General features: G+C 72.4%; 32 protein-coding genes and 1 riboswitch (1 of these 33 only partly in view). Of the genes, 17 read left to right on the top strand and 15 right to left on the bottom strand.

Translation table 11 applies throughout. The features are described from left to right. From B9S57_RS21310 to B9S57_RS21300, 3 genes are all read right to left on the bottom strand, one after another. Positions 1-277, bottom strand: partial view of a hydantoinase/oxoprolinase family protein gene (locus B9S57_RS21310; RefSeq protein ID WP_103517163.1) — the 5' end (the start) only. 1,853 nt of this gene lie to the left of the window's left edge; 277 of the gene's 2,130 nt are visible here — the first part of the coding sequence; it begins with the start codon at positions 275-277; its stop codon lies beyond the left edge, outside the window. Between the two features lie 187 nt (positions 278-464). Continuing rightward, positions 465-2,078 (bottom strand): FAD-dependent oxidoreductase, encoded by a 1,614-nt coding sequence (locus tag B9S57_RS21305; RefSeq protein ID WP_103517162.1) that lies wholly within the window; start codon positions 2,076-2,078, stop codon positions 465-467. 55 nt (positions 2,079-2,133) lie between these two features. After that, positions 2,134-3,153 (bottom strand): LacI family DNA-binding transcriptional regulator, encoded by a 1,020-nt coding sequence (locus B9S57_RS21300; RefSeq protein ID WP_181011429.1) that lies wholly within the window; start codon positions 3,151-3,153, stop codon positions 2,134-2,136. Between the two features lie 440 nt (positions 3,154-3,593). Between B9S57_RS21300 and B9S57_RS21295 the strand changes: the two genes are divergently transcribed. Continuing rightward, complete coding sequence (locus B9S57_RS21295) at positions 3,594-4,199, top strand: hypothetical protein (RefSeq protein WP_374935973.1); 606 nt, start codon at positions 3,594-3,596, stop codon at positions 4,197-4,199. A gap of 149 nt (positions 4,200-4,348) precedes the next feature. Here B9S57_RS21295 and B9S57_RS21290 read toward each other — a convergent pair whose 3' ends face one another. The 4 genes from B9S57_RS21290 to B9S57_RS21275 form a co-directional block, all read right to left on the bottom strand. Continuing rightward, positions 4,349-4,660 carry a hypothetical protein gene (locus tag B9S57_RS21290; RefSeq protein ID WP_308457410.1) on the bottom strand — a complete coding sequence of 104 codons (312 nt, stop codon included), beginning with the start codon at positions 4,658-4,660 and terminating at the stop codon, positions 4,349-4,351. Positions 4,661-4,741: 81 nt separating this feature from the next. After that, positions 4,742-6,400 carry an acyl-CoA dehydrogenase family protein gene (locus B9S57_RS21285; protein WP_103517160.1) on the bottom strand — a complete coding sequence of 553 codons (1,659 nt, stop codon included), beginning with the start codon at positions 6,398-6,400 and terminating at the stop codon, positions 4,742-4,744. Positions 6,401-6,437: 37 nt separating this feature from the next. After that, complete coding sequence (locus B9S57_RS21280) at positions 6,438-7,058, bottom strand: TetR/AcrR family transcriptional regulator (protein ID WP_103517159.1); 621 nt, start codon at positions 7,056-7,058, stop codon at positions 6,438-6,440. A gap of 376 nt (positions 7,059-7,434) precedes the next feature. Then, positions 7,435-8,418, bottom strand: a complete 984-nt coding sequence (locus B9S57_RS21275) for a LacI family DNA-binding transcriptional regulator (protein ID WP_103517158.1) — start codon at positions 8,416-8,418, stop codon at positions 7,435-7,437. 112 nt (positions 8,419-8,530) lie between these two features. Here B9S57_RS21275 and B9S57_RS21270 point away from each other — a divergent pair, with 112 nt between their 5' ends. The 14 genes from B9S57_RS21270 to B9S57_RS21205 all read left to right on the top strand — a co-directional run bounded on the left by B9S57_RS21270 (position 8,531) and on the right by B9S57_RS21205 (position 26,127). Further along, on the top strand, positions 8,531-9,859 hold the full coding sequence (locus B9S57_RS21270; protein WP_103517157.1) for an NCS2 family permease: 1,329 nt from the start codon (positions 8,531-8,533) through the stop codon (positions 9,857-9,859). A gap of 11 nt (positions 9,860-9,870) precedes the next feature. Further along, on the top strand, positions 9,871-11,568 hold the full coding sequence (locus B9S57_RS21265) for an adenine deaminase C-terminal domain-containing protein (protein ID WP_103517156.1): 1,698 nt from the start codon (positions 9,871-9,873) through the stop codon (positions 11,566-11,568). A 236-nt stretch (positions 11,569-11,804) separates the two neighbouring features. Further along, a complete protein-coding gene (locus tag B9S57_RS21260; RefSeq protein ID WP_103517155.1) occupies positions 11,805-12,431 on the top strand; it encodes a TOPRIM nucleotidyl transferase/hydrolase domain-containing protein in 627 nt (208 codons plus the stop codon). A gap of 475 nt (positions 12,432-12,906) precedes the next feature. Next, a complete protein-coding gene (locus B9S57_RS21255; RefSeq protein ID WP_103517154.1) occupies positions 12,907-15,351 on the top strand; it encodes a polysaccharide lyase 8 family protein in 2,445 nt (814 codons plus the stop codon). A 131-nt stretch (positions 15,352-15,482) separates the two neighbouring features. Then, entirely contained in the window at positions 15,483-16,541 is a 1,059-nt protein-coding gene (locus B9S57_RS21250; protein ID WP_103517153.1) for a LacI family DNA-binding transcriptional regulator, read from the top strand. A 37-nt stretch (positions 16,542-16,578) separates the two neighbouring features. Then, complete coding sequence (locus B9S57_RS21245; protein ID WP_103517152.1) at positions 16,579-18,369, top strand: beta-galactosidase; 1,791 nt, start codon at positions 16,579-16,581, stop codon at positions 18,367-18,369. A gap of 277 nt (positions 18,370-18,646) precedes the next feature. Beyond that, positions 18,647-19,969, top strand: a complete 1,323-nt coding sequence (locus B9S57_RS21240; protein WP_103517151.1) for an ABC transporter substrate-binding protein — start codon at positions 18,647-18,649, stop codon at positions 19,967-19,969. A gap of 73 nt (positions 19,970-20,042) precedes the next feature. Next, positions 20,043-20,942, top strand: a complete 900-nt coding sequence (locus B9S57_RS21235) for a carbohydrate ABC transporter permease (protein ID WP_103517150.1) — start codon at positions 20,043-20,045, stop codon at positions 20,940-20,942. A 2-nt stretch (positions 20,943-20,944) separates the two neighbouring features. Continuing rightward, positions 20,945-21,865, top strand: a complete 921-nt coding sequence (locus B9S57_RS21230; protein ID WP_103517149.1) for a carbohydrate ABC transporter permease — start codon at positions 20,945-20,947, stop codon at positions 21,863-21,865. After that, positions 21,862-22,893, top strand: a complete 1,032-nt coding sequence (locus tag B9S57_RS21225) for a hydroxyacid dehydrogenase (RefSeq protein WP_103517148.1) — start codon at positions 21,862-21,864, stop codon at positions 22,891-22,893. The genes B9S57_RS21230 and B9S57_RS21225 overlap by 4 nt, the downstream gene beginning before the upstream one ends. Before the next feature lie 321 nt (positions 22,894-23,214). Continuing rightward, a riboswitch (cobalamin riboswitch) is annotated at positions 23,215-23,421 on the top strand. Between the two features lie 29 nt (positions 23,422-23,450). Further along, a complete protein-coding gene (locus B9S57_RS21220; protein WP_103517147.1) occupies positions 23,451-24,161 on the top strand; it encodes an energy-coupling factor ABC transporter permease in 711 nt (236 codons plus the stop codon). Continuing rightward, the gene (locus B9S57_RS21215) at positions 24,161-24,529 is read left to right on the top strand and encodes an energy-coupling factor ABC transporter substrate-binding protein (RefSeq protein ID WP_103517146.1); all 369 of its coding nucleotides are present in this window, start codon (positions 24,161-24,163) and stop codon (positions 24,527-24,529) included. Before B9S57_RS21220 ends, B9S57_RS21215 begins: the two co-directional genes overlap by 1 nt. Before the next feature lie 6 nt (positions 24,530-24,535). Further along, positions 24,536-25,285, top strand: coding sequence for a cobalt ECF transporter T component CbiQ (gene cbiQ / locus B9S57_RS21210; protein WP_103517145.1), 750 nt, complete (start codon positions 24,536-24,538; stop codon positions 25,283-25,285). Further along, complete coding sequence (locus B9S57_RS21205) at positions 25,282-26,127, top strand: energy-coupling factor ABC transporter ATP-binding protein (protein WP_103517144.1); 846 nt, start codon at positions 25,282-25,284, stop codon at positions 26,125-26,127. Before cbiQ ends, B9S57_RS21205 begins: the two co-directional genes overlap by 4 nt. A 68-nt stretch (positions 26,128-26,195) precedes the next feature. On the opposite strand, the gene B9S57_RS21200 is transcribed toward B9S57_RS21205, so the two are convergent. The 3 genes from B9S57_RS21200 to B9S57_RS21190 form a co-directional block, all read right to left on the bottom strand. Beyond that, complete coding sequence (locus B9S57_RS21200; protein WP_103517143.1) at positions 26,196-33,758, bottom strand: non-ribosomal peptide synthetase; 7,563 nt, start codon at positions 33,756-33,758, stop codon at positions 26,196-26,198. Further along, positions 33,755-48,202, bottom strand: coding sequence for a non-ribosomal peptide synthetase (locus B9S57_RS21195; protein ID WP_103517142.1), 14,448 nt, complete (start codon positions 48,200-48,202; stop codon positions 33,755-33,757). Before B9S57_RS21195 ends, B9S57_RS21200 begins: the two co-directional genes overlap by 4 nt. 399 nt (positions 48,203-48,601) lie before the next feature. Continuing rightward, positions 48,602-48,820 (bottom strand): MbtH family protein, encoded by a 219-nt coding sequence (locus tag B9S57_RS21190; RefSeq protein WP_103517193.1) that lies wholly within the window; start codon positions 48,818-48,820, stop codon positions 48,602-48,604. 1,176 nt (positions 48,821-49,996) lie between these two features. Here B9S57_RS21190 and B9S57_RS21185 point away from each other — a divergent pair. Then, positions 49,997-50,401: a hypothetical protein gene (locus B9S57_RS21185; protein WP_103517141.1), complete on the top strand. Its 405-nt coding sequence runs from the start codon at positions 49,997-49,999 to the stop codon at positions 50,399-50,401. A gap of 255 nt (positions 50,402-50,656) precedes the next feature. Next, the gene (locus B9S57_RS21180; protein WP_103517140.1) at positions 50,657-52,141 is read left to right on the top strand and encodes a SulP family inorganic anion transporter; all 1,485 of its coding nucleotides are present in this window, start codon (positions 50,657-50,659) and stop codon (positions 52,139-52,141) included. Positions 52,142-52,232: 91 nt separating this feature from the next. Here B9S57_RS21180 and B9S57_RS21175 read toward each other — a convergent pair whose 3' ends face one another. The 5 genes from B9S57_RS21175 to B9S57_RS21155 form a co-directional block, all read right to left on the bottom strand. Next, positions 52,233-53,273: an NAD(P)-dependent alcohol dehydrogenase gene (locus B9S57_RS21175; RefSeq protein ID WP_103517139.1), complete on the bottom strand. Its 1,041-nt coding sequence runs from the start codon at positions 53,271-53,273 to the stop codon at positions 52,233-52,235. 65 nt (positions 53,274-53,338) lie between these two features. After that, complete coding sequence (locus B9S57_RS21170) at positions 53,339-54,115, bottom strand: SDR family NAD(P)-dependent oxidoreductase (protein ID WP_103517138.1); 777 nt, start codon at positions 54,113-54,115, stop codon at positions 53,339-53,341. Then, a complete protein-coding gene (locus B9S57_RS21165; protein ID WP_103517137.1) occupies positions 54,112-54,780 on the bottom strand; it encodes a TetR family transcriptional regulator in 669 nt (222 codons plus the stop codon). Before B9S57_RS21165 ends, B9S57_RS21170 begins: the two co-directional genes overlap by 4 nt. 148 nt (positions 54,781-54,928) lie before the next feature. Continuing rightward, a complete protein-coding gene (locus tag B9S57_RS21160) occupies positions 54,929-57,055 on the bottom strand; it encodes an MMPL family transporter (RefSeq protein ID WP_103517136.1) in 2,127 nt (708 codons plus the stop codon). A gap of 93 nt (positions 57,056-57,148) precedes the next feature. Continuing rightward, on the bottom strand, positions 57,149-57,643 hold the full coding sequence (locus B9S57_RS21155) for a MarR family winged helix-turn-helix transcriptional regulator (RefSeq protein WP_258036486.1): 495 nt from the start codon (positions 57,641-57,643) through the stop codon (positions 57,149-57,151). Positions 57,644-57,671 lie beyond the last annotated feature (28 nt).

Here is a 57,671-nt window from a genome sequence, read left to right as displayed (position 1 = left end):
CGATGAGTCCGACGGTGGCGACGTCGCCCTCCAGGAGGGCGTTGGTAGCCTGTGTGGTGCCGTGGGCGAGGAAGGTCACGTCCTGCGGGGTGTGGCCGGTCTGTTCGAGCAGACGGCCGAGCGCCTCGACGATGCCGTGGGCGACCCCGTCCTCGTGATGGTGGCTGGTGGGAACCTTCACCTGCCCCAGCAGATCGAGGGTCGTGGCGTCTACGGCCACGGCGTCGGTGAAGGTTCCGCCCACGTCGATGCCGACGCGGATGCGGTGGGTGTTCATGGCTGGGCACCTCCTTGTGCGAGTGGCAGGGCGAGGGCGGCAGGGCCGGTTGCCGGAAGGCGGCCGGGCCCTGGGCCGGGCGGGTACAGGTGGAGCTGCGCCCGCCCGGCGCTCCGCAGCCGCCCCGGGGGGCCGTGCGGTGGAGCGGTGGTGCGCTCGACGGCGGCGTGTGCCGGCCGTCGGTGGGTCAGTAGCCGCGTACGTCGGGCCAGTGGCGCTGGACGCCTTCGCGGTCCAGGAGCCGGGCGAACGCGGCGAACCGCTTCTCCTCGGCCTGGACCCGGTGGGGCTCGACGGCCTCGGCGACGCAGTGCGCGGCCAGCGCGCCGGCGACCTCGCCGATGTTCCATTCCACCGGGTGGAGCCGGTAGCAGCCGTTGGTGATGTGGGTGGTGCCGATGTTCTTGCCGGCGGGCAGCAGGTTGCGCACCCGGCGCGGGATCAGGGCGCCCAGTGGGATCTCGAACGGCACCGAGCCGATGTCGATGTAGTTGTCGCCGCCGGTCGAGGGGTGCAGGTCGATGCGGTAGTTGCCGACGCCGACCGAGTCCGGGTGCCGGGTGCCGCCGTACGGGCCGACGATGTCGATGGAGACGTCGTGCTCCGTGACGGTGGTGACGGCCTTGATCCGGCGGGACTCGCGTACGTACGGCGCCTTGGCGAGGCCGTCGGACGTGCCGGTCACATCGGGGCGCAGGCGCAGCCCGGGGAACCCCTGGCCGCCGTCCGCGCGCGGCGCCTCGGTCTGGAGCCAGTACAGGACGGACAGGGAGAGCTGTCGGGCCTCGGCCAGCGCGGCGGCCGACGTCTCTTCACCGCCGCCGATCAGGGGCTTCAGCCAGTAGTCGTTCAACGGCCAGTTGACCAGGGTGATGTCGGAGTCGAAGGCGCCGGGGCGGTGGAGCTTGCGGGCCAGGATCCTTCGGAAGCCGAAGAGTTCCTTGTCGCCCGCGTCGGCGGACTGGTCCGCGCTGACGTCGAGCGGATCGAGGTCCGGATTGGGGACGAAGGTGCGTGGGACCGCTTCCAGGCTGCGGGGATCGGGGGCGAGGAAGCCGAGCAGCGGGCCTGGCCAGAAGTCGGGCCGGTAACTGCGCCAGAAGTCGTAGTCGGCCGGCCGCTCGATGGTGTGGTCCTCGCCCTCGTGGTGGGAGAGCGCGAAGCACACCGTGATGCCCTGCTGGTTGAGGGGCTGGGCCTCCTCGGGGGCGTGCGGTTCGTCGTACTCGCTCCGCGCCTCGGCGCCGGTCACGTGCTCGACCCCGGCGAGTTCGAGCAGCTCACCGGTCTCGGTGGCGTCGATGACGTAACGGGCGCCGATCGTGCGGCGGCCACCGCCGCGCAGGTCGGCCAGGGTGACGGACCGTACGGTGTCGTCGTCGCCCGCCTCGGCGGCGACCGGGCGGTGCTCGGTCAGGAGCGTCAGCCGGCCGCCGGAGCGGTGCGGTGCGAGCATCGCCTCCAGGACGGCGAGGGCCACGCGGGGCTCGTGGCACAGCTTGCTGACGCGGCCGGCCCCCGGGTTGAGCGCGGTGAGGGCGAGCGCCTCGGAACGCAGGGGGTACCAGCGGCGGTAGTGGTCCCGGATGGACTCGCGCAGGGTGCGGTAGGAGGCGGTGGTCCCGAACTCCTCGACCCACGGGTGCTCGTCCGGGGGGACCGCCTGCGAGGTGAGCTGGCCGCCGATCCAGTCCGTCTCCTCGGTGAGGACGACGGTGCGTCCCGCCCGGCAGGCGGCGAGGGCGGCGGCCACGCCGCCGAGACCGGCGCCCACGATGAGGATGTCGGGTTCGGGTATCACGGTTCTCCTTGAAGTGCTGGGGTGTGGATCGGTGCGGTGGGGCGATGCGGCCCGGTCAGGGGTGCAGGGGTGGCGGCCCCGCCGTCGAACCGGGTCGGAAGGCACAGGCCACGAGGGGTTCGGTCGTCTCCTCCCCGGCCACCAGCGCGGCGAGCATGCGTACGGCGGCCGCTCCCAACTGCGGCCGGGGGACGTCGAATCCCGTGGGACGGGGACCGTCCGCCAGGTCCGGCGGGGGGCTGCCGAGCAGCGCGAGCGAGGCGTCGCGCGGCGCGTCGATCCCGACGAAGTGCGCGGCGCCGTGCAGGGCACGCCAGGCAGCGCCGGTGTCGGTCTCCTCCGCGACGAAGGCGGTCACCCCGTCGTCCAGCCAGTCGCGCAGCCGCTCCGCGGTGAGGTCGCGCTCCGGGTCCGCGGAGCGGAAGACGGCCCCCGGGCCGCCGGGCAGCCCCGCTTCCTCCAGACCCTTGAGGAAGCCGTGTTCACGGTCGGTGGACGCGGGGGCGTCGTCGTCCTCCCGTACCAGCACGATCCGCCGGTGTCCGAGGGCGGCGAGGTGCGCGACGACCTCCTGGCTGGCGCTGATGTAGTCGGCGCCGACCCAGGCCAGCCCCTCCAGCTCGTCCCTGCGGCCCAGGTGGACCACGGGGAAGCCGTCCGCGACCAGCCGCAGCAACTCGTCGGCGGGCGCGTGACGTCCCAGGAAGAGACAGCCGTCGGCGAGCCGCACCCGGTTGAGCGCGTGGGGACCGGTGGCTCCCGCACCACCCGTGCTGGACCCGGTGAAGAGCACCAGGTCGTAGCCGCGGGCCGCGGCCTCCTGCTCGACGCCGACCAGGAACGGGTAGTACGAGTGCTGCACGTCGGTCGGGAACGTGGAGGTGAAGCTGAAGACCCCGAGCAGATTGTTGCGTGCGGCAGCGAGCCGGCTGGCCGCCGGATCGGGAACGTAACCGAGGGTGCGCACCGCGTCGAGGACCTTGCGCCGGGTCTCCTCCGAGATGGTCACGCCCTGCTTCCGTGCCCCGAGAACCAGCGAGACCGTGGCCTGCGAGACCCCGGCCAGCCGGGCCACCTCGGCCTGACGCGGCCGTGACGTGCGGCCTGCGGGTGCGGGCGTCCGGCCGGGCCGGGGTCGCTTCCTGGGTTCTTCCACCATGCTCCTCCGGGTCACTAATGCGCATTACTAATACGCATTAGCCAGCACTGTGAACCTCGTCGGCGTCGTGGTCAAGGCATTGCGCAAGACTTCCTTCGGCCGTTCTGCGGGCTCTCCGTGGGCACAGAAGAGCGCCGATCCCACCAGGCTCCCGATCGAGCCGGCGGTCGGCGGAGCGGTCGGCGCGTCCGTGGAGGCGGCTGACCTGCGGGCATACCGGAGAGGACGGGCATGGACGGCCGGGCGGTCACCGGCCGAGCGGCAGCGGGGCCTGCAAGGTGTGACCGTGGACCGTGGACCGTGGACCGTGGACCGTGGACCGNNGACCGTGGACCGTGGACCGTGGACCGTGGACCGTGGACCGCGGACGGGGTTTCGTCCACTGGTCGTTCACCCAGCAGCTCGTCAAGACCGACCTGGACGGCACGGTCCTCGGGACCGTCGAGGGCCTCACCGGCCACCTCGGTGACATCGACGTCGACGAACGGGACGGCAGGGTCTACGGATCGCTGGAGTACAAGGCGGCGGAATCCTTCTACGTCGCCGTCCCCGACGGCCCCGCGATCGACCGGGTGGGGATGGACGCCGAGGGGGACGGGGTCATGACCGCGGTCCATCTCGACGAGGTGGCCGCGGACTTCACCGCCGGCATGGACGGCGACGGCGTCTTCGTCCGCACCGGCAACACCACCTACGGAGTGCAGAACCTGCGGTACGACCCGTACACCAGGAACTGGTTCACGGCGGTCTACAAGGGCAAGAAGGACGGGTTCCCCAACTACTCCCTCTTCACCGTGGACGGGCGCAGGAAGGCGAGATCCGTCTGCATCGCTGGACGGGCGGGATCCCGGGCCCGTTCACCCCCATCAGCTGAGAGGATCGCATCGAATACCTCCAGGCCGAGGGGGGTGTGGGAGCCGGTCAACTGTCCGTGTGTGACAGATGACCGGGGAGGCCGGTGAGCTGCTCGATGCGGAGCACCGTCGCCTCCGCCGTCGGCGACGGTCCGCCGGTGATTCGTGAGACGTCGTCAGGTGGGCAGGGCCGTCCTGACGGCGGGCACGCGAGGACTTGGCCGAGCGGATGGGAGCCGCCGCCTCCCTGACGCCGATCACCGCTTCCCGGGCCAGTACGCGGCCCGCACCTCTCCCTCCGCGAAGTCCCGGCGCGGCAGGCACAGGCCGAGGGATTCCTCCGGGGCGTGGAAGTACAGCTCGAACGTGCTGGTCAGTTCGGGGTGGTCCAGTTCGGCACGGCGCACGGCCCGGTTCAGGAAGTCCAGTTCGCCGCCCCGCAGACAGGGGGCGCTGCCGCGCTCGTACCAGATCAGTTCCAGCACCCCCCAGTCGTCGTCGACACGCCGGCCGTCCTGCATGTAGTCGAAGGTGTAGATGGCCTTCGCGGAGGTGGCGGACCGCCGCACGAACGCGCCACGCGCCCGAGCCGGCCACCACCGCACCTCGACAACCCGCGCCCGCCCACCGTGGAGCCACCCGGCCGGAGGTCAGGCAGGAAGGCGCTCCAGCAGCCCCGCGAAGTCGGTGCCCGGCGGCAGGGTTCCGAAGACCAGCCCCCGGTCTCCGCCCAGCCGGGACGCACAGAAGGCGTCGGCGACGGCGGCCGGTGCGTGGCGCACGAGGAGGGAGCCCTGGAGCACGAGTGCCGCACGCTCGATGAGACGGCGGGCGCGCAGGGGTGCGTCCTCGGTGAGGACGAGCTCGCCGCGCAACTCCTGCCAGGCGGAGTCCAGTCGGCGGTCGGCGCCCGAAGCCGCCTCGATCTCCGCCCGGAACGCGTCGAAGGACTCGGGCTCACGCTCGAGGGCCCGCAGCATGTCGAGGGCGTTGACGTTTCCGGAGCCCTCCCAGATGCCGTTGAGCGGGGCCTCCCGGTAGAGGCGCGGCATGCCGGACGCCTCGTCGTACCCGTTGCCGCCGAGGCACTCCAGGGCCTCGGCCACCGCGGCGGGCTGCCGCTTGCACACCCAGTACTTGCCGACGGCGGTGGCCAGCCGCAGGAACGCGCGCTCCCTGGCGTCGCCGCGCTGCGCGCGGTCGGCGGCCCCGGCCAGGCGAAGGGCCAGTGTGGTGGCGGCCTCGGACTCCAGTGAGAGATCACCGAGCACATTGCGCATCAGGGGCTGCTCGACCAGTTTGGCGCCGAACACCGAGCGGTGGCGCGCGTGATGGGCGGCCTGGGCGAGTGCGGCGCGGGTCCCGGAGGCGGAGCCGAGGACGCAGTCGAGGCGCGTCATGGTCACCATGTCGATGATGGTGCGCACGCCCCTGCCCTCGGCGCCGACGAGCCAGGCCACCGTGTCGTCGAACTCCGGCTCGCTGCTGGCGTTGGCACGGTTGCCCAGCTTGTCCTTGAGCCGCTGGATGCGGAACGTGTTGCGGCTGCCGTCCGGGAGTACGCGCGGCACGAGGAAGCAGGAGAGCCCGCCGGGGGCCTGGGCGAGCACGAGGAAGAGGTCGTTCATCGGCGCGCTGGTGAACCACTTGTGACCCCGGAGCCGCCAGGTGCCGTCGGCCGCCTCGGTGGCCGAGGTGGTGTTGGCGCGTACGTCGGTGCCGCCCTGCTTCTCCGTCATGCCCATCCCCGCGAGCAGACCGCTCTTCTCCGTGGGGGTCCGCAGTCCGGCCTCGTAGGCACGGCTCGTGAGCAGGGGTTCGTACGCCTTGGCCACGTCGGGCGCGTGGCGGAGCGCCGGGACGACCGCGTACGTCATGGAGACGGGGCACAGGTGTCCCGGTTCCAGCGTCGACATCACCATGAAGCCCGCGGCGCGGGCGACGTGGGCGCCCGGGCGCTCGTCGGCCCACGCGGCGCCGGCGAGGCCCGCGCCCACCGACTTCTCCATCAGGCGGTGGTAGGCGGGGTGGAAATCGACCTCGTCGACGCGGTGACCGTAGCGGTCATGGGTGCGCAGCACGGGTTCGTGACGGTTGGCCTGGTCGGCCCACTCCTGGGCCTCCTCTCCGCCGGCGAAGCGGCCGAGGAGGTGGAGGTCGCCGGTGTGCCACGAGGCGCCCTCGCGGTCCACGCCCTCCAGCAGCACGGCGTCCTCGGCCACGTCGTGTCCGGTCAACGGCGGCGGCTGGTTGGTCACTTCATGGGTCAGGGCGGTGGGTCGGCTGCGGGGAGCGGGGTTCGCGGACACGGTGGTTCCTCCGGGAGGCAGGGGTACGCGGATCAGGTCAGGGCTGCCGCGGCGGGGGCGGGGCGCCCGCGCAGCGCAGGGCCATGGCGACGAGTTCGGCCAGGAGCCGGTCGCCGCCTTTCGCGTCGCGGCTGCCGAGGGGGTCGACGAGGACCTCGCCGACCGCACCGGTGAGCGCGGCGGCGGTGATCTCGGCGTCCTGGGCGGGCAGCAGGCCGTCGGCGATGCCCTCCTGGACCACTTCGGCGAACAGGGCCCGGTAGCGGCGGCGGAAGTCCAGGCGCTCGGCCCCGACCGCCGGCTCGGCGGGGGCCGCGAGCAGCGCGTAGGCCAGTCCGCTGTTCTCCAGGGCGCGTCGGGCGAAGATCTCGACCCCGTGGCCGAGGCGCTCGACGGGGTTCCCCGGCGCGTGGAGCACTCCGCCGAGGACGTCCACCTCCCGTCCGGCCGCGCGCCGGAACACCTCGACGGCCAGCGCCGTCTTGGACGCGAAGTGCTGGTAGACGGAGCCGGCCGCGATGCCCGCCGAGTAGGCGACAGCGGTCACGGACGCCTGCGACCAGCCGACTTCCGTGACCACCGAGGTCGCGCAGGCGACGAGGTGCTCTCTGGCTGCTTCGAGCCGGCTGATTTCGGCCGGGGTCTTGCGGTAGGCCATGAAAGGAGTGAACCATCATTCAGAGTTTCCCGCCATGACCGGAGCACCGGCCCGGCCGGCACAGGAGTACCTGACGCCCGCCCTGCGGACCGCATCGGCGGGACGGCGAACTGCGCGGGCCGTGGGTGCCTGTGGCTCCGGGGATGGCCGGTGAAGAGGCGCGGCAGGCGCGCAAGGGTCCGGGACTCTCGCTTCCAGGCCGAGCACATCGTCACCAGCAAGATGAACAACTCCGGCCACAACTGCGTCGCCGGCCAGCTCCTCCTGGTCCCCCGCGACCGGGACGGCACAGAACGGCTGCTGGACGAGGTCCGCGCGGTGCCGCGCGCGCTGTCGAAGCCGGCGCCCGGGGCTCAGACGTGGCCGGTCGGCCCGGTCAGCCCCGGGGCGCCGGCGGCCGTCCCGTCGACGCCCGGGCACGCAGCTCGACGCGGAGCAGTCGGTGGCCGGCCTCGTGGGACCCGGTGGAGACCAGGTGCACGAGGCGCTCCACCGTGCGCCGCCCCGCCTCTTCGGCCGGGACGTGCAGGGCCGTGACGTCCGGCATGGTCAGTCCGGCCGCGGACAGGTCGTCCGCGCAGGCCAGGCTGACGTCCTGAGGGGTGGTCACGCCCAGCATGGTCATGCGGTGCAGGAGGCCGAGGAGCAGCGTGCTGCTGTAGGCGACGACCGCCGTGCAGCCCGAGTCGATGACCGCTTGCGCGGCGCGGCTGCCGGCCTCGAACTCGGGCGGGTAGGGGCCCAGGGCCCGCACCTCGCAGTCGGGCGCGGCCTCGCGCAGACCGCGCAGCCGACGCGGGTCGAGCCAGGAACCCTCGGGGCCGCCCAGGTAGGCGATGCGGCGGTGACCGAGGCCCGCGAGGTGGACACCGAGTTCGCCCAACCCCGACGGGGTGTCGATCACGACGGAACTGACCCCGCGGACACGACGGTTGAGGGTGACCAGAGGCAGTCGGCGGGCGACATCCGTCAGCAGGGGGCTGAGCGAGAGCGGGGCCGCGGCCGCGAAGCCGTCGACGCGCTCGGCCAGCCGGTCGAACAGCGCCTGTTCCCGCGCGGGCGATCCGTTGGTCACCACCACGATCAGTTCGCAGCCGGCCTCCTCCGCCGCCTCCTGCGCCCCGGCGATGACGGGCGCGTAGAACGGGTTGGCCAGCGAGGGGACGCTGAAGGCGAGCAGTCCGGTCCGGCCGGTGACCAGAGCGCGGGCCGCCGCGTTGTGGCGGTAGCCGAGCGCCTCGGCCACGGCCACCACCCGGCTGCGGGTGGCCTCCGAGACCATGTCGGGCCGGCTGAGCGCGCGGGACACGGTGGACGCCGACACCCCGGCCTCCCGGGCCACGTCCTCGAGCCTCGCCATCGCGACCCGCCTCCCCTTCTTCGCTCTCCTGCGGCTTTACATCTGGCCGAGCCGGTCCGTACCCTACCGTGCAAACGCATGCTGCAAGCGATTGCACTGATGAGGAGCGGCGATGGAAAACGATACGACCGCGCGGGGCGTCCCGAGGGTGGACCGGTTCTTCCGGTTGAGTGAGCGCGGCACCTCCGTCCGTACCGAGATGCTCGCCGGCGTGAGCATGTTCCTCGCCTCGGCCTACGTGGTCGTCGTGGTGCCCGGCATGCTCGCAGGCGCCGGGGTGCCTCATGCGGCGGCGACCACCGGGGTGATCGTGACCGTGGTCCTCGCGACGCTCTTCATGGGGCTCTACGCCAACCTGCCCTTCGTCCTGGCTCCCGGGCTCGGCGGTGTGGCGCTGGTGGCGGTCACCCTGATCGGGCAGGAGAAGGTGCCGTACCCGGTGGCCATGGGCATGGTCTTCTGGTCCGGCGTGGCGTTCCTGGCCCTGACCCTGCTCGGCATCCGCCAGCTCGTCACCCGCATCATCCCGGACTGCGTGCGGCTGGCGATCGGGCCCGCCATCGGCCTGTACATCGCGATGCTGGGCTTCCGTTCGGCCGGGCTCATCGGTGTCGGCAAGAAGGGGCTCGAGCTCGGCGACCTCGGCTCGGCGGCCGCACTGCTGGCGCTCGCGGGCCTGGTGCTCATCGCCGCCCTGTCCTCCCGCAAGGTGCCGGGCACGCTCCTGATCGCCATCGCGGTGCTGACCGTGGCCGCGATCCCCCTCGGCGTCGCCGAGGTGCCCGACTCCTTCTTCGAGGCACCCGGAAGCATGGGCCCGGTCGCGTTCGACATCGACCTGTGGGGTGCGCTCGAACCGCACTACCTGCCCTACCTGTTCGCGCTCTTCGCCGCCGAGTTCTTCTCCACCACGGGCGTCGTGATGGCCGTGGGCGAACGGATCGGACTCACGGACGATCAGGGGCAGATGAAGGACATCAACAAGCCGTTCCTCGTCGACTCCGTCAGCGTGATCGGTGGTTCGGCCATGGGCGGCCCGAGCGTGACGACGTACCTGGAGTCCGCGGCGGGCTCCGACAGCGGCGGTCGTACGGGCCTGACCTCGGTCGTCACCGGCGGCCTGTTCGCCCTGCTGCTGCTCTTCACCCCGGTCGCGACCATGATCCCGGAGGCGGCGACCGCTCCGGTGCTGATGTTCATCGGCCTGTCGATGCTCGCCGGGCTCCGCAAGGTCGACATGTCCGATGTCACCGACGCCCTCCCCGCGGCCCTCACCGTCGCCTGCACGCTCTTCTGGGGCAACTTCGGCACCGGCATCGCCGCCGGGCTCACCTCGTACGTGCTGATCAAGGCCGCGGCCGGGCGCTTCAGGGACATTCATGTCGGGATGTGGGTCCTGCTGCCCTTCCTCGGCTACTTCTTCCACAACTCCATCCACTGATCGGAAATCTCGTGCACGACGTCCGCATCTTCGGAGGCAGTGTCGTCTCCGTCTTCACCGGCGAGGTCTTCACCGCTGACGTCCTCGTCACCGGCGAGGTCATCAGCGGGGTGGTGCCGCCGGGCACCGGGGGCGAGGCCGCCTGCCTGATCGACGCCACCGGACGGCTGATCGTCCCCGGGTTCCTCGACGCGCACATGCACGTCGAGAGCTCCTTCCTCACCCCGGCCGCGTTCGCGTGGCTGACCCTTCCGCGCGGCACCACCACCGTGCTCGCGGACCCCCACGAGATCGTCAACGTCGCCGGCCGTGCGGCGATGCGGTGGATGATCGAAGCCGGCCGGTCCACTCCGCAGACACAGCTGTGGGGGGTGCCCTCCTGCGTACCCGCGCTCGCCGGGTTCGAGCACTCCGGAGCCCATCTGAACACCGCCGACGTCGACGAACTGCTGCGCTGGGACGGCGTACGGGCGCTCGCCGAGGTCATGGACTACCGCGCCGTCGTCTCCGGCGACGAGCGGATGCACTCCATCATCGCCACCGCCCGGGAGCAGGGCGCGATCCTCGACGGGCACTGCCCCGGCCTCGCCGGAGAGGAGCTCAGCCGGTACATGGCCACCGGCATCGACTCCGACCACACCAAGAACACCCCCGAGGTCGTCGTCGAGAAGGCCCGCCTCGGCATGACCGTCATGCTCCAGGAGAAGTGCCTGGAGCAGGAGGTCGTCGCGGCCCTCACCTCACTGCCGCGGTTGCCGCCCGTCTGCCTGGTCACCGACGACCTGGCGGCCGACCACATCGCCGCGAAGGGGCACCTGGACCACATCGCCCGTACGGCCGTGGCGGCCGGGCTGCCCGCGCTCGACGTGCTGCGCGCGCTGACGTGGACGCCCGCCCAGCGGCTTCGGCTGCCCGACCGGGGCGTCGTCGCACCGGGCAAGCGGGCCGACCTCGTGCTGCTCGAAGGGCCGCTGGAGGACTTCGCCGTCGACTCCGTCCTCGCGGGCGGCCGGCTCGTCGCAGCGGGCGGGAGGCCGACGTACGAGGAGCCGCACCCGGGAGCCCACCCGTTCGCGGGCTCCGTCCACGTGCCCGGGCTCCCGGACGAGGAGTACACCTGGCGGGTGGACCTGCCCGACGGGCGCCACCGCTTCCGGGCGCTGCGCGTCAACCCGGTCGACACGTACACCGAGCCCACCGAGATCGAACTCGACGTCACCGGCGGCGAGGTCGCCTGGGAGGGCCGCACCGCCCTGTGCTGGGTGCGCAACCGGCACGGCCGCGACCACACGGCCTGCGTGCCGGTGACCGGCATGGAGCTCGGCGACGGGGCGGTCACCACCACGTACGCCCACGACAGCCACAACCTCGTCACCCTCGGCACCACACGGCACTCGATGCGGGCCGCCGCCGCGGCGGTGCTGGACGACGACGGCGGCGTGGCGGTGGCCCGTGACGGCGCGGCCACGGCCCGGCTGCCGCTCGCCGTCGGCGGAGTCATGTCGACGGCACCGGCGGCCGACGTCGCCGACGCCTCCCGGCTGGTGCGGGACGAGCTCGGCGCATGGGGCTGGCGCCACCGCAACCCGTTCATGAGCGTCTCGACGCTCACCCTGGCCGTCTCCCCCTCGGTGAAGATCACCGACCTGGGCCTGGTGGACGTCCTCGCCCGGGACTGGACCGCGCAGGTCCTGGACTGCTGTCACTGACACGCGGACGCCCGGAGTCAGGACCTCAGCCCCGTCGACCCACCATCAGGGACGCCGCGCGCCCGGCAGGGGGCTCCCACCGGACCGTGTCGCGGTTCGTGCGGGGCGAGGCAGCCCGGGAGCATCACCTCTGCCGTGTGGCGCGAGTCCGCCGCGTCCGTGCCGCGCGAGGGCCCTGTCCGTCCAGCGGCGGATATTCTCTGGCGTGGTGTGAGGGAAACACGCAGACTCGTCCCGTGTCTGACATGGGTACGTTCCGGGAGACGGTCACGGCGTGGGCGGCCGGCGATCTCGGCGACTCGGGTGACTCCGCGCGCGAGCTGGCCCGACGGCTGTCCGTGCGCACCGCCGTCCTGCTCGAAGGGCCGAGCGACGTCGCAGCTGTCGAGGCACTGGCCGCGGCCCGTGACCGGGACCTGGCGGCCGAAGGGGTCTGCGTCCTGGCGATGGGCGGCGCGATGAGCATCGGCCGCTACACCCAGCTCCTCGGACCCCCCGGTCTGGGCCTCGGCCTCACGGGGCTGTGCGACGAGAACGAACGGGGCTACTTCGTCCGCGGCCTGGAACGAGCAGGCGTGGAGCAGCACAAATTCTTCGTCTGCTCGGCGGATCTGGAGGACGAACTCATCCGCACCCTGGGCACGACGCGGGTGCGGGAACTCGTCGAGGAGGAGGGCGATCTGCGCCCCCTGCAGACCTTCCTGAACCAGCCGGCGCAGCGGGGCCGCACACCTCAGCAGCAGATGCGGCGCTTCTTCGGCACGAAGAAGGGGCGCAAGATCCGCTACGGTCACGTCCTCGTCGAGGCCCTCGATCCGCACCGTGTGCCCGCACCGCTCGACGGCCTTCTCGCCTCCCTCTGACCTCCGGGCGACGGATGCGGTGTACGCGTCCCGGCCACGGATGGTCGGCACCGCACTCCGAGCGCACCCTGCGGCCGGCGGAGCGAACTCTCCCGGGGAAAAGCTCACTTGACGCGCGTCTTGATCGATCAGACGGCGTTCGTTCGATCAGGGTCGACCAAACCGTTGAGCCGTTCGATCACCTCTGATGGAAACCTGCACTGCCCGAAGCGATCAGGAACTCATCGCCCCTGGAGACCTCGTGTCCGCCGACGGCCGCAGGACCCGGCGTTCACGTGCGGGTCGGACCGCGTCACGACATCGGCTCGACCCTCGATCTTCACCTCTGTGCGTTTCCTTTCGAATGGCGCGATCCATTGTTCGTTTCGATCGAACGTGCTAGAAACGTGTCGCTCTTGAGCAACCCGTTCGCCGCACACACGTGAAACGAAACGCTCGAGGGACCCACCGTTGATCCCCTGGGCTCGGAGGCACCATGACGTCCTCGCTTTCCCGTCGCATGTTCGTGCAGATCTCGGGCGCCGCCACCGCCGTCGGCCTCGCCGGAACGATCGGCACGAGCGCTAGCGCAGCCGAAGGATCCCCGCCGGCCGCCGACTTCGCGGCGCTGCGCGCCACATGGCGGACGCTGCTTCTCGGCAAGGACTTCAAGCCGACGGCCGAACCATTCGGCACCAAGCTGGCCGCCCTGGGCGCCCAGGCCTCCGCCCACGCGGAACGGATGGCCCCGACCGACGACTCCCTGTTCCCCGACGCGGTGTGGGCGGATCCGGATCCCGACCTCGACACGGAGTCGTACGCCTTCTCCTCCACGATCCAGACCACCTTCCAGCGGCTGTACGCCATGGCCGAGGCCTGGGCCCAGCCGGGCACGGGCATCACCCAGGACCCCGCCGTCGCCGCGAAGATCGTGGCGGGGCTGGACCACGTGTACGCACGGATCTACAACGAGGGGCAGGCGAGGTACGGCAACTGGTACAACTGGCAGATCGGCGGTCCTCAGGCGCTGCTGGACACGGCCCTCCTGGTCCGCGACGAGCTCTCCGCCGATCAGGTCGCCGCCTATTGCCGGGCCGTCGACGCCTTCGTCCCCGACAGCGCCGTCGCCTCGTACACGGGCACGTCCACCGGGGCCAATCGCATCGACCTGTGCCGGGTGCTGGCGATCCGCGGCATCCTGGGTGAGGACGCGGACAAGGTGGCGCTCGCGGCGAGTGCCCTCGCTCCGGTCTTCCCGTACGTCACCGGCGGGGACGGCCTCTACGCCGACGGTTCGGTGATCCAGCACACCTACGTGCCGTACACCGGCTCCTACGGCGCCGTCCTGCTCGACGGGCTGAGCAAACTGCTGGCCCTGCTGGGCGGATCCGCGTGGGAGATCACGGACCCCGGCCGTCAGATCATCTTCGACGCCGTGGAAGCGGCCTACGCCCCCTTCGTGCACAACGGGCTGTTCATGGACGGGGTCTCCGGCCGGGCCATAGCCCGCGGGCTGGAGCCCGGCAACGCCTCCGGCCAGAACGACGACCAGCTCCGCGGCCACGCGGTGATGGCCTCCGTGGTCGCCCTCGGCCAGGCGGCGAGTGCCGAGGAGAACCGGCGCTGGCGCGGCCTCGTGCGGGGGTGGATCCAGCGCGGCTCGTACCGCTCGCCGGTCACCGACCCCATGCTGTCGGTCGCCAAACTGTCCCTGCTCAACAGCGTTCTGGACGACAGCGCGGTCACCCCGCTGGCACAGCCGGACAGCAGCCTGGTCTTCCCCGCCATGGACCGTGCCGTCCACCGCAGGTCCGACTGGGTGGCCTCGGTCTCGATGGCCTCGCGTCGGATCACCTACTACGAGAACGGCAACGGGGAGAACCTTCGCGGCTGGCACACCGGGTCCGGAATGCTCTACTGGTGGGGCGGTGACTTCGCCAACGACCAGTACTCGGACCGGTTCTGGCCGACGGTCGACCCCTACAGGCTCCCCGGCACCACCACGTCGTCCAAGCGCCTGGCCGACGGCGAGGGCGGAATCTGGGGAGCCGCACGCCCCGACGTGGACTTCGTCGGCGGCACGGGCGACGGCACGTACGCCGTGCTCGGCCAGCAGTTGAAGGGGCTGTCCTCCAGTCTGGAGGGCCTCAAGTCCTGGTTCTTCACCGACGACGCGATCATCTGCCTCGGATCCGGCATCAGCGCCACCGACGGAGCTGCCGTCGAGACCGTCGTGGAGAACCGGCACCTCGGCGCGGACGGCACCAACACCCTCACCGTCGACGGCCGCAGGCAGCCGACGACGCTCCCCTGGTCAGGGACGGCGTCCCGTGCCGGCTGGGCGCACATCGCCGGGCACGGCGGCTACGTCTTCCCCGGCCGGGTCACCCTGAACGCGCTGCGGGAGGAGCGCACCGGCACCTGGCGCGACATCAACAGCGCAGCCGGGTCGACGGCGGCGATCCGGAGCCGGTACACCACCCTCTGGCTCGACCACGGCACCGCTCCGGTCGGCGAGGGCTACGCCTACGTCCTCCTGCCGGGGGCGTCCGCATCGTCGACGGCGCGCCGATCCGGCACCCTCGACCGATGGCTGACCGCCACCACCCGCACCGAGGACGTCCACGGTGTCCGGATCCCCGCGCTCGGCGTCACGGCGGCCAACTTCTGGGCGGCGGGCGGCTTCGGACGCCTCGCCTCGAGCGCGCCGGTCTCCGTCCTCGTCAGGGAACGGCGTGACGGCACCGCGGTCATCTGCGTCAGTGACCCGACGCGGCTCCAGCAGGAGGTCACGATCACCTGGGACCGGCCCGTCCGCTCGGTGGTGAGCGGACCCGGTCCGCTGACCGGCTCCTCCACCGGTTCCAGGCTGGAGCTCACCTTCGGCGATCTATCGACGACGGCGGGACGCACTCTGAGGACCGTCGTCCGACTGAGGTAGTGCGAGGGGCTCGGAAGCCAGGCGCAGGAGTGTGTACGTTCCTACCTGATTGTTCGAACAAGAACGTACACATCCGCTCATCGGGCGGCTACACTGCCCGTAGTCCGGCTAGGGAGAGGGAAGTCGAAGCCATGCACGCCGAAGAGAGGCACCAGGCGATACTCCGCAGGCTGCGCGAGCGGGGCACGCTCCGGGTCAGCGACATCGCGGACGAGTTGCGCGTCTCGCCGGTCACCGTGCGCAGAGACATCGAAACCCTCGCGGACCGTGGCCTCGTCGCCCGCGTCCACGGCGGCGCGGTACTGCCGGAGACCCGCGCCGAGACGACCGGTGCCGAGGCACCTGTCCGGGTGACGGCTTCCCGCGGGCCCCTCGCCTTCGGCCTGATCGTGCCCGCCGCCGACTACTACTACCCGGAAGTGATCAAGGGGGCCCAGGAAGCCGCCGGTGAGCGTGGCGTCCGGCTCGTCCTGGGCATTTCCCAGTACAACCCGGACGAGGAGCGCGCCCAGGCGCGTCGCATGCTGTCCGACGGACTCGACGGCCTCCTCGTCGCGACCTGCGACCCCGCGGCCGCCGCGCCCTGGCTGGACGAACTGACGATTCCCCACGTCCTGGTGGAGCGACGGCCGGGTGACGACCTGTCCGACACGGAACGGGTCGTCACCGACCACGTCCACGGCGCCCGGCTCGCGGTGCACCACCTGGCGCGGACGCGCCGGCGGATCGGTCTCCTGGTACGCGACGACAGCCCGCACGGCGGGCCGCTCGTCGAGGGATACCGGAGGGGTCTGGCGGCGGCGGGGCTCGACGCACCCTCGGACGGGCTCTTCCGCATGCCGCCGCCGGCCGGTGACGCGGCCCGCCGCGAGGAAGTCCTCGACGCCTTCGCCGACGCCGCGGCCGGGGGACTCCTGGACGGCGGCCTGATCCACAACGACCACGACGCGATCGTCCTGCTGCAGCGCCTGAGGGCGCGAGGGATCGACGTACCCGGCGACCTCGCCCTCGTCGCCTACGACGACGAGGTCGCTTCGCTCGCCGACATCCCCCTCACCGCCGTCGCACCGCCCAAGCTCGCCGTGGGCGCTTCCGCGGTGGCCCTGCTAGCCGAGCGCCTCGCGGACCCCTCGCGGCCCCGGCACCTCGTGTCGATCCTGCCGGAGTTGCACGTCCGCTCGTCCAGCTGATCCCCGTCCACACGGCATGCCCACCGGAGAAACCCTCATGTTCCGCATATCGCCCGAGGGTTTCTCCCTCGACGGCCGCCCCCTGCGTGTCCTGTCGGGCGCGCTGCACTACTTCCGCGTCCTTCCCGAGCAGTGGCCGCACCGACTGAGGATGCTGCGCGCCATGGGGCTCAACACCGTGGAGACGTACGTCCCGTGGAATCTCCACGAACCACGCCCCGGTGAGTACGACTTCACCGGGATCGCGGATCTGGACCGGTTCCTGCACGCCTCGCGCGAGGCCGGGCTGTACGCCGTCGTCAGGCCCTCGCCGTACATCTGCGCCGAGTGGGAGAACGGGGGCCTGCCCTGGTGGCTGCTCGCCGACCCCGAGGTACGGGCGCTGCGGTGCCAGGATCCCGCCTACCTGGCCCACGTGGAGCGCTGGTTCGACCGGCTGATCCCCCTGGTCGCCGCGCACCAGGTCACCCGGGGCGGGAACGTCCTGATGGTGCAGACGGAGAACGAGTACGGCTCCTACGGCACCGACAGCGGCTACCTGGACCACCTGGCGGAGGCCATGCGGGCGCGCGGGGTGGAGGTGCCGCTGTTCACCTCGGACGGGCCCGACGACTTCTTCCTCACCGGCGGTACCGCCGCGGGGCATCTGGCCACGGTGAACTTCGGCAGCCGCGCCACCGAGGCGTTCGCGGGGCTGAAGCGGCTGCGGCCCGAGGATCCGCTCATGTGCATGGAATTCTGGTGCGGCTGGTTCGACCACTGGGGGGCCGAGCACGTCGTACGGGACCCGAAGGACGCGGCGGACACGCTGGCGGAGATCCTCGGGGCCGGGGCCTCGGTCAATCTCTACATGGCGCACGGCGGAACGAACTTCTCGACCTGGGCGGGCGCCAACACACAGGACCCGGCCACCGGTGAGCGCTACGTACCGACCGTGACCTCGTACGACTACGACGCGCCCATCGACGAGCGGGGGTGCGTGACGGACAAGTTCTTCGCGTTCCGCGACGTACTCGCCCGGTATGCGCAGGAACCCCTGCCCGAGCCGGAGGCTCCCGCTCCCCTGCTGCCCGCCACGACCCTGGAACTCACCCGTTCGGTCGCCCTCCTCGGCCTCCTGGACGCGCTGGCCGACGAGGAGGTGAGTGCGCCCACGCCGCCGTCCTTCGAGGACCTGGGGATCGCCCACGGACTCGTGCTGTACACCTCCGCGATCCCCGGACCGCGCGGGCCCTACCCGTTGTCGGTCCAGGGGCTCGCCGACCGAGCGCACGTCTACGTGGACGGCGAGCCCGTGGGCGTGCTCGAGCGGGGTGGCAACGAATCCGTCGAGGGTGTCCGCGTGAACGGGGAACGTTCTCGGGTGGAGCTCCTGGTGGAGTCGATGGGGCGTGTCAACTACGGGGTCGGGCTCGGGGAACTCAAGGGGGTGCGCCGGGTCCTGCACACCCAGCAGATGCTGCACGGCTGGACCGCGCGTGCCGTGCCTCTGGGCCACGGGACCCCGGACCGGATCCCGTGGGACAGCCCCTCCGTGGCGGCGGAGGGCGGGGCGACGGAGCCAGGGCCCGGTCCCGTGTTCCACCGGGGCTTCCTCGAGGTGACGGAGCCGGGCGACACCTATCTCGCCCTGCCCGGCTGGGGCAAGGGCTACGTGTGGGTCAACGGCTTCTGCCTGGGCCGCTACTGGGAGTCGCGGGGCCCCCAGCGGACGCTGTACGTGCCGTGGCCGCTGCTGCGCGGTGGCCGCAACGAGGTCGTGGTGCTGGAGCTGGACGGCTGTGCGCGTCCGGTCGTGGAGCTGCGCGAGGCCCCAGACCTCGGCTGAGACCGCAGGCGACGGCTCCCCGGGGAAGCCCGGTGGGCCGGCCCCGGGCAGGGCACCGCGCCGGTGTGCCCTGCCCGGGGCACCGTCATGCCCGCGTACGGGCGCCCGAGTCGACAGGTCCGCGCCGGACGTGCCAGGTGCACACAGAGGGACAGAAGAGCGATCGATACCGCTTCTTGATGTTCGTTTGTTCTTTTACTATTGACTCTGATCGCTCATGGCCGAAAGATGTGCGTCAACTCGCCGCCTCCTGTAGGCCTCTCGTAGGAGTACCGCCATGCAGCGCACCACTCGTTCGACCTCCACGGCTCTCGCGGCCGCCGTCGCTTCCCTGGCCCTCCTGGTCACCGCCTGCGGAGGGGAGGACACCGGCGCGGAGAAGGCCGGCTCCGACGGAAAGCCCGTGGAGATCACCTACTGGTCCTGGATGCCCGGCACGGCCGACATGACCGCCGCGTTCAACGAGACGCACCCCGACATCAAGGTCACCCACGCCGAGATCCCCGCGGGGCTCAACGGCGGCTACGACAAGATCGCCAAAGCGGTCAAGGCGGGCAACGCCCCCGACGTCGTCAACCTGGAGTACCAGGCCCTGCCCGACCTCGTGACCCAGGGGCTCCTGCGCGACTCGAGCGCGGAGCTCGGGAAGCCGGTCGAGGAGTACGCCCCCGAATCCGTACGGTCCCTGGTCACCCTGGGGGGCAAGACCTGGGCCGCCCCCTACGACGTGGGCCCGCAGACCTTCTACTACCGCACCGACCTGTTCGAGAAGTACGGCATCGAGGTCCCCACCACCTGGGCCGAGTTCCGGACGGCCGCGGAGAAGGTCAAGTCGGCCTCCGAGGGCGAGGCGAGACTGCTGGACTTCTGGGGCGACGACACCGCGACCTGGGCGGGCCTCGCCCAGCAGGCCGGCGCCCACTGGTACGGCACGAGCGGCGACGCCTGGAAGGTGAACATCGCCGACTCCGCAACCAGGAAGGTCGCCGACTACTGGAAGGACCTGGTCAAGGCCGACCTGGTCCTGAACCACAAGGCGTGGAGCCCGGAGGCGACCAAGGCCGTCACCGACTCCGAGGCGATCGCCCTGATCGGGGCCTCGTGGAGCGCCGGTTCCCTGAAGACCACCTACCCCGGGCAGACGGGCAAGTGGGCCGAGGCCCCGCTGCCCCACTGGGGCACCCCGGCCACCGGATCGGTCGGCGGCTCCGCGTTCGCCGTGACCAAGGACAGCGAAAGGGTCGACGCGGCAGCCGAGTTCATCACCTGGGCCACCACCAGCAAGGAGGCGGTCGAGGCACGTCTGGCACCCGGAACCTCCAGCGGGCTGCCCGCGGACGAGGACCTGCGCACCGCCGCCAAGTCGACCTTCGACGCCTCGTTCTTCGCCGGCCAGGACGTCTACGACGTCGCCGGTGCCCAGGTGCCCCTCATCACGGAGGGATGGACCTGGAGCCCCGTGCACAACTCCACGACGATGACCATGCAGGCGGAGTTCGGCAAGGCCCAGAAGACCGGGGAGTTCTGGCAGGCGTTCCTGGCCGGCCAGAAGGCCGCAGAGAAGGCGATCACCGACCGCGGTCTGAAGCTCGCCAAGTAGCCCCCGACCCCGATGCGCCGGGGCGGGACCCTCGCCCGCCCCGGCGTGTCACCCACCCAAGGAGCCACCGCCGATGACTTCCCGGCTCGGCCGCGGGCAACGCAGCACTCCGGCCCTCTTCGTCGCCCCCTTCTTCATTCTCTTCGTCGCCACACTGATCGTTCCCATCGGATACTCCCTGTGGATGAGCCTGTTCCGCGAACAGGCCACCAGCGGCCTCGGGTTCGCGGGCACGGAAACCCTGTTCGTCGGCGCCCACAACTACCTGCGCGCCCTGGGCGACCCCTCGTTCCACCGCGGCTTCCTGCACATCGCCCTCTACTGCCTGATCTACATCCCCGTGATGGTCGGCGGCGCCCTGGCCCTGGCCCTGCTCGTGGACTCGGCGATGGCCCGGGCGAAGAGGTTCTTCCAGCTGGCGTACTTCCTCCCCCACGCCGTGCCCGGCCTGATCGCGGCGATCATCTGGGGCTTCCTCTACACCCCGGGGCTCAGCCCGGTGATCGACCTGCTGCGGACCCTCGGCGTCGAGTGGGACTTCCTCGGCCCGGACGGTGTGGTCTTCTCCATGGCCAACGCCGCGGCCTGGCAGTGGATCGGCTACAACATGGTGATCTTCTACGCGGCGCTGCAGGCGGTCCCGAAGGAGACCCTGGAGGCCGCCACCGTCGACGGGGCGGGCCAGCTGCGCACGGCCCTGTCCGTGAAGCTGCCGATGATCCGTTCCTCCGTCGTCCTGACCATGCTCTTCACCGCCGTGGGCGCCATCCAGCTCTTCAACGAACCGGAGGTGCTGCGCAGCCGGTCGTCCGCGGTCTCCCAGGACTGGAGCCCGGTCATGTACATCTACCAGGCCGCCTTCACCGAGCACGACTACGGCCTGGCAGCCGCGGCCTCGCTGCTGCTGGCGCTGCTCGGAGCCGGCCTCTCCTTCGTGATCACCAAGCTCGGCAACCGCTGGAAGGAGGCGTGACCATGGCTACCGCGACGCCCCCGCGCACCGTGCCGCCGACCCGGTCCCCGGACCGCGCCGGCACCACCCGGCCGTCCCGGACCTTCACACCGTCCTGGTCGTCGAAGGCCGTCGTCACCACCCTGCTCGGCGTCGTCGCCGTGTACACGCTGATGCCGCTGAGCTGGCTGCTGGTCAACGCGACGAAGGACAACGGCGATCTGTTCGCGAGCCCCGGCTTCGCGCTCGCCGACTTCAGTCTCTGGACGAACCTCGCGGACCTGTTCACCTATCAGGACGGCATCTTCGGCCGCTGGCTCGCCAACAGCCTGGTGTACTCGGTCGTCGGCGCGCTCGCCTCCACCCTCGTCTCACTCCTCGCCGGGTACGCCTTCGCCACCTACCAGTGGTGGGGCAAGGAGAAGCTCTACGGCCTGGTGCTCCTGGGCATCCTCGTCCCGCACACGGTCATCTCCCTGCCGATGTACCTGATGGCGTCCGAGGTGGGCCTCGTCAACTCGTACTGGTCGGTGCTGATCCCCGGCCTGGTGAACCCCTTCGGCGTCTACCTCGCGCGCGTCTTCTCGGAGAGTTACGTGCCCGGCGAGACTCTGGAGGCGGCTCGGATCGACGGTGCGAGTGAGCTGCGCACCTTCCGCTCCGTCGCCCTCCCGATGCTCTCGCCCGCGTTCGTCACGGTGTTCCTCTTCTCCTTCACCGGCAGCTGGAACAACTTCTTCCTGCCTCTGGTGATGCTGAACGACTCGGCGCTCTACCCCGTCGGTCTCGGACTGTTCAACTGGAACGCCACGCTCCCCCAGGAACCGCAGCTCTACTCGTTCGTCATCACCGGTTCGCTGGTGTCCATCGTCCCCCTCGCCGTCGCCTTCGTGGCGTTGCAGCGCTTCTGGCGCTCGGGCCTCACCGCAGGAGCCGTCAAATGACGTCCCGCTCGCACGCTCCTTACCACCGGCCCCGCACGGTGCTCGCCATGGAGCCGTCCGTCCGGGACGCACTGTTCGACCAGGAGTCCCTGGCCCGCCTGGTGACGGTCGCCGACACCGACCCCTCGCTCGTGGTGCACGACTTCGACGATCCGGCCGTGGCGGGCGTGCTCGACGAGGCGGAGGTGCTGCTCACCGGCTGGGGCTGCCCGCCGCTCACGGCCGAGGTGCTGGACCGGCTCCCCCGCCTGCGCACGGTGATCCACGCCGCCGGTTCGGTGAAGCACCACATCACCGACGCCTGCTGGGAGCGGAATCTGACCGTGGCGTCCGCCGCAGGGGCGAACGCGCTGCCTGTCGCGGAGTACACCGTGGCGGCGATCCTCTTCGCCGGCAAGCGGATCCTGGCCGCACAGCGGGAGTACGGCCACCGGCGTGCCCGGACGAACGCGCTCGCCGTCATCGGCACCGGCGGCAACTACGGCCGCACGGTCGGGGTCGTCGGGGCGTCCCGCATCGGGCGGCGGGTGATCGACCTGCTGCGCCCCTTCGACCTGCGCGTGCTCCTGTACGACCCGTACCTCGACGAGGCCGGGGCGGCGGAGCTGGGCGCACGGGCGGTGTCGCTGGACGAACTGGCCGCCTCCAGTGATGTGGTGACCATCCACGCGCCGGAACTGCCGGAGACCCGGAACCTCTTCGACCGCAGGCGCCTCGCCCTGCTGCCCGACGGCGCCACGCTCATCAACACGGCACGGGGTTCGCTGGTGGACACGGTCGCGCTCACCGACGAGCTGGTGTCGGGCCGGCTCCACGCGGTGCTCGACGTGACCGAACCGGAGGTCCTGCCCGCCGACTCACCGCTCTACGACCTTCCCAACGTCCTGCTCACCCCGCACATCGCGGGTTCGCTCGGCAACGAACTGGCCCGGATGACGCACGCCGCGCTCGACGAGCTGGAGAGGTACGGCCACCGCCTGCCCTACGCCGATCCCGTCCGCGGGGAGACGCTGACGCGCACGGCGTGAGGCGGCCGCGCGGGGCCCGCCTCCACCGCCGTGTCCCCGGGGACGGGCCGAGCGACGGCCCCCTGCCCTGAGAACGAGCCTGAGAACGAGCCGGGGAGCGAGCCGGGGAGCGAGCCGGGGAGCGAGCCGGAAGGTGAGTTCGCCCACGCCACGGAACCGGCCCGCCGCCCCGGACCTCCGACCGCCGGCAGGCGCGTGGACCGGGCCGCGGGCGGCGGTCCGGGCCACGCCCCGGCAACGCCGCTCCCCCCGGCCACGAGGTCCGCGTGACGCTCCCGCCCGGTCACGGCGTGTCCGCAGGTGCGGGCGGGTGGGCCTGCTTGTCATCGCCCCCCACCTGGCACTACTGTCGCCACGCCTTGGTGAACGGGAAATCCGGTGTGATGCCGGTGCGGCCCTCGCCACTGTGATCGGGAAGTCCGGCTCCGGCCCTCGCGGGCAGCCACTGGGTCCTTGTGACCCGGGAAGGCGGAGTTCGGGCGGTGTCACCCGTCAGCCAGGAGACCGGCCAAGGCACTTCAACCATCCACGAGGTGCTGGAGAGGGTCTGCTGAGCCATGCACATAGCCGAGGGATTTCTGCCCCCGGCGCACGCGATCGCCTGGGGTGTCGCGTCCGCGCCGTTCGTCGTCCACGGAGTCCGGTCACTCACCCGTGAGGTCCGGGAGAACCCGGAGAGCACACTGCTGCTGGGGGCTTCCGGAGCCTTCACGTTCGTCCTTTCCGCCCTGAAACTCCCTTCCGTGACGGGGAGTTGTTCCCACCCCACGGGTACGGGGCTGGGGGCCATCCTGTTCCGGCCGCCGATCATGGCGGTCCTGGGCACCATCACCCTGCTCTTCCAGGCGCTGCTGCTCGCGCACGGCGGCCTGACCACGCTCGGTGCCAACGTCTTCTCGATGGCGATCGTCGGCCCCTGGGCCGGGTACGCGGTGTACAGGCTGCTGCGCCGCTACGACGTGCCGCTGATGGTCGCGGTCTTCTTCGCCGCGTTCGTCGCCGACCTGTCCACCTACTGCGTCACCAGCGTCCAGCTCGCGCTCGCCTTCCCGGACCCGGGCAGCGGGTTCCTGGGGGCGCTCGGGAAGTTCGGCTCCATCTTCGCGGTCACCCAGATCCCGCTGGCGGTGAGCGAGGGGCTCCTGACCGTGCTGGTGATGCGGCTCCTCGTGCAGTCCAGCAAGGGAGACCTGACCCGGCTCGGCGTGTTCCTCTCCGGCAAGCGGGCCGCGCGCGTGGCGGACGAGAAGACCGAGGCGGTGGCGTGATGAACAAGAACACGAAGATCAATGCCCTTCTGCTGTTCGTCGTCGCCGCCCTGGCGGTCCTCCCGCTGGCACTCGGCCTCGGCGACCACAAGGAGGAGCCCTTCGCCGGCGCCGACGCGCAGGCCGAGACGGCGATCACCGAGATCGACCCCGGCTACGAACCCTGGTTCTCCCCGCTGTACGAACCGCCGTCCGGCGAGATCGAGTCGGCGCTCTTCGCTCTCCAGGCCGCGCTCGGGGCGGGAGTCCTCGCCTACTACTTCGGTCTGCGGCGCGGTCGCCGTCAGGGCGAACTGCGCGCGAAGGCGCCGCAGGACGGCGGGGGCACCCCTGACCGTGCCGGGGAGTCCTCGGCCCGGGGAGCCTGAGCTCACGTGCTGCCGATCGACGCGGCGGCGCACAGCAGTCGCTGGCGCCGCCGCCATCCCGTCGACAAGGCGGTACTCGGACTGGGACTCACGGTGCTGGCGATCTCGCTGCCGCCGTGGCCCGGTGCCGCTCTCGTCCTCGTCACCGCGGTCGTCCTGCTCCTGGGTCCGGCGGGCGTGACGGCCCGCCACCTGTGGCGCGCCTACCGGGTGCCCCTGGGGTTCTGTGTCACCGGGGCGGCCACCCTCCTCGTGCGGGTCGGCGGGGAGGAGGGGTTCGTCGGCCTGGCCGACGGAGGGCCGGTCCGTGCCGGGGAGCTGCTGTTGCGCACCTCGGCGGCCTCACTCGGTGTCCTGCTGTTCGCCTTCACCACACCGATGTCCGACCTGCTGCCCCGCCTGGTCGCGGCGGGGGTCCCCGCGCCGGTGGTGGACGTCGCCCTGGTGACGTACCGCATGAGTTTCCTGCTCCTGGACTCGGTGCGCCGGATCCGGGAGGCGCAGGCGGCCCGGCTCGGGCACACCACCCGGGCCGCCGCCTGGCGGTCCCTGGCCGGGCTCGGTGCCACCGCCTTCATCAGGGCCTTCGACCGCGCGGCGCGGCTCCAGTCGGGACTGGCCGGGCGCGGCTACGACGGCACCCTGCGCGTCCTGGTGCCCGAGGCCCGCGTATCCGCGCGGTTCACCTCCGCGAGCCTCGTCCTGCTCGCGGCTCTCACCGCCCTGACCCTCGTCCTGGAAAGGCGGCTGTCATGACCGATTCCGTACTGCTCGCCCTGCGGGGTGCGTCCTTCGCGTACGAGGACGGCCCTGCCGTGCTCAGCGGCCTCGACTTCGAGGCGCACGAAGGGCGTGCGCTCGCCCTGCTCGGAAGGAACGGCAGCGGGAAGACCACGCTGATGCGCCTCCTGAGCGGCGGACTACGCCCGAAGTCAGGGCAGTTGAGCGTCGAGGGCGACCCGGTCGCCTACAACCGCGCAGGGCTGACCCGGCTGCGCACCACGGTCCAGCTGGTGGTGCAGGACCCGGACGACCAGCTGTTCGCCGCGTCCGTCTCCCAGGACGTGTCGTTCGGGCCGCTGAATCTGGGCCTGCCCGACGCGGAGGTACGGGTCCGGGTCGACGAGGCGCTCACCGCTCTCGACATCACGGGACTGGCCGACCGGCCCACCCACCTCCTCTCCTACGGGCAGCGCAAGCGGACCGCCATCGCGGGCGCGGTCGCGATGCGGCCCCGTGTGCTGATCCTCGACGAGCCGACCGCGGGGCTCGATCCGGACGGTCAGGAACGGCTGCTCGACACGCTCGGCACCCTGCGCGCCGGCGGCACGACCGTCGTGATGGCCACCCACGACGTCGATCTGGCCCTGCGGTGGGCCGACGACGTCGCGCTCCTCACCCCGGCCGGTGTCCGCGCCGGGCCGGCGTCCACCACGCTGGCCCGGACGGATCTCCTGCGGGAGGCGGGTCTTCGGCTGCCGTGGGGCGTCGTGACCTCCCGGCTGCTGCGTGAGCACGGCCTGCTGGAGGCGACCGCCCGGGGCCCCCGCACCCCGGAGGAGCTCGCGGCGGACTTCCTTCCGCCGGCCGTCGCCTGACAGGCCGTGGCCGACGGCCGACGGCAGGGTGCTGGCCGACGGCCGACGGCAGGGTGCCGCCGCACGGACTACCGCGTGGCCGGCACCGCTTCAGGAGCCGGCAGGAACCCTGTGCCGTGGAAGTAGGTGAGGTAGCGGGTCAGGACGGCGTCGGTCAGCACCGGCAGGCGGACTCCCAGAGCCGCCGCGGCCTCGGCCGTCCGGCCGGAGTCGAAGTGACGGCGGTGGCGCGCCTCGTGCCGGGTCTGCCCCTCGTCGCCGAGGAACAGCTGGGCGGCGTTGTCGTGCTGAGCCGCCACGAGGGCCTGCCACCGTGCCGCGGGGACGGTCCGCAGGTCGTGCCCGAGGCCGGCTGCGATCTCGAAGACGCGCTCCAGCCCCGGCGCGTCGGGGTTGGTGAAGTGGTACGTCTCCGCCTCGGCCCCACCGGACAGGGACAGGGCGACGACCGCCGCGCTGACGTGGTCCACGGGCACCCAGTCCGTGGAGCCGTACGGCAGGTCCGGCACCGCACCGGCCTGGAGGCATCCCTTGATGAGCTGCCACAGCAGGTCACGGTCCTGGCAGGCACCGGTGACGGTGTCGCCGCTGATGCGGCCCGGTCGGTGGACGGTCACCGGCAGGCCACGCTCCCGGGCCAGGCCGACCAGCCCCTCGGCGACCCACTTGCTCTGCGCGTAGCCGTCCGGCAGTCCGGATGCCGGACCCGTCGGGGTGGACTCCGTGACGGTGGCGTCCCCCTCCCCGGGCGCCGGTGCGTAGACGCTCGTGGTCGAGACGTGGTGCATCCCGGGTGAGGCGGAGTCGGCGAGCAGGCGCAGCAGTTCCTCCGTGCCGGCGACGTTGGGGGCGCGCAGGTTCCGGTACCCGGCGGCGAAGTTGACGTGCGCGCCGTTGTGCAGGACGGGGCCGAGGCGGCGGACCAGGGCGGTCCGGGCCCCGGGTGACAGGCCGAGGCCCGGGGCGGCGAGGTCGCCCGGTACCGGACGGATCAGCTCCGCGTACCCGGGGCGCCAGAGGCCGTACTGCTCCAGGTTGGCCCGGAGCCGGTGCGCCGCCTGCTGCTCGTCCTTCGCCCGTACGAGGCAGTCGACCGGTGCGCCGGTGGTCTCGATGAGGTCGCGCAGGAGGAAGGCGCCGAGGAAGCCGGAGGCGCCGGTGAGGAACGGCCGGGCCGTGGGGCGGAGCGCGGTGCGCGGGCGGCCCCTGTCCGTGATGTCCGCGGCGAGCCGGACCTCGGCCACGAGGTCCTGCGGGACCGCGTGCTCCTGGTGGTCCTCCTCTCCGGCGGCGTGGCCCAGGAGGCGGTCGACGCCCTCGACGGTCGGCGCGGCGAACAGCGCTCGGAGGCTGAGGCGTCGGCCGCAGCGTTCCTCGATGCGCCGGGCCAGGGTCACGGCGAGCAGCGAGTGGCCGCCGAGGGCGAAGAAGTCGTCCGTGACGCCGACCTCGGGCACGCCCAGCGTCCCGGCGAACACCTCGCACAGGGCGCGCTCGCGCCCTGTGCGGGGCGCACGGCCTCCGGGCGGTGCGGTGCGGCCGGGCGCGGGCAGGGCCCGCCGGTCCGTCTTGCCGTTGGGTGTGAGGGGCAGGGCCTCGAGGCGTACGCAGGCGGAGGGGACCATGTGGTCGGGCAGGAGTGTGGCGAGGTGGGCACGCACCTCGGTCTCACCGGGGCCCGCCCCGCCGTCCGCGGACACGGTGTAGGCGACCAGACGGCGGTCACCCGGCCGGTCCTCACGGACGACGGCGCAGGCCGCGGCGATGCCCGGCAGGGCGGTGAGCGCGGCCTCGATCTCGCCGAGTTCGATGCGGAAGCCCCGGAGCTTGACCTGGTCGTCGACACGCGCCACGTAGACGAGCGCGCCGAGCTCCCCGTCGGCCGTCCACCGCACCAGATCACCGGTGCGGTACATGCGGCCCCCAGTGCGGTCGAAGGGGTCGGCGACGAAGCGGGACGCGGTCAGGGCGGCCCGGCCGTGGTACCCGCGGGCCACCCCCTCGCCGGACACGTACAGCTCGCCGACCACACCGGGCGGTACGGGCCCCAGCCGGTGGTCCAGGACATGGACCCGGGTGCCGTCGACCGGGACCCCGATGGGCACGGCGCGGTCGGGTGCGAGCTGCCCGTCCGGCTGCTGGAAGCCGCTCATGGTGGCGCAGACGGTGGTCTCCGTCGGGCCGTAGGCGTTGACCAGGAACCGGTCCCCCGCCCAGTCGTGCACCAGGGCGGGCGGGCACGCCTCGCCGGCGAGGACCATGGTGGTCCCGGCGGGCAGGGAACCGGGCGGCATCACGGCGAGGGCGGCGGGCGGCAGGGTGAGGTGGGTGACACCCCGTTCGCGGACCAGGGCCGCGAGAGCGGGGCCGGGCAGCAGGGCGTCCCGCTCGTCGATCTCCAGGCAGGCCCCGGAGAGCAGGCCCATGCACAATTCCCAGAACGCGGCGTCGAAGCTGACGGACGCCATGTGCAGGACACGGCTGCCGGGGCCGACGCGCAGCCGCTCGGTCTGCGTCCCGACCATGGCGCGAACACCCTGGTGGGTGACCACGACCCCCTTGGGGCGTCCGGTGGAACCGGAGGTGTAGATGACGTAGGCGGGGTTGCCCGGGTGCGGCCGCGGGGCCGCACCCGGGCGCACGGCCGCCGGGGTGCCGGGCCCGAGGTCGCCCGCGTACAGGTGGGGCACCGTGGACTGCGGGAGCCGGGCGTGGACCGCGGGCGTGGTGAGCAGGAGGCGCGGCCGGGAGTCGTCGAGCATGTGGGAGAGGCGGCGGACCGGGTAGTCGGGGTCGAGCGGCACGTACGCGGCCCCGGCCTTGAGGATGCCGAGGAGCGTCACGACGAGGTCGTGCGTGCGGGGCAGGGCGACGGCCACCCGGTCCTCGGGGCCGATGCCCAGCGCCGTGAGGTGGTGGGCGAGGGCGTCGGCGCGGGCGTCGAGTTCGGCGTAGGTGAGGGTCGTGGCGGCGTCACGGACCGCGGGGGCGTCCGGGGTCCGCCGTACCCGGGCCTCGAAGAGCGCGGGGACGGTCGTCCCGGGCCGATGCTCCACGGGTCCGGTCCCCCGGGCGGTGAGGATGCCCCGCTCGGCCGGGGTGAGGACGTCGTACGCACGCAGCGGGCGGCCGGGGTCGGCGGTGACCGCGGTGAGGAGCACCACGAGTCTGTCGGCGAGGGCGCGGACGGTGGCCGCGTCGAACAGTTCCGTCGCGTAGTCGACGGCCGCCCGCATGCCGGTGGGCGCCCCGCTGTCGTCGTACGTCTCGGTGAAGGTGAAGGACAGGTCGAACTTGCTGACCCCGGGGTCGACCGGGACGCCGTCGACGGTGAGGCCGGGCAGGTCCAGGGGGGCGGCGGGGGTGTGGTTCTGGAGGATGAGCATCGTCTGGAAGAGCGGATGGTGGTTCTGCGAGCGAGGGGGGTTGAGCAGTTCGACCAGGCGCTCGAGGGGGACGTCCTGGTGGGCGTAGGCGGAGAGGTCGGACTCCTTGACCCGGTCCAGGAGTTCGAGGAACGTCGGGTCGCCGGTCAGGTCCGTGCGGAGGACGAGCGTGTTCACGAAGAGGCCGACGAGGTCGCAGGCGGCTTCGTCGGTGCGGCCGGCGACGGCCGTGCCCAGGGGGATGTCGTCGCCGGCGCCGTGCCGGGAGAGCAGGAGCGACAGGGCGGCCTGGAGCACCATGAAGACGCTGCATCCTCCTGTGCGGGCGAGGCCGGCGATCTGCCGGGCGGTGTCGCCGTCCACGGCGAACTCGTGGGTGGAGCCGATGTGACGGGGCACGGCCGGGCGCTGCCGGTCCCACGGCAGTTCGACGATCTGCGGCAGACCTTCCAGCGCCTCCTTCCAGTACGCGAGCTGCCGTGCCACGAGGCTGTCGGGGTCACGCTCGTCGCCCAGCAGGCGGCGCTGCCAGAGGGTGTGGTCCGCGTAGTCGACGGGGTGTGCGCTCCACACCGGGGCCTCGGCGCGGGTGCGGGCGCGGTAGGCGGCGCCGAGGTCGTGGGCGAGGGGTGCCAGGGACGAGCCGTCGGCGGCGATGTGGTGGATCACGAGGACCAGGACGTGCGCGTCGTCGGCCAGGCGTAGGAGGGTCGCCTCGACCGGGATGTGGTGCTCGATGTCGATCGGTGCGCTCGCTGCCGCCCGGATCCGGTCGGGGAGTTCGTCCGGGCCCGCGGATCGGAGGTGGAAGGGGAGGCGGACGTCGGCCGCGCCGGTGATGTTCTGGACCGGCCCGCCCTCGTGCTCGGGGAAGACGGTGCGCAGGGCGGCGTGCCGGGCGACGACGTCGTGGAGTGCCTGGTGCAGGGCGTCCGTGTCGAGCGGCCCGTCGATGCGTACGGCGAAGGGGATGTTGTACGTCGCGGAGGGGCCTTCGAGCCGGTGCAGGAACCACAGCCGTTGCTGGGCGTAGGAGAGCGGGAGCGTGGCCGGGCGCTTCTGGGGGACGAGCGCGGGGCGGGCCGGGCGCCCGGCGTTCGCCAGAGCGGCGGCGAGCGTGGCGACGGTGGGGTTCTCGAAGAGGGTGCGGATCTCCGTCTCGGTGCCCAGCGCCGTGCGGACGCGGCCGGCCAGACGGGTCGCGGTGAGGGAGTGGCCGCCCAGCGCGAAGAAGCTGTCGTCGATGCCGACGCGTGGCACTCCGAGCACCTCCGCGAACAGCCCCGCGAGAATCTCCTCGTGCGCGCCGCGCGGCATTCTGCGGCCGGCGGCGGAGGGGCCGGCCGGTGAGGGGAGGGCCTTCCGGTCGAGCTTGCCGTTGGAAGTGAGCGGCAGCGAGTCGAGCGGCTGGACGACGGCAGGCACCATGTAGGCCGGCAGGCGGCGGCCGACCTGTGCCGTGAGCAGGTCGGGATCGGGGACGTGGCCGGGGGCGGGGACGACGTAGGCGACGAGGGTGCGGTCGCCGGGCAGGTCCTCCCGGACCAGCACGACGGCGGCGCGTACGGACGGTTCGGCTCGGAGCACCGCCTCGATCTCGGCGGGTTCGATGCGGTGGCCGCGCAGCTTGATCTGCTGGTCGGCCCTGGCCACGTGGTGCAGGCAGCCGTCGGCACTCCGGCGCACGAGGTCTCCGGTGCGGTACATGCGCGTGCCGTCACCGGCGAACGGGTCGGCCGGGAACCGGGTCGCGGTGAGCCCGGGACGCCCCAGGTAGCCACGCGCGACACCGGGTCCCGCGACGTAGAGCTCGCCCTCGGCTCCGGACGGCACGGGCCTCAGGGCTCGGTCCAGGACGTAGGCGCGCACCCCGTCGAGCGGACGGCCGATGGAGGGCACGCCGTCGGGGGTGTCGTCGGGCAGGACGCGGCGGCGGGTCGAGAAGGTGGTGGTCTCGGTCGGGCCGTAGACGTGGAGGAAGGTGGTGTCCGGGTGGTTTGCGGCCAGGCGCTGGAGGACTCCGGGCGCGGCGGCCTCGCCCCCGGTGGCGGCGAGGCGGAGCAGGCCGAGTGCACCCGGGTCGGTCTCGGCCAGTGCGTTGAACAGGGCCGTCGTCAGGAACGCCGCCGTCACGCCGTACCGGGCCACGAGGTCGCGGAGCACGGCGGGCTGGAGCGTTCCCTCGGGGGCGACGACCACGCGGCCGCCGTTGAGGAGCGGGGCCCAGATCTCGAAGGTGGAGGCGTCGAAGACGTACGCGGAGTGGAGCAGGACGGCGTCGACGGTGCCGCGGTCCCAGGCGCGGTCGGCCGCCAGGGCGGTGATGTCGGCGTGGGTGACGCCGACGCCCTTGGGCAGGCCGGTGGAGCCGGAGGTGAACATCACGTACGCGAGCCGGGCACCGCCCGTGACGGCGCGGAGGGGCCCGGACGCGTCGGGGCCCCCCTTGCGGACCCGTCCTGCGGCGTCGACGCACACCACGGGCACGTCGGGGCCGAGTTGGCGCACCCAGGGGTGGGTGCGGGTCGACTCGTCGACGATCAGGGCGCGCGGGGCGGTCACTTCGGTGACCCGGGTGAGCCGATCGACGGGCCAGCCGGGGTCGAGCGGCACGTAGGCGGCGCCGGCGCGCAGTGCGGCCAGGGAGGCGGTGACCTGGGCGGCCGAGCGGCCGAGGAGGATGCCGACGCCGTCCTCGGCGCCGGTTCCCAGCCCTGTCAGGACACCGGCCAGCTCGTCCGAGAGCTCCTGCAGATGCCGATACGTCAGCTGCTCGCCGGCGCCGGTGACCGCCATGTCGCCCGGGTGGAGGGCGGCGTGCCGGGCGACGGCGTCCGGCACACTCACGTCGGCCGCGGTACCGGCGAGTTCGGCTCCGCGCCCCTGGGTGAGCAGTGCCTCGCGCTCACCGTCCAGGAGGACGGGGACCGCGTCGGCCCGGCGGTCGAGCCCCTCCGCCATCACCGTCAGCAGCCGCTGCAGGCGGGCGCAGGTGCGGGTCACCTCGTCGCGGCCGAGGACGGCGGTCCGGTAGCCGAAGGTGATCCTCAGGGTGTCGCCCGGGGCGACGGTGAGGGTGAGCGGGTAGTGGGCCGCGTCCGTGCCGCTGAACCCGGTGACGGCGAGGCCGGGCAGGCCCTGCTGCGCGGTGCGCAGGGCCTCGGCGTCCAGCGGGTAGTTCTCGAACACGACGAGGGTGTCGAAGAGTTCGTCCAGGCCGGTGACGCCGCGTATCTCGGTCAGGCCCACGTACTGGCTGCCGAGGAGCCGCCCCTGTTCCTCCTGGAGCCGGGTCAGGAGGGCGGCCAGGGTGTCGCCGGGCAGCGGGTTCACCCGCACCGGCACGGTGTTGATGAACAGGCCGACCATCGACTCGATGCCGGGGATCTCGGGCGGGCGGCCGGACACGGTCGTCCCGAACACGGTGTCGGGGCGTCCGGTGAGGTGGGCGAGGATCAGCCCCCAGGCGCCCTGGACCAGGGTGTTGAGGGTGAGCCGGTGGGCGCGGGCGGTCTCGCGCAGCCGGTCCGTCGTGGCCGCGTCCACCGTGAGGACGAGCGTTGCGGGCAGTTCGCCGGAGTCCGGCACGTGCGCCCCGCCCCGCCCCGCGAGCCGGGTCGGCGCCTCGATTCCGGCGAGGGCGGTGCGCCAGGTGTCCAGCGCGGCGCCGCGGTCCTGCTGGGCCAGCCAGGCCAGATAGGTGCGGTAGGGGGCGACGCGGGGCAGGGCGCTGTCGTCCCCCCGGCGCGCGTAGAGCTCGAACAGCTCCCGCACGAGCAGGGGCATCGACCATCCGTCGAGGAGGATGTGGTGGCTGGTCATGACCAGCCGGTGGCGCAGCGGCGCCGTGCGCACCAGGGTGAACCGCATCAGCGGCGGGGTGGTCAGGTCGAAGCGGCGGGTGCGGTCGGCGGCGAGGAAGGCGGTGAGGCGCTCCCGCACCGTGCCTGTGCCGTCCGCCCGGGTCAGGTCCAGCTCCTCCAGCGGCAGCGGTACGTGGGCGGCCACGGCCTGCACGGGTTCGTCCAGGCCCTCGTGGAGGAAGCCGACCCGGAGGTTGGCATGGCGCCGCAGCAGGCCGGCGACGGCGGCGCCCAGCGCGGTGACGTCGACGGAGCCCTCGAGGTCGAAGACGAACTGCGCGGTGTAGACGTCCACGGCCCGGGAGTCGTACAGCGCGTGGAAGAGCATGCCTGACTGCAACGGCGTCGGAGGAAGTACGTCCTCCAGCTGGAACCCTGTCACTTGCGTCCACCCCACATGTTCTGCAGTCGGTCGATCTGGGCCTGGTCGAGCGAGACCAGGGGAAGGTCGGACGGCGTCCAGCCGCCCGCGCCGGGTCGTTCGGTGTGTTCGGCCAGGGCATGGAGGGCCCGGGTGAAGGCGTCGGTCAGGGCCTCCACGTCCTCTTCCTTCAGAAGGTCGCTGGGCCAGGTCCAGCGGGTCACCAGGCGCGGCCCGTCGGGCAGGTCCTCGGTGTGCGCGTTGATGTCGAGGACGTGGTGGACGGGCATGTCCGGGTCCTGGCTCCGTGGACCGCCGCCGTCGAGCACCACGTCCCAGTCGGCGCTCTCCGCCTCCGGTGGAGCCGCGTACCGCCCGAGGTAGTTGAAGCCGATCTGCGGCTCCGGCGCGTCGGCCAGCCGGCGGCGGGTGGCGGGGTTGAGGTGGCGCAGCATCCCGTAGCCGACGCCGTGGTCGGGGACGGCCCGCAGCTGTTCCTTGACGCGCTTGAGTGCGCGCTCCACCAGCGCGGAGTCGAAGCGTCGCGGGTCGACCGCGTCCACGGGCCCGGGGTCGATCCGGACCGGGTAGAGGCTGGTGAACCAGCCGACGGTCCGCGACAGGTCGATGCCGTCCGCGATCTGCTCGCGGCCGTGGCCCTCCAGGTCGAGGAGGACGCCGGTGGTGCCCGGTGGGAGTCCGCCGAGCCGGGTGGCGCGTTCCGCGCGCCAGGAGCAGAGGGCGAGGGCCAGGCCGGTGAGCAGGACGTCGTCCACCCCTGCGTGGAAGGCGGCGGGGACGGTCGTCAGCAGCGGTTTCGTCCGGTCGGCGGACAGGTGGGTGGTCAGGGTGCGCGTCCGGTCGGCCGTGTCCAGGTGGGGGTCGAGCGGCCGGTACCCCAGCGGCGGGTCGGGGGTCCTCGACACCGACTCCCACAGCGGGAGTTCCGCCGCACGTCCGGCGCCGAGCGCCTGCGACGCGAGGAGTCGGGCCCAGTCCCGGTAGGGCGTGGTCACGGCGGGCAGGTCCGGCGCCGTGGCATCGGCGTCGCCGCCGGTGGCCGTCAGGGCGGTGACGTGTTGCCAGGCGGTGGCCAGGTCGGCGGCGAGGATGCGCCAGGAGACCGCGTCGACGGCCAGGTGGTGCACGACGAGCAGGAGCCGTCCGCGTGTGTCCGGTCCGGCGTCGCACCAGACCGCCTCGACCACCTCCGCGTGCGCGGGCCGCAGCCGTCTGCGCGCCTCTTCCCCGGCTTCGGTGACGGCGGCGCGCACCGCGTCGGCGCCGAGTCCGGAGACGTCGATCCGGGTGAAGCGGTGGCGTGCCCGCACGGTGCCGGCCGGCATGGCTTCGAGGCGGGGCTCTCCTCCCGCCGTGCGGTCGACACGCAGGCGGAGCATGTCGTGGTGGTCGAGGAGGAGTTGGAGGGCGGCCACGAGTGAGTCCTGGTCGGCGCCCAGGGGCGTGCGCAGCAGCCCCGACTGGTTGTAGCCGTCCGACGTGCCGGGCCGTTCCAGGAACCAGGCGGCGATGGGTGTCGGCGGCATCTCCCCCGTTCCCTGTCCCGCCGGTGCGGCGCCGACGGCCTGGTCCAGCGTGGTGGAGGCGGCCGCGATGGCCTCGGGCGTGCGGTGGACGAAGACGTCGCGCGGGGTGACGCCCAGGCCCGCCTCGCGGACCCGGCTGACGAGCTGGATGGAGAGGATGCTGTCCCCTCCGAGGGCGAAGAAGTCGTCGTCGGTACGGACGTCGGGGGTGCGCAGTACCGAGGCGAACACGTCCAGGACGACGCGTTCCTGTGCGGTGCGCGGCTGTCCGCCCGGCCGGGTGGCGTCGGAGCGCTCCGGGGCGGGCAGGGCGCGGCGGTCGGTCTTGCCGTTGGACGTCAGCGGCAGTGCGTCGAGGGTGACGAGGAGGGCGGGCACCATGTACGGCGGAAGCACCGACGTCAGCCGGGCCCGCACCTCGCCGTCGTCGGGGGCCGCCCCACCGCCGCGCGGGCCGGGAACGGTGTAGGCGACCAGGCGCCGTTCGCCGGGCTGGTCCTCGCGGACGACGGCGCACGCGGCGGCGATGCCGTCGAGAGCGGTGAGAGCCGCCTCGATCTCACCGAGTTCGATGCGGAAGCCGTGCAACTTGATCTGGTCGTCGGACCGGGAGACGTAGGTGAGCACTCCGTCGGCGTCGCGTCGGACGAGGTCGCCGGTGCGGTACATGCGGCTTCCGGCGGGGCCGAACGGATCGGCGACGAACCGCTCGGCGGTCAGGGCGCGGCGCCCCAGGTAGCCGCGCGCGAGTCCGTCGCCCGCGACATGGAGCTCACCGGTGACACCCGGCGGAACCGGCCGGAGCCCCGCGTCCAGGACGTAGGCACGGGTGTTGTCGACGGGACGGCCGAGCGGCACGGTCCCCTCCACCGCGGAGCCTCCCGCCCCACCGTCCCGGTCGTGGTGGGCGGTCGCGTCGATGGTCGTCTCCGTGGGCCCGTACAGGTTGTGCACCTCGACCCGCCAGGCCTGCCGGACGCGCTCGGCCAGGGTCCGGGGCAGGGGTTCGCCGCCGCACAGCACGGCACGCAGGGTGTCCGGCGCGTCGGCGGGGCGGGTCTCGGTCAGGACGAGCGAGAGGTGCGGGGGCACGAACTGCACGAGGGTGACGCCCGCGTCCCGCATCCGGGCCAGCAGCGCGGCGGGGTCGTGGTTGACGGACGGTGGCACGGGGCAGGTGGCCCCTCCCTGCAGGAGCGGCAGCCAGGTCTCCCAGACGGAGGCGTCGAAGCTGGACGAGGTGCGCGCGAGGATCCGGTCGTCGTCGGTGAGGCCGATGTGGCCGGCCATCCACGCCATGTGGTTCGTCAGGGAGCCGTGGGTGACGACGACGCCCTTGGGGCGGCCTGTGGAGCCCGAGGTGTAGATGACGTAGGCCGCGTCGAGGGGGCCGGGCGCGGCTTCGGGCGGCGGGGTGCCTCCGGTGGACCATGCGGCCCGGTCGTCGAGCGCGAGGCACGGCACGGACAGCGCGAGGCCTGCGGATCGGGCGGTGCCCAGGGTGAGGAGCAACGCGGGGCGGGCGTCGTCCAGCATGTACGAGATGCGCGACTCGGGGTAGTCCAGGTCGAGGGGCAGGCAGGCGGCGCCCGCCTTGGCGATCGCCAGCATCGCCACGACCTGGTCCGACGTGCCGTCCGGGGCGAGGGCGACGAGGTCGCCCCGGCTGATGCCCCGGCGGTGCAGGTGGTGCGCCAGGTCGTCCGAGAGCGCGTCGAGTTCGCCGAAGGTCAGACCCCGGGCACCCTCCCGCACAGCTGTGGCGCGGGGGTTCCGGGCGCACTGCGCGCGGAACGCCTCGGGCGCGGTGCGCGCCGTCAGGGGCCGGACCGGCCCGTGCGCAGCGCGGTCGAGGCGCTCCCGCTCGGCCGTGTCCAGGACGTCCGCCGCGTGGACGCGCTGCCCGGGGTCGGTGGCGAGCGAGGCGAGCAGGCGGGTCAGCCGGGCCGCCAGGGTTCGGGCGGTGGCGTGTTCGAAGAGCTCGGTGGAGAACTCCAGGACGCCGTCGAGGCCGGCCGACCCGCCCGCCCCGTCGTGGCGCTCGGTGAAGGTGAAGGTGAGGTCGAACTTGCTGATCCCGGTGTGGACGTGCTCCTCGGACACCGTCAGGCCGGGCAGGTCGAGGGCGGCGTCCGCCTGGTTCTGGAGGACGAGCATCGTCTGGAAGAGCGGGTGGTGGTTCGGAGCCCGGTCCCGGCCGAGGACGTCCACCAGCCGCTCGAAGGGGACGTCCTGGTGGGCGTAGGCGGCGAGGTCGAAGTCACGGACGCGGTCGACCACCTCGCCGAAGGTGGGATCTCCCGTCAGGTCGGTGCGCAGGACGAGGGTGTTGACGAAGAACCCCACCAGGTCGTCGAGGGCTTCGTCGGTGCGCCCCGCGACCGCGGTGCCGAGCGGGATGTCCTCGCCCGCGCCGTGGCGGGAGAGGAGGACCGACAGGGCGGCCTGGAGCACCATGAAGAGGCTGCACCCGCGGGCGCGGGTGAGGTCCGCCAGCGCACGGTGGGTGTCCGCGTCGACGGTGAACGCGAACGCGTCCCCGCGGTACTCCGTGACGGCGGGGCGGGGCCGGTCGTAGGGCAGGTCGAGGAGGTCGGGGGCCCCGGTCAGCGCGGTGCGCCAGAAGTCCAGCTGGCGGGCGGCCTGGCTGGACGGGTCGTCCTCGTCGCCGAGGAGCGCGCGCTGCCACAGGGTGTAGTCGGCGTACTGGACGCCGAGTTCGGTCCAGGCGGGCTCCACGCCCTCGGTCCGCGCGCGGTAGGCCTCACCGAGGTCGCGGGCCAGCGGGGCGAGCGACCAGCCGTCGCCGGCGATGTGGTGGATGACCAGGGCCAGGACGTGTGTCTCGGCGCCGGTGCGCAGGAGCCGTGCCCGTACGGGGAGTTCCGTGCTCACGTCGAAGGCGTGAGCCGTCTCGGCGCTCAGGACCTCCCCGAGGCGGGCCGGTTCGGTGTCGTGCGGTGTCAGATGGAGGGCGGCCTCTCCGGGGTCGAGGACGAGCTGACGCGCCACGCCGTCGGTGTCGGGGAAGACGGTACGCAGGCTCTCGTGACGGTCGACGACGTCCCCGAGGGCGCTTTCCAGGGCCTCCACGTCGAGGGGGCCGTCCAGGCGGAGCACGAGGGGCACGTTGTAGGTGGCGCTGGGCCCTTCGAGCCTGCTGAGGAACCACAGGCGCCGCTGTGCGAAGGAGAGCGGCAGCGGATCGGGGCGGCCGTGCACACGCTCCAGAGGTCGTCTGGCCTCTTCGGCGCCGTCCAGCGCGGCAGCGAGCGCGGCCGGGGTGGGGTGCTCGAAGACAGCCTTGACCTGGACCTCCACGGAGAGGGCGGTCCGGATGCGTGCGGCGAGACGGGTGGCGAGCAGGGAGTGGCCGCCCAGGGCGAAGAAGTCGTCGTCGACTCCGGCGCCGTCCCTGCCGAGTACGTCGGCGAAGACCGCGCAGAGGATCTCCTCACGGGCGGTCCGGGCGGCGCGCCCGCGGTCCGGTGCCTGGTGCCCAGGTTCGGGCAGGGCACGCCGGTCCACCTTCCCGTTGACGGTGAGCGGGAACGCGTCGAGCGGGACGATCGCGGTGGGCACCATGTAGGCGGGCAGGGACCGGCCGACCGCCCGGGCGAGCTCGCCCGGTTCGGGGTGTGCCCCGGGCGTGGGCACCACGTAGGCGACGAGCCGCCGGTCGCCGGGGACGTCCTCACGGACGACGGCGAAGGAGTCGGCCACGCCGTCGCAGCAGGCCAGCACGGTCTCGACCTCGCCGAGTTCGATGCGGTAGCCGCGCAGCTTCACCTGGCCGTCGGCCCGGGCGACGTACGCGATCTGCCCGTCGGGCGTCCAGCGCACCAGGTCGCCGGTGCGGTACATGCGCCCGCCCTCCGGGTCGAAGGGGTCGGCGACGAAACGCGTGGCGGTCAGGCCGGGGAGGCCGGTGTACCCGCGTGCCACGCCGCGTCCGGCGAGATGCAGCTCGCCCACGACGCCCGGCGGGACCGGGCGCAGGGAGCCGTCGAGGACGTACAGGCGCATGCCGTCCAGGGCGCGCCCGATGGGCGGTGGGCCCGGCGGGAGGTCGGCCGCCACGTCGTAGCGGGTGGCGAAGGTGGTCGTCTCGGTGGGGCCGTAGACGTGGAGGACCCGTACGCCGGGCGCGGCACCGGCGACCCTCTGCATCGCGTCCGGGGAGGCCAGTTCCCCTCCGGCGCACACGAGTCGCAGGCCCGCGAAGGCCCCCGGCCCGGTCTCCGCGATCACGTTGAACAGGGCCGTGGTCATGAAGACGGCGGTCACCCCGTGCGTGTGGACGGCGTCCCCGAGGACCCCGGCCTCCAGGATCCCGTCCGGCGCGACGACGATGCGGCCGCCGCGCAGCAGCGGGGCCCAGATCTCGAAGGTGGAGGCGTCGAAGACGTACGCGGAGTGCATGAGGACCGCGTCGGCGGCGCCGCCCTCCCAGGCCGAGTCCGCCGCGAGCGCCACGACGTCGGCGTGGGTGACACCGACGCCCTTGGGCAGACCGGTGGAGCCGGACGTGGACATCACGTAGGCGAGGGCCCCGGCGCCCGGAACGCGCGCCGGGAGTCCGGGGTGTTCGGGTGCGCCCCGCAGGATCCGGCCGGTGCTGTCCACGGTCACGACCGGGAGCCGGTGGGCCGTCGCCCTCACCCAGGGAGAGCCGAGGGCGTCCTCGTCGACGACGAGGACCCGCACGGACGCCACCCCGGCGACCTGTTCGAGCCGTTCCCCGGGCCAGCGGGCGTCGAGGGGGACGTAGGCGCCTGCCGCGCGGACCGCCCCGAGGGAGACCGGCACGACGGCCGGCGATCTGCCGAGCAGGACGCCGACGCCGGACTCGGGGCCGATACCGAGGCCCGCCAGCGCTCCGGCGAGGGCGGCGGAGAGCCGGTCGAGCTCGGCGTAGGTGAGGGTGACGCCCTCGCCGGTCACGGCCACGGCGTCCGGAGTGCGGTGGGACTGCGCCTCGAAGAGCGCGGGGAGGGTGGCGTCCGCGGAGCCGGAGGGCAGCGTCCGGCCTGTCCCCCAGCCCCGTACGCGGGCGTGCTCCCCCCGCGTCATCAGGTCGTAGCCCGCCAGGGGCCGGCCGGGGTCGTCCGCGACCTGCTCAAGGAGACGGACGAGGCGTGCCGCCAGGGTCTCGACGGTGGTCCGGTCGAAGAGAGCGGTGGCGTATTCGATCCCTGCGGTGAGACCGCGCTCCGCACGCTCCTCGGCGAAGGCGAAGGTGAGGTCGAACTTGCTCAGCCCGTTGTGGACGAGGCGGTCCTCGACGGTGAGGCCCGGCAGGTCGGCACGGGCCGTCTCCTGGTTCTGGAGGACCAGCATGGTCTGGAACAGCGGGTGGTGGTTGCGTGCCCGCACGGGGTTGACGCTCTCGACGAGACGCTCGAAGGGCACGTCCTGGTGCGCGTAGGCGGCCAGGTCGAACTCCCTGACGCGTGCCAGCACTTCCTCGAACGTCGGGCTGCCGGACAGGTCCGTGCGCAGGACGAGCGTGTTGACGAAGAATCCGACCAGCTCTTCCAGGTCCTCCTCCGAGCGGCCGGCGACCGGCGAGCCGAGCGGGATGTCGTCCCCCGCGCCGTGCCGGTGGAGCAGGGTGGCCACCGCTGCCTGGAGGACCATGAACAGGCTGCTGCCCGACTCCCTTGCCAGCTCCAGGAGCCGGGCGTGCAGGGACGGCGGCACCTCGAAGGTGTGGACGGCCCCCCTCGGGTCGGCCGTGACCGGCCGCGGCCGGTCCAGCGGCAGGTCGATCAGTCCGGGCAGGCCCGCGAGCGCGGCGTGCCAGTGGTCGAGCTGTTGCCGCAGGAGGCTCCCGGGTGCTGCGCCGTCCCCGAGGGCCGTGTACTGCCAGAGCGTGTAGTCGGCGTACTGGACGCGGAGCCGGGTCCAGGAGGGCTCGACACCCTCGGTCCGTGCCCGGTAGGCCTCACCCAGGTCGCGGGCGAGCGGGGCCAGCGACCAGCCGTCGCTCGCGATGTGGTGCAGGACGAGGACCAGGACGTGGTGGCCCGGTGCGGAGCGCAGGAGGACGGCGCGCAGCGGTGGGTCGGTGACGACGTCGAACGGCTCGCGCACGGTGGCCAGAACCAGCGCCTCCAGGTCGGCGGGCGCCGTGGTGACGAGGGGCAGGTCCGGCGTGGCGGCGTCGACGGGGAGTACCGACTGGTGCGGGACGCCCTCCCGTTCGGGGAACACGGTGCGCAGCGCCTCGTGCCGTTCCACCACGTCCCGCAGGGCGGCACGGAGGGCTTCGACGTCCGGTGCGCCGTCCAGTTCGAGGACGAGGGGGATGTGGTAGGCGGAGTTGGGCCCCTCCAGCCGGTCGAGGAACCACAGACGCTGCTGGGCGAAGGAGAGCGGCAGCGGATCGGGGCGCCGGGCCGCGGGCACCAGCGGAGGGCGCGAGTGGCCCTGCGGGTCGAGGACACGGGCCAGCCCGGCGACCGTCGGGTGCTCGAAGAGGGTGCGTACGCCGACTTCGGCGCCGAGGACGGCGCGAATCCGGCTGACGACGCGCATGGCGAGGAGCGAGTGGCCGCCCAGGTCGAAGAAGCTGTCGTGCGGGCCGACGAGGGAGCGGTCCAGGACATCGGCGAAGATCCCGGCGAGCAGGTCCTCCTGGAAGGTGCTCCCGGCCCGTCCGGCGGGGGTCGGGGTCTCCGCATCGGGCTGCGGCAGGGCCCGCCGGTCCACCTTGCCGTTGGGCAGGACCGGAAGGGCGTCCAGGACCACGACGGCGCCCGGCACCATGTAGTGCGGCAGGGTAAGGGCGAGGGCGGCGCGCAGGGCCTCCGGACGCGGAGCCGGGTCACCGGCGACGGCGTAGCCGACGAGGCGGCGCCGGCCGGGTATGTCCTCGCGGATCACGGCGCAGGCTGCCGTGACGCCCTGTCCTGCCAGGAGCGCGGCCTCGACCTCGCCCAGCTCGATCCGGAAGCCCCGGAGTTTGACCTGGTCGTCGGCGCGCGCGACGTAGTCGAGCAGACCGTCCCCGGTCCACCGTACGAGGTCGCCCGTCCGGTACATGCGGGCACCGGTGGCGTCGAACGGGTCGGCGACGAACCGTGCGGCGGTCAGCCCCCGGCGGTCCAGGTAGCCGCGGGCCAGGTTGGTGCCCGACAGGTACAGCTCGCCGGTGACCCCGGGCGGTACGGGCCGCAGCCTGTCGTCGAGCACGTAGGCCCGCATGGCGTCGACGGGGCGGCCTATCGGGACGGTCTCGGACACCGTTCCGGTGGCCCCGTGGCCGGCGGCCCGGTGGGCGGTCGCGTCGATGGTCGCCTCGGTCGGCCCGTAGAGGTTGTGCACCTCGCTCCCCCACCGCTCGGCGACGTCGTCGGCGAGGACGCGCGGCAGCGGCTCGCCACCGCACAGGACGGCGCGCAGGGCGGGCAGCGGCACGGTGGGGGACGCGTCGGCAAGGACGAGGGCCAGGTGCGAGGGGACGAACTGGGCGACGGTGACGCCGAATCGGCTCATCCAGGAGACCAGTTCCCGGGGCTCGCGGTTGGCGTCGGCCGGGAGCACGCAGACCGCTGCGCCGTTCATCAGGGGCAGCCACAGCTCCCAGACGGACGCGTCGAAACTGGTGGAGGTACGGGCGAGGACCCGGTCGTCCGGGGTGATGTCCAGGTACCGGGCCATCCACGCCATGTGGCCGGCCAGGGCGGCGTGCGGCACCACCACGCCCTTGGGCCTGCCGCTGGAGCCGGAGGTGTGGACGACGTAGGCGGGATCGGCAGGGTGGGGTGTGCCGAGGGCCGCCGGGAGGGGGCCCGTGCGACGGTTGGCCGGGGCGTCGAGGGCCAGCCACGGCACGTCGCAGTCGGGCAGGTCCCGGTGGGTGTCCGTGGTGGTGAGCAGCAGCACGGGCCGGGCGTCGTCGAGCATGTGCAGGATGCGGGCGGACGGGTACTGGGGGTCGACCGGCAGGTAGGCGGCGCCCGCCCGCAGGACGGCCAGCATGGCGACGACGGTGTCCACGGACGGCGGTACGGCGAGGGCCACCCTGTCCTCACGACCGGCGCCCCGTTCGCGCAGGAGCTGGGCCAGGGAGTCGGCGCGGGCGTCGAGTTCGGCGTAGGTGAGGCTCGTGTGCGCGTCCCGCGCGGCGACCGCGTCCGGGGTGCGGGACGCCCACTCCCTGACCGCTTCGGTCACGGTGCGCACGGGCGGGCGCGGCTGCGCGCCGCGTCCTTGTGCGAGGAGGCGGTCGCGCTCGCCCGGCGCGAGCGGGTCGAGAGCGTCGAGGGGGCTGTCGGGGTCGGTCACCGCCTGGGTGAGGATGCGTGCGAAACGGTCGCACAGGGCACGGGCGGTGGTGGCGTCGAAGAGGTCGGTGGCGTACTCCAGGTACCCGCCGATGCCGGCGGGAGAGCCCGTCGAGCCGCCCGGGGCGGTCGCTTCGGTCGCTTCGGTCGCTTCGGTCGCTTCGGTCAGCGAGAACGTCAGGTCGAACTTGCTGATGCCGGTGTGCCGGGACCGGTCGTGGACGGTCACGCCGGGCAGTTCGAGCTCCGCCCTCCCCTGGCTCTGGAGGACCAGCATGGTCTGGAAGAGCGGGTGGTGGTCGGCCGAACGCTCGGGGTTGAGTGCCTCCACGATGCGCTCGAAGGGGAGGTCGGCGTGGCTGAGGGCGGCGATGCCGGACTCCTTCACCCGGCCGAGCAGCTCACGGAAGGTCGGGGCACCGGAGAGGTCCGTGCGCACGACGACGGTGTTGACGAAGAACCCGACCAGATCCTCCAGGGCGTCGTCGGTGCGTCCGGCCACCGCTGTTCCCAGCGGGATGTCAGCGCCGGCACCGTGGGCGCGCAACGTCACGGCGAGAGCTGCCTGGAGCACCATGAAGGGGGTGCACCCGGCCGTGCGGGCGAGCCGGGTGAGGGCGCTGTGGGCGGGTGCGGGCAGCGCGAAGGCAACGGTGTCGCCCCGGTGGCTGGGCACCGGCGGGCGGGGCCGGTCGAGGGGCAGGCTGATCAGTGCGGGGGCACCGCGCAGTGCCTCGCGCCAGAAGACGAGCTGACGCGCGGCCAGGCCCTCCGGGTCGCCGTCGTCCCCCAGGAGCCGGCGCTGCCAGAGGGCGTAGTCGGCGTACTGGACGGGAAGCGGGGGCCAGTCGGGTGTGCCGCTGCCTTCGGTCCTGGCGCGGTAGGCCGCACCGAGGTCGCGGCTGAGCGGGCCGAGCGACCAGCCGTCGGCGACGACGTGGTGCAGGACGAGCGCGAGGACGTGGCGGCTGTGGCCCAGACGGAACAGCCGGGCACGGATCGCGGCGTCGCGCGCGAGGTCGAAGGGAGCCGCGGCCAGACGGCGGACCGACGCCTCGGTCCAGACGGCGGACTCCTCGTCGGAGGGGGCTGACTCGACGGCCAGGGGAACGAGCGCTGCCGCGGCTTCCGGGTCGAGGACCATCTGACGGGCGACGCCGTCGTGTTCGGCGAAGACGGTGCGCAGGCTCTCGTGACGGGCGACCACGTCGGCCAGGGCGCCGCGCAGGGCGTCCACGTCCAGGGGCCCGTCGAGTTCGAGCACGAGCGGCACGTTGTAGGTGTCGCCGGCCTCTTCGGCACGGTTGAGGAACCACAGCCGCTGCTGCGCGAAGGACAGCGGCACCACGTCGGGTCGCCGCTGCGGCGCGAGGACGGGCCGGGCCGGACCAGTGGTGTCGATGGCCGCCGCGAGGGCGGCGACGGTGGGGTGGTCGAAGAGCGTACGCAGGCCGAGTTCGGCGCCCAGCGCCGCCCGCACCCTGCCGGTGAGACGGGTGGCGAGCAGGGAGTGGCCGCCCAGGGAGAAGAAGTTGTCGTCGACGCCGACCGCGGGCACGCCCAGGACGTCGGCGAAGAGCCCGGCCAGCACCTCTTCGTGAGCGGTGCGCGGAGCACGGCCCACAGCGGTGGTGGCGCGGGGGACGGGCAGGGCGCTGCGGTCGACCTTCCCGTTGGCGTTGAGCGGCAGCGCGTCGAGGGGGACGAACACGGAGGGCACCATGTACGCGGGCAGGGCGTCCCCCACGCGGCGGGCCAGGGCGGCACCGTCCGACCGGGCGCCGGGGGCGTGCACGACGTAGGCGACGAGCCTCCGGTCGCCGGGTACGTCCTCGCGGACCAGTACGCGGGCGGCACGCACGGCCGGATCGCTGAGCAGGACGTTCTCGATCTCAGCGGGTTCGATGCGGAACCCGCGGAGTTTGACCTGCCCGTCGGCGCGCCCGACGTACTCGATGTCACCGCCGGCGGTCCAGCGCACGAGGTCGCCGGTGCGGTACATGCGACCGCCGTCCACGTCGTGCGGGTCGGCGACGAACCGTGTGGCCGTCGACGCGGGGCGGCCCTGGTAGCCGCGGGCGACTCCGTGGCCCGCGACGTACAGTTCCCCCACGACTCCGGGCGGTACCAGGGCGAGCGCGCCGTCGAGCACGTAGAGGCGCATTCCGTCGAGCGCCCGGCCTATGGGAGGCACACCCGGTGTGGCGGCCGACACCGGATGGCGGGTGGCGAAGGTCGTGGTCTCGGTGGGGCCGTACACGTGCAGCACCTGCGTGCCGGGCGAGGCGGCGGCGACCCGCCGCGTCAGGTCGGGGGAGGCGGCCTCTCCCCCGGTGGCGACCAGGCGCAGCCCGGAGAAGGCGGTGCGGTCCGTCTCGGCCACCAGATCGAACAGAGCCGTCGTCAGGAAGAGCGCGGTCACCCCGTGCCGCTCGGCCATCTCCCCCACGGCCCGCGCCTCCAGGACACCGGGAGGTGCGACGACCACGCAGCCGCCGTTCAGCAGCGGCACCCAGATCTCGAACGTCGAGGCGTCGAAGACGTAGGCCGAGTGCATCAGCACGGCGTCGGACACGCCGTCCGCCCACGTGGTGTCGGCGGCCAGCGCGAGGACGTCGGCATGGGTGACGCCGACCCCCTTGGGCAGGCCGGTGGAGCCGGAGGTGAACATGACGTAGGCCAGCCGGTCGCCGCGGAGGACGCCCGGCGGCGGACCCGGCGTCGACGGGGCACCGCGCACGATGCCGCCCCGGCCGTCGACGACGATCACCGGAAGGACGGAGGCCGTCTCCACGACCCAGGGCCGTCCGGCGGCGGTTTCGTCGACCACCAGGGCGCGGACACACGCGATGTCGACGACGCGCCCGAGCCGCTCGGACGGCCAGTCCCCGTCCATCGGGACGTAGGCGGCCCCCGCCGCGACCGCGGCGAGCGTGGCGGGCACCACGGCCGCCGAGCGGCCCACGAGGACGCCGACACCGTCCTCGGCGCCGATGCCCCAGCCCGCCAGGGCGCGCGACAGGGCCTCCGCAGCCCCGGCCACCTCCTGGTAGGTGAGCGTCACCGCGCCGTCCACCACCGCCCGGGCGTCGGGTGTTCGACGTGCCCACGCACCGAAGACCTCCGGCAGGCTCGATGCCACACCCTTCGCCGGGAGTGAGGCGCCGCGCCCCCGCAGGAGCAGCGCGCCGGCCTCCGCGTCGTCGACGAACGGCAGGTCGCCGAGGGGCAGGTCCGCGGGTGCGCCGGCCAGGGCCGACAGGAAGGAGACGATGGCCCGCTGGTGAAGCCGCACGTCCTCGGGGCGGTACAGCTGCGCGTCGGTGTCGAAGCCGATCAACGGCCCGCTGCCTTCGGACCTTTCGGAGATGAAGAAGGACACGTCGTCGACCGGTCCGATGGACAGCACGCGGGACCTGGCGGGGCTGCCGCCGAAGTCGAGGTCGTAGTCGTATCCCATGATGTTGACGACGACGTCGGTGAGGCGCGCCGCGCCGTCGGCCATGTTCAGGTCACGGGCCAGCTGTTCGCGGGAGAAGCGGCGGTGGCGCAGTGCGCCCCGCATCTCGTCGGCGACGGCGCGTACGAGGGCGCCGACCGTCGTGTCGGGGGTGAGGGTCAGGCGGAGCGGCAGGATGTTGGCCGTCATGCCGACGACGTGCCGGAGTCCCCCGTGGCGACCGTTGGAGGCGAGACCCACACTGACGTCCTGGCTGCCGGTGACCCGGCCGACGTAGGCGGCCACCGCGCTCACGAGGACGGCGGTCCAGCTGGTGCGGCTGACGGACGCGAGCCGGCGCAGCCCGTCCAGGACGGCGACGGGCAGCGTCTCGCCGGTGTGCAGCCGGACGTCCTCCTCGGCGGGCTCGTTCGGGGCCGGCCCATCGGTCCGCCTGCGGATGAGCGACGTGCCGCCGCGTGTACCGCCGCCCCCGGCAGCGGCCGTGTCCTCCGACCCGCCGTCGGCCGGATCGGCGAACCTCGCTCTCCAGTAGGCACGGTCGGCCTCGTGGCGCGGCGAGCCGCTGTAGGCAGCCTCGTCGGATATGAGATCACGCAGAGGCGCGTCGGGCAGCACCGCCGTGGCGAGGTCCTCACCGCGCGCGGCCCGTGCGTAGAGATCGGCCACGCTGCGGGCGAAGACCGCACCGCCGAGGCCGTCGACGGCGATGTGGTGGTAGCGGATGTACCAGTAGCGCACCCGGGGGCCGAGACGCATCAGGGCGAAGTGGTGGTTCGGGGCGTCGAGCCTGTCGACGGTCGCCATGTCGTCCGCCATGTAACGCTCGGCTGCGGCGACCGGGTCGTCCGCACCGGACAGGTCGACCAGGCGGAGGCGGTCCGCGGGGCAGGTCCCGGGGCGGCGGACGACGCGCTGACGAACCGTTTCACCTGTGGTGACGAATTCGAGGTTGAGACTGTCACAGAGCGTGGCGGCTCGGCCGAGCGCGGCGGCGAACAACGCTTCGTCGAGGTCGCCGCGAATCTCGAAGCACTCTCCGATGTTGTATTTCGGACTGTCCGGATCGACCAACTGTCCGTACCAGACACCTTGCTGGGCCGCGGTGAGCCCGAGGAACTCTTCGGGGGGACCGCATTCGACGAGAGGGCGACGGTTTTCACGCATACCGGTAACACCTTTGGGGAGAGATTTCGGGGACCACGGAGCGGGCAGGTCGAAATCCGGCCATACCTTTGCACCGAACGCCGGTCACGAACGGATGCACCTACGGAAGCCGTCCCGGCGAAACCCCTCAGGAACTCCCGGAGGCTCGCCCCGGGCAGCGGAACCCGGAATGAGACGGACGTGTCGTCACGCGTCCAGGACAGGCCGGAGCGGGTACCTCCGGCAATCGATGAACAGCACATGAACGACACACAGGAAGGCAGCCTGGACACGGGGAGGCAAAGGGCAAAATTTGCACCCGGCTGATCAATTTTGACCGACTCAAGAGCGAGATTGATGAAATTCGATCACCAAACACCGCCCGGCCGGGGCGGCGTGGACACCGCCCCGGACACCCGCCTATCCGGCGTCAGCCGCCATGGACCGGATCAGGCTGGCCGGCCGCATGTCGGTCCAGGCCTGCTCGATCGCATCGAGGCACTCCTGACGCGACCCTTCCGGACCGCCGGCACGCCAGCCGCCCGGTACCTCGAGATGCGCAGGCCACAACGAGTACTGGCCTTCCTCGTTCACCAGCGGTACGAACCGCCCCGACTCGTCATCGAAAGGGTTGGTCACGGCGTCCCCCACCTGTTCTCACCAATTCCACGGCATGTTGGTCGTTCATTTCCGGCCATTCTCGAGTCGGAGCGTTCCCGACGGTCACCGCACGCACGATCCCCCGACCCCCACACGTAATGCCTACCACGCGGGGCGGCGACACCTCACTCACTCGAATATCGGCGGCGAACCGGCGAATCGGGTCACGACTTCCCCGACTCCGCCCGTTCACGCCAGCCACCCTAGAGGACCGACGACAACCTGGCTAAAAAATCGACCTGTTACCCACGAGTACACAATGAGCCACCGGATGCGGTTTTCGCCCTGGACATATGCCAACCGGCCTGAAGCGAAAACATCGAGTCACCCCCTGACCCCATTGCGCCGATATCTCTGACTATGACCCACGCAATTCCGGATAGCCCCGCGCGTGCGCCCGCTCACTCCCCGTATGCACCCTGAATGCGCGCGGAGCCCCCTGTGCGCCGGGCATGCGCCCCCACCCCATCTCGCCATCCGGGCGAACGGGGGCGTCACCATCGATGGCCATTCGGCCGACGGGACACACCTCGGCCACGGCGGTGGGACTGCCCACCGGACTCCACCCCCGCTTCGGGCGACGCACTCCCGGTCGGCCGGAGCCAGGCCGGCAACAACCGGCCGCCGCCTTCACCGTGGCGGGAAGCCGCCGCACGACCACACCTCGACCTGTCGCTCCGCGCAACGAAGAGCGGGAGCCCGCCCCACGCCGCCCGCCTCCTGCAACCGCAGGGGCGACCGATCACGCCTGGCCGCCCGTGCGGACCCGCACCCGTCCAGCCGGCCGCACCGTGCCCGGGTGGGTCGGTCACGCCTCACGGCGTCAATGCGCCGCATTCGGATCCACATTCAGCCACCGGTCCGCCATCCGCCCTTGCTGGAGGTTATCGACGCCCCAACCGCCGAACCATTGTGCGAATGTGACGACTGCTCTCGATCCGGCATATGCAGACGCCACGCAGACCCGAATGATCTCAAATACTGAGAACCGATCGTGTGGTGTAAGCGCAGGCCACAGGCCTGCCTCGGGCTGAACCGTGTCATTCGACTCGCCGAGGATCGACTTTCAGACTCTTCACAAGGGGTTAACTCCATAAACGCTTCAGCCTGTTAGCGTCCCGAAGGACAGGGAGAAAGTCCGTCAGGAGGTGAAGAGTGCGGGGAGCGGCAGTCCGGTTCGTCATCGCGTTCCTGATGAGCGTCCTCCTGGCCCCGTACTCCGGCACGCTCCCGGCCTCCGGCGCGCCCTCGGCCCACGCCCACGCGTCCGCTCCGGGGACCGGTGCCGACCGTCCCGGGGACGCCCTTACGGCACACGGTGAGTACGGCACGTGCGGCACCTCCGATCGCGGTGGCGAGCCGAACGGCCTTCTCCGCCACCGCGACCGCCACCGCTCGGCCACCGTGCCCGCCCCGGAGACACCGTCCCGTTCCGTCGTGGCGAGCGCCACCGGCGGGATGCTGGCGCAGGCGGCCGTCGCCGCCATGGGCAGCGGGCCTCACGTCTCCAGATGCTCGACCGCCCACTCCCCCTGCGCGCTCCAGGTGTTCCGCTGCTGAGCTGAGGTCCGGAGACCTGCCCCCACCGGTCCCGCGGGACCCGGCGTCGCGGGGCTGCCCCCGCCCGCCCTTTGGCCCCAGCTCTCATCCGCGTACCGACGCGCCGCCCTCCGGCGCGCCAGGAGGATCCACTGGCATGCATTCACTTGTCGATCACCCGACGGCAGAAGCCCTGCTCATCAGCGTCACCGCCGTCTGGGCACCTCCGCCCGGCGACGTGCGCTCGGCCCCCTTCCGCACGGGATGAGGGCCGCCATGGACCGGCTCACGGGATTCCCTCATCTGCGGCAGGACTTCACCGCGTCACTCGTCGTCTTCCTGGTCGCCCTGCCGTTGTGCGTGGGCGTCGCCGTGGCCTCCGGCGTACCTGCCGAACTGGGGCTGATCACCGGCATCGTGGGCGGTCTCGTCACCGGCCTCATGCGCGGCAGCAGTCTCCAGGTGTCAGGGCCCGCCGCGGGTCTGACCGTGCTCGTCCTCGAAGCCGTGCGGACCTTCGGACTGCCCGCGCTCGGCGTGATCGTACTGACCACGGGGCTGCTCCAACTGGCCATGGGCGCGCTGCGGCTGGGCCGCTGGTTCCGTGCCATCTCCGTCTCGGTCGTCGAGGGCATGCTCGCCGGCATCGGCCTGGTTCTCATCGCGGGCCAGCTCTACGCGGCGGCGGGCATCGACGCACCGGCCTCGGGCACGGCCAAGATGGCCGGCATCCCGCGACTGCTGGCCGACGCCGTGTCCACTCCCGCGGCGCTCACGTCACTCGCGGTCGGTGCGGCGACCATCGCCCTGTTGATGGTGTGGAGCAGGCTGCCGAAGCGGGTACGAGCCCTTCCGGGCGCACTCGCCGCGGTCGCGCTCGCCACAGTCGTGTCGCTGGTGTTCGACCTGCCGGTCGAGACGGTCCAGGTGCAGGGACTGCTGGACGCCGTCCAGATGCCCGCCCTGTCCGAGTTCGGCGGGCTCGCGAGCACGGGCCTGCTCGGGACGGTGGCAGCCTTCACCCTCATCGCCTCGGCGGAGAGCCTGTTCAGCGCGGCCGCGGTGGACCGTCTGCACGACGGGCCGCGTACCCGGTACGACAAGGAGCTGATGGCCCAGGGCACGGGCAACACGGTGTGCGGTCTCCTGGGCGCGCTGCCGATGACCGCGGTGATCGTGCGGAGCTCCGCCAACGTCCAGGCGGGCGCGCGGACCCGGGCCTCGCGGGTGCTGCACGGCCTGTGGCTGCTGCTCTTCGCCGCGCTGTTCCCCTCCGCGCTGGGACTCATCCCCCTGCCCGCCCTCGCCGGCATCCTCATCCACGCCGGGTGGAAGCTGATCCCGCTCCGCTCGCTCGTGGCACTGTGGCGCGAGCACCGCGGCGAGGCGCTGATCCTGGTCGTCACCGCGGTCTCGATCGTCACCGTGAACATGTTCGAGGGCGTCCTCACCGGTCTGGCCCTGTCGGTGGCCAAGGCGGCGTGGGACGCCTCGCACATCAGGCTGGAGGTCGTCGACAGCAGCGGTGACCAGGTCCGTGCCCGTCTGTCGGGAAATGCCACCTTTCTGCGGCTGCCGAAGATACTCGACAGCCTGGAGGCCCTGCCCAAGGACCGGCCGATCGCCCTGGACCTCTCCGGCCTGCACCACCTGGACCACGCCTGCCGTACGGCGCTGGAGAGCTGGGCGGAGCGGCACAGTTCGTCCGGGACCGAACCCGTGCGGCTGACCCGGTCGGACGTGGTGACGGCGGCTTCCTGAGCGCACGGGCGCCGTGACAACGGACAACGAACAGCACGGACGGCTCGCCGGGGCGCCCTCCGAAGGCGTCCCGGCGAGCCGTCCTTCGGCGTCAGCCGTTGGGCAGGATGACCGCGCGGCCGTTGATCTTGCCCGCGTGCAGTCGCTCGTAGGCGAGCGGGGCCTCGTCGATGGAGTACGTCTCGACGTGGACGTCGACGGCACCGGCGTGGGCGAGTTCGATGACCTCGGCGAGTTCCCTGCGCGAGCCCCAGTACGGCGCGGTGACCGACGTGGAGAACGGCAGGACGCCGAATCCGACGGGCAGCATTCCACCGCCGATGCCCACGATGGTGACGTCGCTGTCGATGGAGGCGACCGCACCGGCCGTCTTCACGGTGGGCTCGGCGCCGACGAAGTCGAACACGACCTTGGCACCGATGCCGCCGGTGAGCTCGCGGACCCTGGCCGCGGCGTTCTCGTCGGAGAGCACGGCCTCATGGGCACCCACGGCCTTGGCGAGGGCGAGCTTCTCCTCGGTGACGTCGAGGGCGATGACCCGTACGGCCGTCATGGCGCGCAGCAGCTGGATCGCGACGTGCCCCAGCCCGCCGGTGCCGATGACCACGGCGGTGGCCCCGGGCAGCAGCTTCGGCAGCGAGCGCTTGATCGCGTGGTAGGGGGTGAGGCCCGCGTCGGTCAGCGAGACCGTCTTGACCGGGTCGAGGTCGCCGATCGGCGTCAGGTGACGGGCGTCGTCGACGATCATGTACTCGGCCATGGCCCCGGGGTTGCCCAGTCCGGGCGGGTTGATGCCGAGGTCGGCGGCGCGCAGGCAGTAGTTCTCGCGGCCCTCCGCGCAGTTCACGCAGGTGCCGCAGCCCCACGGACCGTAGACGGCGACGGTGTCTCCGACCGAGACGCCCTCCGCACCCTCACCGAGCGCGGCGACGGTGCCGACCCCCTCGTGGCCGAGGGTGAGCGGCAACTCGTAGGGGAACCCCTCGGCGGGCCAGCTCATCACGGCGATGTCCGAGTGACAGACACCGGCGGCACTGACCTTCAGCAGGATCTGGCCGGGCCCCGCCACGGGCTCGGGTATCTCGACGACCTCGGGTGCGGCGCCGATGGTGCGGTACTGGACGGCTTTCATGTCTCTCCTTCTCTGTCTCTCCGTACTTCCTTTGTGACCCCGGTGGTGGCGGTGCGCCACTCGGGTCAGGAGGCGGAGTAGCCGCCGTCCACCAGGTGGTAGCTGCCGTGGATGAAGGAGGCGCGGTCGGAGAGGAGGAAGGCGGCGAGTTCGGCGACCTCTTCCGATGTCCCCAGGCGGCCTGCCGGGTGGAGGGAGATCAGGTGGTCGCGGGCGGGACCGTCGGTGTCGCGGAGCAGTGGGGTGTCGATGAAGCCCGGGCCGACGGCGTTGATGCGTACGTTCTGTGCCGCGTATTCGAGCGCCGCGGTCTTGGTGAGGCCGACGACGCCGTGCTTGGCTGCCACGTACGCCGGGGAGTTCGCGAAGCCGTTGGTGCCGAGGATCGACGAGATGTTGACGACGGCGCCCCCGCCCGCCGCCAGGATGGCGGGGAGCTCGTAACGCATCGAGTAGAAGACACCGCTCAGGTTGGTGGCGAGGACCCGGTTCCAGTCCTCGATCCCGTACGCGCCGGTGGGCTGGGCCGGGCCGCCGATGCCGGCGTTGTTCACGGCGAGGTGCAGGGCGCCGAAGGTGTCGACGGCGTGGGCCACACCGGCCTCGACGGAGGTGGGGTCCGTGACGTCGACTGCGACCGCCGTGGCGCGGGCGCCGGTGGCCCGCAGTTCGTCGGCGGCCTTGCGGGCACCCGCCTCGTCGTGATCGGCGACGACGACGCTCGCGCCGCTCGCGGCGAGCTGCCGGCTCAGGGCGAGGCCGATTCCGGAGGCTCCGCCGGTGACGAGGGCGACCTTGCCGGTGAACTCCGTCTCGAGGGCGGTGGGGAGGTTGGTGCTCATGCTGTGCTTCCTTGCGTGGTGCTGTGGGGCGCCGGCCCGTCCTGCGGGGAATCCAGCAGGTGCGTGGAGAGGGCGTCGAATGCATGTACGACGAACGTGGGCAGGTCGGCCGGCCGGCCGCCCCGCACCCATGCCGCCTGGGCCGCGAGGAGCGCTCCGGCTCCCGCGGCGACGGCCACGGCGGGACGGAGGTCCTCCCGTGGGTCCACACCGAGGCGTTCCGCGAGAATCGCCACCGACTCCTCCTGGGCGTCCACCCGGATGTGGTGGTACGCCGCGTACAGAGTGGGCTCCTCCTCGGCCATGACCAGCAGGTCGAAGATGCGGGGCCGCCGGTGCCACGGCTCCGCCTCCGGGTCGTCGAGCCAGTCGAGGACGGCCCGCCGGTAGGCGGTGAGCGGCGGTTCGGCCGGAGGGCGCTCGCGGAGCGCTCGGTTGATCCTGTCGCCGTCGCCCCGCACTGCGTCGAGGACGGCGGCCTCCTTGTTCGGGAAGTACCGGCTGAAGGTGCGCCGGTCGACGTCGGCCGCCTGCGCGATCTCCTCGACCGTCACGCTCCGCAGACCACGGTCGAGTACGAGCTCGAACGCGCTCCGCGCCAGCGCGTCCCTGGTCCTGCGTGCCTTGCGGCCGCGCCGGTCCGGGCCACTCCCTGATTCCTTCATACATGCACCGTACACCCTTAAGTGTCCCGATGGGACATCTGTCCCGATGGGACATCAGGATGTCGTGAGCGGTCGGGCCACCGGATAGCGGTACGCGGGAACCCGGGGCGACGACGTGCGGTCACCCCGGGTTCCTGGAGCACGGCCCCTACGGCAGGCGGGTCCCTGCGGGCGAGGTCTCCTCCCTGCCCCGGCTCAGCGCGCCCGGCCACCAGGCCGTGCGTCCGATGTCCCTGACCAGGGCGGGCACCAGGAGCGAGCGCACGACGAGGGTGTCAAGCAGGACCCCGAACGCGACGATGAAGGCGATCTGGACCAGGAAGGCGAGCGGGATGACGCCCAGGGCCGCGAAGGTGGCCGCCAGCACGACGCCGGCGGAGGTGATGACGCCGCCCGTGGTGGTGAGTCCGCGCAGCACGCCCTGCCGGGTGCCGTGGATCAGGGACTCCTCGCGGACCCGCGACATCAGGAAGATGTTGTAGTCGACGCCGAGGGCGACCAGGAAGACGAATCCGTAGAGCGGTACGGAGGAGTCCGTGCCGCTGAAGCCGAAGACGTGCTCGAAGACCAGCGAGGAGATGCCGAGGGTGGCGAGGAAGTTGAGCGCCACCGTCGCCACGAGGAGCAGCGGCATGAGCAGCGAGCGGAGCAGTCCGATCAGGATGACCAGGATGATGACCAGCACCACCGGCACGATGATGTTGCGGTCGTGTTCGGCGGTCCTCTGGGTGTCGTACTGCTGGGCGGTGTAGCCGCCGACGAGCGCTTCGGCTCCGGGTACGGCGTGGACGGCCTCGCGGAGCCGCGCGACGGCGGCCTTGGCCGCGTCGCTGTCCGCCGCGTCCACGAGGGTGGCGTCGACGCGCACCCGGCCGTCCACGACGAGCGGTTCTCCGGCACCGGGGCGCCCCGAAGCGGTGACGACGGTGACGCTCGCGACGCCGGGGACGTCCTCCGCGGCGGCGACGACCTGCTTCGCCCGGTCCGCGCCGGCGATCACGACGGCGGGGTTGCCCGATCCACCGGGGAAGTGCCGCCCCAGGGTCTCCTGTGCGGCGACGGACGGCGCGTCGTTGACGAAGATCTCGTCCAGGGGCACTCCCTTGGAGTTCAGCGTGGGCATGAAGGCCGCGCCGGCCAGGAGCCCGATCAGCGTGAAGGCCCACACCTTGCGCGGGGCGCGGTCGACCAGTCCGGCGATCCGCGACCAGATTCCCGCAGAGCCGGAGGCCGGCTGCTCCGTGCCCTTCTTCGGGGCCGACGGCCAGTACGCGGCCCTGCCGAGCAGGACCAGGACGGCGGGCAGGAAGGTCAGAGCGCTCAGGACGGAGCAGACGATGCCGATGGCACCCACGGGCCCGAGCGCGCGGTTGTTGGTGAGGTCGCTGAGCAGGAGGGCGAGCAGCCCCAGCGCCACGGTGGCGGCGCTGGCCGTGATCGGTCCGGCGGACTCCCTGAGCGCGGCGCGCATCGCGGTCCAGCGGTCGGGCTTGCGTGAGAGCTCCTCGCGGAACCGGGCGGTGAGGAGCAGTGCGTAGTCGGTCGCGGCGCCGATGACGAGGATCGACAGGATGCCCTGGACCTGCCCGTCCACCCGGACGATGTCGTGGTCGGCCAGGACGTAGACGATCGCGCAGGAGACGCCGAGGGCGAACACCGCGCCGACGATGATGATCAGAGGCAGCAGGACACTGCGGTAGACCAGCAGCAGAATGACCAGCACGGTCACCAGCGCGACGCCGAGCAGCAGCCCGTCGATGCCGGCGAAGGCGTCCGACAGGTCGGCCTGCGAGGCCGCGGGCCCGGCGAGCCAGACCGCTGTCCCCGGGACGGCTTCGGCGGCGCTCCGGATGTCCGCGAGGGAGTCGGGGAGCGCGTCCCCGAGGTCAGGCCTCAGCTGGACGACGCCCTCCAGCGCCTTTCCGTCCTCGGACAGCAGGGCGGGGCTCACCCGGCCCGTCACACCCGGGCCGCCTTCGACCGAGGCGAGGGCCGCCGTCGCCGCCTCCTGCTGCTCCGGGCCGAGTTTCCCGCCCTCTTCCGAGGTCCAGACGATGATCGCGGGCACGGTCTCCTGCCGGCTGAACGCCTTCTGGGCTTCGACGACCCGGGTGGACTCGGCGCTCTGCGGCAGGAAGGCGGCCTGGTCGTTGGTGGCCACCTCCCCGAGTTTCCCGGCGTACGAGCCGAAGGCGCCGCCGACGACGAGCCAGGCGAGCACGAGGAAGACGGGCACAAGGACCAGCCGGCGGACCGGCTTCGATGCGGTGGACATGGCACTCCTGGGTCGGCCGCGATCTCTCAATAGTGATGTATCTCAATGATTGAGATTACATGCTCGCGGTGCAGCCTCCGCCGGCACAGGCCTTCACCGCGGAGGGACCTGCATGCGGGAGAGTTCGCCGTTCATCCGCCCGAGGAACCGGAGGGCGGCTTCCAGCTCCTGCGGCCCGGACGCGGCACGCGCACCGGCCGCCGCCTCGGCGAGAGGCATGAAGAACGAGCGCGCCGCCGCCTTGGCCCCCGACTCGTAGTAGAGGTGCACCACTCGGCGGTCGGCGCTCTCCCGCGCACGCCTGATGTGACCCGCACGCTCGAGCCGGTCCAGACAGGCGGTGACCGCTCCGGAGGTGAGACCGAGGTGCTCACGGAGCCGGCCGGGGGTCAGAGGGACGTCCGCGTCAAGGATCGCGCCGAGCGCCTGCACGTCCGTCGCATGCAGGCCCTGCGCGTGCGCGAAGGCGTGCACCAGACGGTTGATCTCGCCGTTCATCCGGCGCAGCTCCACGGCGAGCGCCTGGAGCTCCGACACTCCCGCCGCATCCGGGCCGGGTCCGTCGCGAAGGCCGTCCGTACTGTCCACCGGCCCATACTAGGGCGCGCAGGACCGC

This window comes from Streptomyces sp. SM10 (assembly GCF_002910915.1).
Classification (GTDB): Bacteria; Actinomycetota; Actinomycetes; order Streptomycetales; family Streptomycetaceae; genus Streptomyces.
This window is presented reverse-complemented; position numbering and strand designations above follow the sequence as displayed.

Coding starts and splice junctions, on each gene's coding strand:
- B9S57_RS21280 (WP_103517159.1), bottom strand. CDS start 7,058: ATGGCCTACCGCAAGACCCCGGCCGAAATCAGCCGGCTCGAAGCAGCC.
- B9S57_RS21275 (WP_103517158.1), bottom strand. CDS start 8,418: ATGGCGAGGCTCGAGGACGTGGCCCGGGAGGCCGGGGTGTCGGCGTCC.
- B9S57_RS21270 (WP_103517157.1), top strand. CDS start 8,531: ATGGAAAACGATACGACCGCGCGGGGCGTCCCGAGGGTGGACCGGTTC.
- B9S57_RS21255 (WP_103517154.1), top strand. CDS start 12,907: ATGACGTCCTCGCTTTCCCGTCGCATGTTCGTGCAGATCTCGGGCGCC.
- B9S57_RS21250 (WP_103517153.1), top strand. CDS start 15,483: ATGCACGCCGAAGAGAGGCACCAGGCGATACTCCGCAGGCTGCGCGAG.
- B9S57_RS21245 (WP_103517152.1), top strand. CDS start 16,579: ATGTTCCGCATATCGCCCGAGGGTTTCTCCCTCGACGGCCGCCCCCTG.
- B9S57_RS21240 (WP_103517151.1), top strand. CDS start 18,647: ATGCAGCGCACCACTCGTTCGACCTCCACGGCTCTCGCGGCCGCCGTC.
- B9S57_RS21235 (WP_103517150.1), top strand. CDS start 20,043: ATGACTTCCCGGCTCGGCCGCGGGCAACGCAGCACTCCGGCCCTCTTC.
- B9S57_RS21230 (WP_103517149.1), top strand. CDS start 20,945: ATGGCTACCGCGACGCCCCCGCGCACCGTGCCGCCGACCCGGTCCCCG.
- B9S57_RS21225 (WP_103517148.1), top strand. CDS start 21,862: ATGACGTCCCGCTCGCACGCTCCTTACCACCGGCCCCGCACGGTGCTC.
- B9S57_RS21220 (WP_103517147.1), top strand. CDS start 23,451: ATGCACATAGCCGAGGGATTTCTGCCCCCGGCGCACGCGATCGCCTGG.
- B9S57_RS21215 (WP_103517146.1), top strand. CDS start 24,161: ATGAACAAGAACACGAAGATCAATGCCCTTCTGCTGTTCGTCGTCGCC.
- B9S57_RS21205 (WP_103517144.1), top strand. CDS start 25,282: ATGACCGATTCCGTACTGCTCGCCCTGCGGGGTGCGTCCTTCGCGTAC.
- B9S57_RS21195 (WP_103517142.1), bottom strand. CDS start 48,202: ATGCGTGAAAACCGTCGCCCTCTCGTCGAATGCGGTCCCCCCGAAGAG.
- B9S57_RS21180 (WP_103517140.1), top strand. CDS start 50,657: ATGGACCGGCTCACGGGATTCCCTCATCTGCGGCAGGACTTCACCGCG.
- B9S57_RS21175 (WP_103517139.1), bottom strand. CDS start 53,273: ATGAAAGCCGTCCAGTACCGCACCATCGGCGCCGCACCCGAGGTCGTC.
- B9S57_RS21170 (WP_103517138.1), bottom strand. CDS start 54,115: ATGAGCACCAACCTCCCCACCGCCCTCGAGACGGAGTTCACCGGCAAG.
- B9S57_RS21165 (WP_103517137.1), bottom strand. CDS start 54,780: ATGAAGGAATCAGGGAGTGGCCCGGACCGGCGCGGCCGCAAGGCACGC.
- B9S57_RS21160 (WP_103517136.1), bottom strand. CDS start 57,055: ATGTCCACCGCATCGAAGCCGGTCCGCCGGCTGGTCCTTGTGCCCGTC.